Source organism: Hydrogenophaga sp. GW456-12-10-14-TSB4 (assembly GCF_059424305.1).
This window is the reverse complement of sequence record NZ_JBWKZH010000031.1, coordinates 1-56683: the sequence shown is the minus strand read 5'-3', so window position 1 is coordinate 56683 and position 56683 is coordinate 1. Positions and strand designations below refer to the sequence as shown.

50 protein-coding genes (1 of these 50 cut by a window edge) are annotated in these 56683 nt (G+C 68.1%); 29 read left to right on the top strand and 21 right to left on the bottom strand.

The features are described from left to right. From murD to AC07ZS_RS16255, 10 genes are all read left to right on the top strand, one after another. Positions 1 to 1625, top strand: the 3' portion of a protein-coding gene (murD, locus tag AC07ZS_RS16300; protein ID WP_494799573.1) for a UDP-N-acetylmuramoyl-L-alanine--D-glutamate ligase. 190 nt of this gene lie to the left of the window's left edge; the window shows 1625 of its 1815 coding nt (coding positions 191-1815); its start codon lies beyond the left edge, outside the window; the stop codon is at positions 1623 to 1625. 74 nt (positions 1626 to 1699) lie between these two features. Then, positions 1700 to 2956, top strand: a complete 1257-nt coding sequence (gene ftsW / locus AC07ZS_RS16295; protein ID WP_494799585.1) for a putative lipid II flippase FtsW — start codon at positions 1700 to 1702, stop codon at positions 2954 to 2956. Beyond that, positions 2953 to 4029 (top strand): undecaprenyldiphospho-muramoylpentapeptide beta-N-acetylglucosaminyltransferase, encoded by a 1077-nt coding sequence (murG, locus tag AC07ZS_RS16290; RefSeq protein WP_494799572.1) that lies wholly within the window; start codon positions 2953 to 2955, stop codon positions 4027 to 4029. The genes ftsW and murG overlap by 4 nt, the downstream gene beginning before the upstream one ends. Then, the gene (gene murC / locus AC07ZS_RS16285; RefSeq protein ID WP_494799571.1) at positions 4026 to 5435 is read left to right on the top strand and encodes a UDP-N-acetylmuramate--L-alanine ligase; all 1410 of its coding nucleotides are present in this window, start codon (positions 4026 to 4028) and stop codon (positions 5433 to 5435) included. Before murG ends, murC begins: the two co-directional genes overlap by 4 nt. Then, positions 5432 to 6397: a D-alanine--D-alanine ligase gene (locus AC07ZS_RS16280; protein WP_494799570.1), complete on the top strand. Its 966-nt coding sequence runs from the start codon at positions 5432 to 5434 to the stop codon at positions 6395 to 6397. Before murC ends, AC07ZS_RS16280 begins: the two co-directional genes overlap by 4 nt. A 16-nt stretch (positions 6398 to 6413) precedes the next feature. After that, positions 6414 to 7208, top strand: a complete 795-nt coding sequence (locus tag AC07ZS_RS16275) for a cell division protein FtsQ/DivIB (RefSeq protein WP_494799569.1) — start codon at positions 6414 to 6416, stop codon at positions 7206 to 7208. Positions 7209 to 7221: 13 nt separating this feature from the next. Continuing rightward, positions 7222 to 8451, top strand: coding sequence for a cell division protein FtsA (gene ftsA / locus AC07ZS_RS16270; RefSeq protein WP_494799568.1), 1230 nt, complete (start codon positions 7222 to 7224; stop codon positions 8449 to 8451). Positions 8452 to 8619: 168 nt separating this feature from the next. Then, the gene (ftsZ, locus tag AC07ZS_RS16265; RefSeq protein ID WP_382154587.1) at positions 8620 to 9828 is read left to right on the top strand and encodes a cell division protein FtsZ; all 1209 of its coding nucleotides are present in this window, start codon (positions 8620 to 8622) and stop codon (positions 9826 to 9828) included. Between the two features lie 376 nt (positions 9829 to 10204). After that, positions 10205 to 11128: a UDP-3-O-acyl-N-acetylglucosamine deacetylase gene (gene lpxC / locus AC07ZS_RS16260; RefSeq protein WP_494799567.1), complete on the top strand. Its 924-nt coding sequence runs from the start codon at positions 10205 to 10207 to the stop codon at positions 11126 to 11128. A gap of 12 nt (positions 11129 to 11140) precedes the next feature. Next, the gene (locus tag AC07ZS_RS16255; protein WP_494799566.1) at positions 11141 to 11317 is read left to right on the top strand and encodes a hypothetical protein; all 177 of its coding nucleotides are present in this window, start codon (positions 11141 to 11143) and stop codon (positions 11315 to 11317) included. A gap of 12 nt (positions 11318 to 11329) precedes the next feature. Here AC07ZS_RS16255 and AC07ZS_RS16250 read toward each other — a convergent pair whose 3' ends face one another. The 8 genes from AC07ZS_RS16250 to AC07ZS_RS16215 are packed head-to-tail and all read right to left on the bottom strand — an operon-like array spanning position 11330 to position 19445. Further along, positions 11330 to 12898 (bottom strand): PAS domain S-box protein, encoded by a 1569-nt coding sequence (locus tag AC07ZS_RS16250; protein WP_494799565.1) that lies wholly within the window; start codon positions 12896 to 12898, stop codon positions 11330 to 11332. A 2-nt stretch (positions 12899 to 12900) separates the two neighbouring features. Continuing rightward, a complete protein-coding gene (ruvC, locus tag AC07ZS_RS16245) occupies positions 12901 to 13449 on the bottom strand; it encodes a crossover junction endodeoxyribonuclease RuvC (protein WP_494799564.1) in 549 nt (182 codons plus the stop codon). A 10-nt stretch (positions 13450 to 13459) separates the two neighbouring features. Further along, positions 13460 to 14452: a phosphatidate cytidylyltransferase gene (locus AC07ZS_RS16240; protein WP_494799563.1), complete on the bottom strand. Its 993-nt coding sequence runs from the start codon at positions 14450 to 14452 to the stop codon at positions 13460 to 13462. A 4-nt stretch (positions 14453 to 14456) separates the two neighbouring features. After that, on the bottom strand, positions 14457 to 15074 hold the full coding sequence (locus AC07ZS_RS16235; protein WP_494799562.1) for a lysophospholipid acyltransferase family protein: 618 nt from the start codon (positions 15072 to 15074) through the stop codon (positions 14457 to 14459). Continuing rightward, complete coding sequence (gene mtgA, locus AC07ZS_RS16230; protein ID WP_494799561.1) at positions 15071 to 15817, bottom strand: monofunctional biosynthetic peptidoglycan transglycosylase; 747 nt, start codon at positions 15815 to 15817, stop codon at positions 15071 to 15073. Before mtgA ends, AC07ZS_RS16235 begins: the two co-directional genes overlap by 4 nt. A gap of 12 nt (positions 15818 to 15829) precedes the next feature. Beyond that, a complete protein-coding gene (locus AC07ZS_RS16225) occupies positions 15830 to 16699 on the bottom strand; it encodes an energy transducer TonB (RefSeq protein ID WP_494799560.1) in 870 nt (289 codons plus the stop codon). A gap of 34 nt (positions 16700 to 16733) precedes the next feature. Next, the gene (locus AC07ZS_RS16220; protein WP_494799559.1) at positions 16734 to 18809 is read right to left on the bottom strand and encodes a ribonuclease catalytic domain-containing protein; all 2076 of its coding nucleotides are present in this window, start codon (positions 18807 to 18809) and stop codon (positions 16734 to 16736) included. Between the two features lie 24 nt (positions 18810 to 18833). Continuing rightward, entirely contained in the window at positions 18834 to 19445 is a 612-nt protein-coding gene (locus tag AC07ZS_RS16215; RefSeq protein ID WP_494799558.1) for a YqiA/YcfP family alpha/beta fold hydrolase, read from the bottom strand. 25 nt (positions 19446 to 19470) lie between these two features. On the opposite strand from AC07ZS_RS16215, the gene rodA reads away from it, so the two are divergent. From rodA to AC07ZS_RS16195, 4 genes are all read left to right on the top strand, one after another. Next, on the top strand, positions 19471 to 20628 hold the full coding sequence (rodA, locus tag AC07ZS_RS16210; protein ID WP_494799557.1) for a rod shape-determining protein RodA: 1158 nt from the start codon (positions 19471 to 19473) through the stop codon (positions 20626 to 20628). Positions 20629 to 20674: 46 nt separating this feature from the next. After that, complete coding sequence (gene tldD / locus AC07ZS_RS16205) at positions 20675 to 22135, top strand: metalloprotease TldD (RefSeq protein WP_494799556.1); 1461 nt, start codon at positions 20675 to 20677, stop codon at positions 22133 to 22135. Positions 22136 to 22351: 216 nt separating this feature from the next. Next, the gene (locus AC07ZS_RS16200) at positions 22352 to 23479 is read left to right on the top strand and encodes a 3-deoxy-7-phosphoheptulonate synthase (RefSeq protein WP_494799555.1); all 1128 of its coding nucleotides are present in this window, start codon (positions 22352 to 22354) and stop codon (positions 23477 to 23479) included. A gap of 82 nt (positions 23480 to 23561) precedes the next feature. Continuing rightward, on the top strand, positions 23562 to 23882 hold the full coding sequence (locus tag AC07ZS_RS16195; protein ID WP_494799554.1) for a hypothetical protein: 321 nt from the start codon (positions 23562 to 23564) through the stop codon (positions 23880 to 23882). 3 nt (positions 23883 to 23885) lie between these two features. On the opposite strand, the gene mpl is transcribed toward AC07ZS_RS16195, so the two are convergent. Then, positions 23886 to 25271, bottom strand: a complete 1386-nt coding sequence (gene mpl, locus AC07ZS_RS16190) for a UDP-N-acetylmuramate:L-alanyl-gamma-D-glutamyl-meso-diaminopimelate ligase (RefSeq protein WP_494799553.1) — start codon at positions 25269 to 25271, stop codon at positions 23886 to 23888. 89 nt (positions 25272 to 25360) lie between these two features. Here mpl and AC07ZS_RS16185 point away from each other — a divergent pair, with 89 nt between their 5' ends. The 7 genes from AC07ZS_RS16185 to AC07ZS_RS16155 all read left to right on the top strand — a co-directional run bounded on the left by AC07ZS_RS16185 (position 25361) and on the right by AC07ZS_RS16155 (position 31563). After that, complete coding sequence (locus tag AC07ZS_RS16185) at positions 25361 to 25969, top strand: hypothetical protein (protein ID WP_494799552.1); 609 nt, start codon at positions 25361 to 25363, stop codon at positions 25967 to 25969. Next, entirely contained in the window at positions 25966 to 26493 is a 528-nt protein-coding gene (locus AC07ZS_RS16180) for a TlpA disulfide reductase family protein (protein WP_494799551.1), read from the top strand. The genes AC07ZS_RS16185 and AC07ZS_RS16180 overlap by 4 nt, the downstream gene beginning before the upstream one ends. A 230-nt stretch (positions 26494 to 26723) precedes the next feature. Further along, positions 26724 to 27188: an acetyl-CoA carboxylase biotin carboxyl carrier protein gene (gene accB / locus AC07ZS_RS16175; protein WP_494799550.1), complete on the top strand. Its 465-nt coding sequence runs from the start codon at positions 26724 to 26726 to the stop codon at positions 27186 to 27188. A gap of 17 nt (positions 27189 to 27205) precedes the next feature. Continuing rightward, positions 27206 to 28555 (top strand): acetyl-CoA carboxylase biotin carboxylase subunit, encoded by a 1350-nt coding sequence (accC, locus tag AC07ZS_RS16170; RefSeq protein ID WP_494799549.1) that lies wholly within the window; start codon positions 27206 to 27208, stop codon positions 28553 to 28555. Beyond that, positions 28545 to 29474, top strand: a complete 930-nt coding sequence (gene prmA / locus AC07ZS_RS16165; protein WP_494799548.1) for a 50S ribosomal protein L11 methyltransferase — start codon at positions 28545 to 28547, stop codon at positions 29472 to 29474. The genes accC and prmA overlap by 11 nt, the downstream gene beginning before the upstream one ends. Before the next feature lie 31 nt (positions 29475 to 29505). Next, positions 29506 to 30663: a DUF3426 domain-containing protein gene (locus AC07ZS_RS16160; protein ID WP_494799547.1), complete on the top strand. Its 1158-nt coding sequence runs from the start codon at positions 29506 to 29508 to the stop codon at positions 30661 to 30663. A gap of 15 nt (positions 30664 to 30678) precedes the next feature. Beyond that, positions 30679 to 31563 (top strand): carbohydrate kinase family protein, encoded by an 885-nt coding sequence (locus AC07ZS_RS16155; RefSeq protein WP_494799546.1) that lies wholly within the window; start codon positions 30679 to 30681, stop codon positions 31561 to 31563. A gap of 69 nt (positions 31564 to 31632) precedes the next feature. Here AC07ZS_RS16155 and AC07ZS_RS16150 read toward each other — a convergent pair whose 3' ends face one another. From AC07ZS_RS16150 to AC07ZS_RS16115, 8 genes are all read right to left on the bottom strand, one after another. Beyond that, positions 31633 to 32145 (bottom strand): histone H1-like DNA-binding protein, encoded by a 513-nt coding sequence (locus tag AC07ZS_RS16150; RefSeq protein ID WP_297402070.1) that lies wholly within the window; start codon positions 32143 to 32145, stop codon positions 31633 to 31635. Between the two features lie 227 nt (positions 32146 to 32372). Further along, positions 32373 to 33557 (bottom strand): ribonucleotide-diphosphate reductase subunit beta, encoded by a 1185-nt coding sequence (locus AC07ZS_RS16145; protein WP_494799545.1) that lies wholly within the window; start codon positions 33555 to 33557, stop codon positions 32373 to 32375. 141 nt (positions 33558 to 33698) lie between these two features. Then, positions 33699 to 36614, bottom strand: coding sequence for a ribonucleoside-diphosphate reductase subunit alpha (locus AC07ZS_RS16140; RefSeq protein WP_494799544.1), 2916 nt, complete (start codon positions 36612 to 36614; stop codon positions 33699 to 33701). A 414-nt stretch (positions 36615 to 37028) separates the two neighbouring features. Continuing rightward, positions 37029 to 37652: a 1,6-anhydro-N-acetylmuramyl-L-alanine amidase AmpD gene (gene ampD, locus AC07ZS_RS16135; RefSeq protein ID WP_494799543.1), complete on the bottom strand. Its 624-nt coding sequence runs from the start codon at positions 37650 to 37652 to the stop codon at positions 37029 to 37031. Continuing rightward, positions 37633 to 39138, bottom strand: a complete 1506-nt coding sequence (locus tag AC07ZS_RS16130) for a sigma-54-dependent transcriptional regulator (RefSeq protein ID WP_494799542.1) — start codon at positions 39136 to 39138, stop codon at positions 37633 to 37635. Before AC07ZS_RS16130 ends, ampD begins: the two co-directional genes overlap by 20 nt. Positions 39139 to 39149: 11 nt before the next feature. Further along, positions 39150 to 40952, bottom strand: coding sequence for a sensor histidine kinase (locus tag AC07ZS_RS16125; protein ID WP_494799541.1), 1803 nt, complete (start codon positions 40950 to 40952; stop codon positions 39150 to 39152). 24 nt (positions 40953 to 40976) lie between these two features. Next, entirely contained in the window at positions 40977 to 41225 is a 249-nt protein-coding gene (locus AC07ZS_RS16120; protein ID WP_494799540.1) for a PP0621 family protein, read from the bottom strand. Between the two features lie 10 nt (positions 41226 to 41235). Then, positions 41236 to 42036 carry a cytochrome C assembly family protein gene (locus AC07ZS_RS16115; protein WP_494799539.1) on the bottom strand — a complete coding sequence of 267 codons (801 nt, stop codon included), beginning with the start codon at positions 42034 to 42036 and terminating at the stop codon, positions 41236 to 41238. Between the two features lie 165 nt (positions 42037 to 42201). Between AC07ZS_RS16115 and ffh the strand changes: the two genes are divergently transcribed. Next, positions 42202 to 43572, top strand: a complete 1371-nt coding sequence (gene ffh, locus AC07ZS_RS16110) for a signal recognition particle protein (RefSeq protein WP_494799538.1) — start codon at positions 42202 to 42204, stop codon at positions 43570 to 43572. Positions 43573 to 43579: 7 nt separating this feature from the next. Next, complete coding sequence (locus AC07ZS_RS16105; protein ID WP_494799537.1) at positions 43580 to 44197, top strand: pyridoxamine 5'-phosphate oxidase family protein; 618 nt, start codon at positions 43580 to 43582, stop codon at positions 44195 to 44197. A gap of 4 nt (positions 44198 to 44201) precedes the next feature. Here the strand turns inward: AC07ZS_RS16105 and AC07ZS_RS16100 are convergent, their stop codons facing one another. Then, the gene (locus AC07ZS_RS16100) at positions 44202 to 44963 is read right to left on the bottom strand and encodes an IclR family transcriptional regulator (protein ID WP_494799536.1); all 762 of its coding nucleotides are present in this window, start codon (positions 44961 to 44963) and stop codon (positions 44202 to 44204) included. A gap of 91 nt (positions 44964 to 45054) precedes the next feature. Between AC07ZS_RS16100 and AC07ZS_RS16095 the strand changes: the two genes are divergently transcribed. The 6 genes from AC07ZS_RS16095 to AC07ZS_RS16070 all read left to right on the top strand — a co-directional run bounded on the left by AC07ZS_RS16095 (position 45055) and on the right by AC07ZS_RS16070 (position 51464). Further along, the gene (locus tag AC07ZS_RS16095) at positions 45055 to 45870 is read left to right on the top strand and encodes an SDR family oxidoreductase (protein WP_494799535.1); all 816 of its coding nucleotides are present in this window, start codon (positions 45055 to 45057) and stop codon (positions 45868 to 45870) included. After that, positions 45867 to 47180, top strand: coding sequence for a flavin-containing monooxygenase (locus AC07ZS_RS16090; RefSeq protein WP_494799534.1), 1314 nt, complete (start codon positions 45867 to 45869; stop codon positions 47178 to 47180). Before AC07ZS_RS16095 ends, AC07ZS_RS16090 begins: the two co-directional genes overlap by 4 nt. Positions 47181 to 47222: 42 nt before the next feature. Beyond that, positions 47223 to 48149, top strand: a complete 927-nt coding sequence (locus AC07ZS_RS16085) for a bile acid:sodium symporter family protein (protein ID WP_494799533.1) — start codon at positions 47223 to 47225, stop codon at positions 48147 to 48149. Next, positions 48146 to 49156 (top strand): SDR family oxidoreductase, encoded by a 1011-nt coding sequence (locus tag AC07ZS_RS16080; protein WP_494799532.1) that lies wholly within the window; start codon positions 48146 to 48148, stop codon positions 49154 to 49156. The genes AC07ZS_RS16085 and AC07ZS_RS16080 overlap by 4 nt, the downstream gene beginning before the upstream one ends. Then, a complete protein-coding gene (locus AC07ZS_RS16075) occupies positions 49153 to 50064 on the top strand; it encodes an EamA family transporter (protein WP_494799531.1) in 912 nt (303 codons plus the stop codon). The genes AC07ZS_RS16080 and AC07ZS_RS16075 overlap by 4 nt, the downstream gene beginning before the upstream one ends. A 446-nt stretch (positions 50065 to 50510) precedes the next feature. Then, a complete protein-coding gene (locus AC07ZS_RS16070; protein WP_494799530.1) occupies positions 50511 to 51464 on the top strand; it encodes an MBL fold metallo-hydrolase in 954 nt (317 codons plus the stop codon). 51 nt (positions 51465 to 51515) lie between these two features. On the opposite strand, the gene mdoH is transcribed toward AC07ZS_RS16070, so the two are convergent. From mdoH to AC07ZS_RS16055, 3 genes are all read right to left on the bottom strand, one after another. Further along, on the bottom strand, positions 51516 to 53480 hold the full coding sequence (gene mdoH / locus AC07ZS_RS16065; protein WP_494799529.1) for a glucans biosynthesis glucosyltransferase MdoH: 1965 nt from the start codon (positions 53478 to 53480) through the stop codon (positions 51516 to 51518). Further along, positions 53477 to 55048 carry a glucan biosynthesis protein G gene (locus tag AC07ZS_RS16060; RefSeq protein WP_494799528.1) on the bottom strand — a complete coding sequence of 524 codons (1572 nt, stop codon included), beginning with the start codon at positions 55046 to 55048 and terminating at the stop codon, positions 53477 to 53479. The genes mdoH and AC07ZS_RS16060 overlap by 4 nt, the downstream gene beginning before the upstream one ends. A gap of 190 nt (positions 55049 to 55238) precedes the next feature. Beyond that, positions 55239 to 56651 (bottom strand): sigma 54-interacting transcriptional regulator, encoded by a 1413-nt coding sequence (locus AC07ZS_RS16055; RefSeq protein WP_494799527.1) that lies wholly within the window; start codon positions 56649 to 56651, stop codon positions 55239 to 55241. Between the last annotated feature and the right edge of the window lie 32 nt (positions 56652 to 56683).

Genomic DNA, 56683 nt, shown 5'->3' with positions numbered 1-56683 from the left:
CGCGCGCCGAGTGGAACCTGATCGCGCGCAGCCCGGGCCTGGCGCCCGAGGTGCTGCAGGGTGTGTTCGGCTGGGCGAAAGAGCGCAACGTGGCCGTGGTCGGCGAGCTCGACCTGTTCGCCCGCGCCCTGCGCGAGCTGTCGCAGCGCGAGCGCCTCCCCTACAAGCCCAAGGTGCTGGCCATCACCGGCACCAACGGCAAGACCACCGTGACCTCGCTCACCGGTTTGTTGCTGCAGCGCGCCGGCCTGAATGTCGCCGTGGCCGGCAACATCGGCCCGGCGCTGCTGGACGTGCTGTCCGCCGCGCTCGACACCGAGGCTGTGGCGCAGGCGGCCGACGACGAACGTGCGGCGGCCGAAGCCGCACAGGCGCAGGCCGAAGCCGAGGCCCAGGCGGCCAACGCCGTCCAGGCACCCCCCGTGGTCGTCGATGAGGCCCCCGCGGTCGAGGGCGACGCCGAGGCCGACCCCGTGGCCGAGGAGGTTGAAGCGATCGAAACGCCCGCGAGCGACGAGGCCGAGGACGATGGGCCGACGCAGCTCGTGCCGCCCCCCGTGGAGCCGCCGCAACCCGCGCACCTGCCCCAGGCCTGGGTGCTGGAGCTCTCCAGCTTCCAGCTCGACGGCACCGCCGGTGGCGATTGGGACAGCGTGCCCACCGCGGCCACCGTGCTCAACCTCACTGAAGACCACCTGGACTGGCACGGCAGCATGGCCGCCTACGCCCTGGCCAAGAAGGCGGTGTTCGGTGCGCAGGCGCTCATGCTGCTCAACCGCGACGATCCGCTGGTGATGGGCATGCAGCCCGGCCTGGTGACCGTGAAGGTGGGCAACCGCAACCGCCAGCAGAGTGCACGCCCCTGGGCCAGCTTCGGCCTGGACGCCCCCACCCGCGCGGGCGACTGGGGCATCGAAACCGTCAACGGCATGACCTGGCTGGTGCGGGCCCTGGCGCTGGACGAAACGCGCAAGCGCGGACGCGGCGCCGAAGAAGACGAAGAGACCTACTTCCAGCGCCTCATGCCCGTGGACGCCCTGCGCATCCGCGGCCGCCACAACGCGGCCAACGCCCTGGCCGCGCTCGCGCTGGCCAGTTCCACCGGTGCCGCGCTGGGCCCCATGCTGCACGGCCTGCGCGAGTACCGCGGCGAGCCGCACCGCGTGGAGCCGGTGGCCATCATCGACGAGGTCGAGTACTTCGACGACAGCAAGGGCACCAACGTGGGCGCCACGCTGGCGGCCGTGAGCGGCCTCGGCGTCGAGCGCCGGCTGGTCGTCATCCTGGGTGGCGACGGCAAGGGGCAGGACTTCACGCCGCTGGCCGAACCGCTGGCGCGTTTTGCGCGCGCCGTGGTCTACATCGGCCGCGACGCCGCTCGCATCCGCGAGGCCGTGGGCGCAGCGCTGGCGCAGGCGAATGTGCCGCAGCTCGACAGCGCCACGCTGCCCGAAGCCGTCGCGCTCTGCGCGCAGCAGGCCCGCCCGGGCGATGCGGTGCTGATGTCGCCTGCCTGCGCCAGCCTGGACATGTTCGACAACTACATGCACCGCGCCCGCGTGTTCGTGGACGCGGTGCATGCCCTGGCCGCCGAGCAGGGCCTGAGCCTGGAGGGGGGCCTGTGAAGAAGAAGACCGTCGCCGCCGCGAAAGCCAACAGCGCACCCTGGGGCCAGCGCGTGCGCGCTGCCCTGACCGGTCTGCTGCCGCGCTTTCCGGGGCGCGACCTGGCAGGCGCGCTCGCCGGGGGCTCCTCGCGCGACGACCTGCCGGTGCGCCTGTCCAACCGCACCTATGCCGGCACGCGCAACGTGGCGGTGCGCGAACTCGGTTTCGACCAGCCCCTGCTGTGGGTGGTGGTGGCTCTGCTCGCCTGGGGCCTGGTGATGGTGTACTCGGCCTCCATCGCGCTGCCGGACAACCCGCGCTTCCAGAACTACGCGCACACCCACTTCGTGCTGCGGCATGGCATCTCCATGGTGATCGGCGTGATCGCGGCCATGGTGGCCTTCCAGCTCCCGCTGCGCTCATGGGAAAAGATGGCGCCCTGGCTGTTCGCGGTTGCGCTGGTGCTGCTCGCGCTGGTGCTGCTGCCCTTCATCGGCCGGGGCGTGAACGGCGCGCGGCGCTGGATCTCGCTGGGCATCATGAACTTCCAGCCCTCCGAACTGGCCAAGCTGGCCGTGCTGCTCTACGCCGCCAGCTACATGGTGCGCAAGATGGAGGTCAAGGAGCGCTTCTTCCACGCCGTGGCGCCAATGGCGGTGGCCGTGGGCGTGGTCGGCATGCTGCTGCTGGCCGAGCCCGACATGGGCGCCTTCATGGTGATCGTGGTGATCGCCATGGGCATCCTGTTCCTGGGCGGCGTGAACGCGCGCATGTTCTTCCTGATGGCGCTGGTGGTGGTGGGCGCGTTCGCGCTCATGGTCATGACCAGCGAGTTCCGCCGCCAGCGTGTTTTCGCCTACCTCGACCCCTGGAGCGTGGAGCACGCGCTGGGCAAGGGCTACCAGCTTTCGCACTCGCTGATCGCCTTCGGCCGGGGCGAGATCTTCGGCGTCGGCCTGGGCGGCAGCGTGGAGAAGCTGCACTGGCTGCCCGAGGCACACACCGACTTCCTGCTCGCCGTGATCGGCGAAGAGTTCGGTCTGCTCGGCGTGGTGGTGCTGATCGCGCTGTTTCTCTGGCTCACCCGCCGCATCATGCACATCGGCCGCCAGGCCATCGCGCTCGACCAGGTCTTCGCCGGCCTGGTGGCGCAGGGCGTGGGCCTGTGGATGGGCTTCCAGGCTTTCATCAACATCGGCGTGAACCTGGGGGCGCTGCCCACCAAGGGCCTGACGCTGCCGCTCATGAGCTACGGCGGCTCGGCCATCCTGCTCAACCTCGTGGCCATCGCGCTTGTGCTGCGCGTGGACTACGAGAACCGCCAGATGATGAAGGGAGGGCGCGCGTGACGGCCCCCTGCGCCCTGATCATGGCCGGCGGCACCGGCGGCCACATCTTCCCCGGCCTGGCCGTGGCCGAGGCCTTGCGCGAGCGCGGCTGGCGCGTGCATTGGCTGGGCGCGCCCGGCAGCATGGAAAGCCGGCTCGTGCCGCCGCGCGGCTTCACGCTGGAGACCATCGATTTCGGTGGCGTGCGCGGCAAGGGCCTGGTCACGATCGCGCTGCTGCCGCTGCGCCTGCTGCGGGCCTTCTGGCAGTCGCTGCAGGTGGTGCGCCGCGTCAAGCCCGACGTGGTCGTGGGCCTGGGGGGCTACATCAGCTTCCCCGGCGGCATGATGGGCGTGCTCGCCGGCAAGCCGCTGGTGCTGCACGAGCAGAACTCGGTCGCTGGCATGGCCAACCGGGTGCTGGCCGGTGTCGCCGACCGCGTGTTCACCGCCTTCCCGAACGTGTTCAAGAAGGCGCAGTGGGTGGGCAACCCCCTGCGCACCCCGTTCCTGCGCCAGGCCGCACCGGCCGAGCGCTTTGCGGGTCGCAGCGGCCCGCTGCGCCTGCTGGTGGTGGGCGGCAGCCTGGGCGCGAAGGCGCTCAACGACGTGGTGCCGCAGGCGCTCGCGCTGCTGCCCAAGGCGCAGCAGCCGCAGGTCACGCACCAGAGCGGCGAGAAGCAGATCGACGCGCTGCGCGCCAACTACATCGCCGCCGGCATCCAGGCCGAACTCACGCCCTTCATCGACGACACCGCCCAGGCTTTTGCCGAGGCCGACCTGATCGTCTGCCGCAGCGGAGCGAGCACCGTGACCGAGATCGCCGCCGTCGGCGCGGCCGCGCTGTTCGTGCCGTTCCCGGCCGCGGTGGACGACCACCAGACCACCAACGCCCGGTTCCTGGTGGATGCGGGCGCCGCCTGGCTGGTGCCCCAGACCGAACTCACGCCCCAGCGGCTGGCCCAGACCCTGCAGACCGTGCAGCGCGAGCAGCTGCTGGCCATGGCCACCCAGGCCAAACAACTGCAGAAAACCGAAGCCGTGGCGGCCGTGGTGTCCGCCTGCGAGCAACTCGCGAAAGTTCCGAAGCCATGAAGCACGCCATCCGTCACATCCATTTCGTCGGCATCGGTGGCGCTGGCATGAGCGGCATCGCCGAGGTGCTGCTCAACCAGGGCTACCGCATCTCCGGCAGCGACCTGGGCGAAAGCACGGTCACGCGCCGGCTGGTGGCGCTGGGCGCCCAGGTCTTCGTGGGCCACGACGCCGCGAACATCGAAGGCGCCGACGCCATCGTCACCTCCACGGCGGTGAAGCCGGACAACCCCGAGGTGGTGGCCGCGCACGCGAAGCTGGTGCCGGTGGTGCCGCGCGCGGTGATGCTGGCCGAGCTGATGCGCATGAAGAAGGGCGTGGCGATTGCCGGCACGCACGGCAAGACCACCACGACCAGCCTGGTGGCCAGCGTGCTGGCCGCCGCCCAGCTGGACCCGACCTTCGTGATCGGGGGGCGCCTCAACAGCGCCGGCGCCAATGCCCAGCTGGGTTCGGGCGAGTACATCGTGGTCGAGGCCGACGAATCCGACGCCTCCTTCCTCAACCTCCTGCCGGTGCTCTCGGTCGTCACCAACATCGACGCCGACCACATGGACACCTACGGCCACGACTTCGGCAACCTCAAGGCCGCCTTCGTGGACTTCCTGCACAAGATGCCGTTCTACGGCGCGGCCGTGGTGTGCGTGGACGACGCGGCGATCCGCGAGATCCTGCCGCAGATCGCGCGCCCCATCACCAGCTACGGCTTCTCGGAAGACGCGCAGGTGCGCGCGATCAACGTGCGCGCGGTGGACACGCAGATGCACTTCACCGTGCAGCGCCGCAACGGCGTGGAGCTGCCGGACCTCGACGTGGTGCTCAACCTGCCCGGCAACCACAACGTGCTCAACGCCCTGGCCGCCATCGGCATCGCGGTGGAGCTGAACGTGCCGGACGAGGCCGTGCAGCGGGCACTCGCCGAATTCAAGGGCGTGGGCCGCCGCTTCCAGCGCTATGGCGAAGCCGCGCTGCCCTCGGGCGGCACCTGCACCGTGGTGGACGATTACGGCCACCACCCGGTGGAGATGGCCGCCACGCTGTCGGCCGCGCGCGGCGCCTACCCGGGCCGCCGGCTGGTGCTGGCCTTCCAGCCGCACCGCTACACCCGCACACGCGATTGCTTCGAGGACTTCGTGAAAGTCATCGGCCAGGCCGATGCCGTGTTGCTGGCCGAGGTGTACGCGGCCGGCGAGGCCCCCATCGTGGCGGCCGACGGCCGCTCGCTGGCGCGCGCCCTGCGCGTGGCCGGCAAGCTGGAGCCGGTGTTCGTGGACGACATCGCCGCCATGCCGCAGGCCGTGCTCGACAACGCGCGCGACGGCGACGTGGTGCTCTGCATGGGCGCGGGCACGGTGGGCGCGGTGGCCGGGCGCGTGATCGAGTTGGCTCAAGGAGCCCATGCATGAAACAGGAGAACGGAATGACGGTGGATGCCAGGTCGCTTGGCAAGGTGGCGGTGCTCATGGGCGGGCGTTCGGCCGAACGCGAGGTGTCGCTGATGTCGGGCAAGGGCGTGCTGGCCGCGCTGCAATCGAAAGGCGTGGACGCGCATGCCTTCGACCCGGCCGAGCGCGAGATGGGCGAACTCAAGCGCGAAGGTTTCCAGCGCTGCTTCATCGCGCTGCACGGCCGCTTCGGCGAGGACGGCACGGTGCAGGGCGCCCTGGAGCTGATGGGCATCCCCTACACCGGCCCCGGCGTGATGGCCTCCAGCGTGGCCATGGACAAGCTTATGACCAAGCGCATCTGGATCGCCGAAGGCCTGGCCACGCCGGCCTGGCGCCAGGTGCACAGCGCCGAAGAGACGGTGGCCGCGTTCAAGGCGCTGGGCTCGCCCATGATCGTCAAGCCGGTGCGCGAGGGTTCCACCATCGGCCTGACCAAGGTGACCAGCGAAGCGCAATGCGCCGCGGCTTACGAACTCGCCGCGAAGCAGGACCCGCTGGTCATGTGCGAGCAGTTCATTGCGGGCGACGAGGTCACCTGCCCGGTGCTGGGCACCGGCGCCAACGCGAAGGCCCTGCCGGTGATCCGCATCGTTGCGCCCGAGGGCAACTACGACTACCAGAACAAATACTTCACCGACGACACGAAGTACCTCGTGCCCTGCGGCCTACCCGAAGGCGAGGAGGCCGCCATCCAGGCGCTGGTGCTCAAGGCGTATCTCACGCTGGACTGCCGCGGCTGGTCGCGCGCCGACGTGATGATCGACGCGAAGACCCGCAAGCCCTGGCTGCTGGAAATCAACACCTCGCCCGGCATGACCGGCCATTCGCTGGTGCCGATGTCGGCCAAGGCGTCGGGCCTGTCGTACGAAGACCTGTGCGTCGCGCTGCTGGCCAGCGCCGCGCTGGACAACGCGGCCTGAGACACGGAACACCACCATGCCCAGCACCGAACTGCCCCTGGACGTCAAGCTCATGACCGCGGTCACGCACGTCCTGGTCGTGGTGTTTGCCGTGCTCAGCCTGGGTCTGTTCACCACCTGGCTGGTGCGCCACCCGATCTGGTCGGTCAAGGCGATCGCCGTGCACGGCGACGTCGCGCACCAGAGCGCCGTGACCTTCCGCGCCCAGCTGTCCTCGCAGATGAAGACGCGCCTGAACGGCAGCTTCCTCACCGTGGACCTGCAGCAGGTCCGCCAGCTGTTCGAGTCTGTGCCCTGGGTGCGCAAGGCCGTGGTGCAGCGCGAGTTTCCGAACCGCCTGCGCGTGACCCTGGAAGAACACCAGGCCGTGGCCTGGTGGGGCGAGTCCGGCTCGGGCCAGCTGGTCAACCGGCTGGGCGAGGTGTTCGACGCCAGCCCGGACGACGGCGACGGCCTGCCCGAACTGGCCGGCCCGGCCGAGAAGTCGGCCCAGGTGTGGTCGCTGTACCAGTTGCTGGAGGCTGAGCTCGGTCGCCTCGACCTGGGCCTGGAGCGGCTCGAACTCACCGAGCGCGGCACCTGGCGCGCCAAGCTCGACAGCGGTGCCCAGGTGGAGCTGGGCCGCGGCACGCCCGACGAACTGCTGGCGCGCACGCGCCGCTTCACCGGCACGCTGGCGCAACTCACCGAACGTTACGCGGGCGCGCTGCAGTCCGTGGACCTGCGTTATCCCAATGGTTACGCGCTGCGGCTGCGCGGCGTGACCACCGTCATCGACGCGCCGCCCGGCGCAACCCAACCCCGTAGGTAATCAAGAAGCAATCATGGCCAAGGAATACAAGGATTTGGTGGTCGGACTCGACATCGGTACCGCCAAGATCATGGTGGTGGTCGCCGAGGTCCAGTCCAACGGCGAACTCAAGCTCGCGGGCCTGGGCGTGTCGGCCAGCCATGGCTTGAAGCGGGGCGTGGTGGTCAACATCGACGCGACGGTGCAGAGCATCCAGCAGGCCTTGAAAGAGGCCGAGCTGATGGCGGACTGCCGCATCGCGCGGGTCTACACCGGCATCACCGGCAGCCACATCCGGGGCATCAATTCCAGCGGCATGGTGGCCATCAAGGACCGCGAGGTCAGCGCCACCGACGTGGCTCGCGTGATCGAGACCGCCAAGGCCATCAACATCTCGACCGACCAGCGCCTGCTGCTGGTGGAGCCGCAGGAGTTCGTGATCGACGGCCAGGAGGTGAAGGAGCCGATCGGCATGAGCGGCATCCGCCTGGAGGCCAAGGTGCACATCGTCACCGGTGCGCAGAGCGCGGCGGAAAACATCATCAAGTGCGTGCGGCGCTGCGGGCTGGAAGTGGACCAGCTCATGCTCAACCCGCTGGCCTCCAGCCAGGCCATCCTGACCGACGACGAGAAGGAACTCGGCGTGGCGCTGGTGGACATCGGCGCGGGCACGACCGACGTGGCGATCTTCTCGGGCGGTGCGATCCGCCACACGGCGGTGATTCCCATCGCGGGCGACCTGATCACCAGCGACATCGCCATGGCCTTGCGCACGCCGACCAAGGATGCCGAGGACATCAAGGTCGAGAGCGGCTGTGCCAAGCAGCTGTTGGCCGACCCGGACACGCAGGTGGAAGTGCCGGGGCTGGGCGATCGCGGCCCGCGCATGCTCAGCCGCCAGGCGCTGGCCGGCGTGATCGAGCCGCGCGTGGAAGAGATCTTCTCGCTGGTGCAGCAGGTGCTGCGCGATTCCGGCCATGAGGAAATGCTGTCCTCGGGCATCGTGCTCACGGGCGGCAGCGCGGTGATGCCGGGCATGGTCGAGCTCGGGGAGGACATCTTCCTCAAGCCGGTGCGCCGTGGCATTCCGAACTACACCAGTGCCCTGTCCGACATGGTGGCGCAGACGCGCGCGGCCACGGTGATGGGGCTGCTCGAGGAAGCGCGCCTGGCGCGCGTGCGCGGGCACAAGGTGGCACAGAAAGCGGGCTCGATGCAGGGTGCGGTCGAGCGGGTCAAGAGCTGGTTCCTGGGGACGTTCTGATGAGGCACGCCCGTCACGCCCAGTGCGTTTCCCTTGGCCGATGTCGACGACGACGAGGCCGGTGTGCCGAACACACCGGACCCCCCGGATGACCCGAACCTTCACCCCCAAGAACTTCTCGCATACCGCCGACATCCAGGCAACAGACACAGTACAAGGAGCATCGCAATGAGCATCGAAATGATCGAAGTCGAAGAATTCAACCAGGGCACGCAGATCAAGGTCATCGGGGTCGGTGGTGGCGGCGGCAATGCGGTCGAGCACATGATCTCGCGCAGCGTGCAGGGCGTGGAATTCATCTGCGCCAACACCGACGCGCAGTCGCTCTCGCGCAGCGCCGCGCACAAGACCATCCAGCTGGGCACCAGCGGCCTGGGCGCGGGCAGCAAGCCCGAGAAGGGCCGTGACGCGGCCGAGGTGGCGGTGGATGACATCCGCGAAGCGATCGCCGGCGCGCACATGCTGTTCATCACCGCCGGCATGGGCGGCGGCACCGGCACCGGCGCGGCACCCGTGATCGCCCGCGTGGCGAAGGAAATGGGCATCCTCACCGTCGGCGTGGTCACCAAGCCCTTCGACTGGGAAGGCGGCCGCCGCATGACCAACGCCGACAGCGGCCTGGCCGAGCTGGAAGCCAATGTGGACTCGCTGATCGTGGTGCTCAACGAGAAGCTGCTGGAAGTGCTGGGTGACGATGTCACGCAGGACGAGGCTTTCGCGCACGCCAACGACGTGTTGAAGAACGCGGTGGGCGGCATCGCCGAGATCATCAACGAGTACGGCAACGTGAACGTCGACTTCGAGGACGTGCGCACCGTGATGGGCGAGCCCGGCAAGGCCATGATGGGCACGGCGGTGGCTGCTGGCCCGGACCGCGCGCGCATCGCCGCCGAGCAGGCCGTGGCCTGCCCACTGCTGGAAGGCATCGACCTGTCGGGCGCCAAGGGCGTGCTGGTGCTGGTGACGGCGGCCAAGGGTTCGCTCAAGCTGTCGGAGTCCAAGCTGGCGATGAACACGATCCGTGCCTACGCTTCGCCGGAAGCGCACGTGATCTACGGTGCCGCTTACGACGACGCCCTGGGCGACGAGATGCGCGTGACGGTGGTGGCGACCGGCCTGTCGCGCCAGGGTGTGCGCCGCACGGCGCCTCCGCTGCAGGTGCTGCGCACGGGTACCGACAACGTGCCGTTCAATGTGCCGACGGTGAACGCCGCCGTGGGTGGCCCGGGTGCTGCTCAGCCGGACTACAACTCGATGGCCGTGCCGAGCGTCTGGCGCACCAACCGCACCCAGGCCGCGGCCAAGGTGGATGCGCTGGCTTCCGGTGGCATGGACGATTTCGAGATTCCTGCCTTCCTGCGCAAGCAGGCGGACTGAGTTTCTCTTCCCTGGGTTCGCGTGCCTGCACCTCGCGGGCTCGCGGACCCCGGGCGCTCTGCTCCGCGGGTGTCCCCCGGCGGCTGGTGCCGCCTCCTCCTTTACCCCGCTGCGCAGAACGCCCGGGGTCCACGAGCCAGAAGGGACGATGGCATGCACACGGTTCTGCCGCCAAATAGGTCAGCGGTGATCGGGGTGGCCGGCGCAGCGAAGTAAAGGAGGAGAACCGGCGCAGCCGGTTCGGGGGACATGAGCGGAGCCGGCCACCCCGGTCGCCGCTGACCGTCCCTGCCGGAGAAAACCAAAAAAGCCTTCCCTATCAAGGCCATCAGCTTTCTAAACCATGTTCTGGCGCCCGGAAAACTACAATTCAAGGATGCTTGCCCAACGCACCCTCAAATCCCTGACCAAGGCCGTCGGTGTCGGCCTGCACAGCGGTCAGCGGGTGGAGTTGACGCTGCGGCCGGCCGCGCCTGACACGGGCATCGTGTTCCGTCGGGTGGACCTCTCCGCGCCGGTGGAGATCCCGGTCAATGCCATGGCGGTGACCGACACCCGCCTGGCCTCCACCATCTCCAACGGCGGTGTGAAGGTGCACACCATCGAGCACCTCATGAGCGCCTGCGCCGGCCTGGGCCTGGACAACCTCTACGTGGACATCACGGCCGAGGAAGTGCCCATTCTGGACGGCTCTTCGGCCTCTTTCGTCTACCTGCTGCAGAGCGCCGGCATCGTGATGCAGAACGCGCCCAAGCGCTTCATCCGCGTCATCAAACCGGTGGAAGTGCACGAAGGCGAGGGTCGCACGCTCAAATGGGCGCGGCTTGACCCCTTCCACGGCTACAAGCTGGCATTCGAGATCGAGTTCAACCACCCGGCGGTGAACTCCACCGGCCAGCGCGTGGAGTTCGACTTCGGCAGCGGCCAGTACGCGCGCGAGATCGCGCGCGCCCGCACCTTCGGCTTCACCCGCGACGTGGAAATGATGCGCTCCAACGGCTTGGCCATGGGCGGCGGACTGGACAACGCCATCGTGATGGACGACGTCAAGGTGCTCAACGCCGACGGCCTGCGCTACCAGGACGAGTTCGTCAAGCACAAGATCCTCGACGCCATGGGCGACCTCTACATCGTCGGCAAGCCGCTGCTCGCGGCGTACAGCGCCTTCCGCAGCGGCCATGCGATGAACAACCAGTTGCTGCGCGCCCTGCTGGAGCGGCCCGATGCCTACGAGATCGTGAGCTTCGAGCACGAGCGCGAAGCGCCGCAAGGCTTCGCCCAGCTCGCACCGGCCTGGTGATCGACCGCGCCCATGCTGCTGTTCCGATGGACCGTCATGCTGCTGCTGCTCGCAGCCGGCGTGTGCTTTGCCTTCTACATCGGCACCGGCGAGGCGCGCTTTCGCCTCTGGGGCATCGTGATCCTCAAATGGACCGTCATCGCGGCCCTGGGCTTCTTCGGCGTGCTCATCCTGGAACGCCTGCTGTAAGTCGACCGTTGCTCAGTGCGGCGGCGGCTCGGACACCGGCCGCACGAAGGCGCTGAAGAGCTGCAGCTCGCTGGTGTGGATCAGGCCGATCTTCATCTCCACCTCCAGCTCGCGACCTTGCCGGTCCACCACTTTGCGACGCAGCAGCCGGCCCGTGAAGGGCGCCTGGCCCGTGGTGTGGAAATGCGCCAGTGCCTTGACGAAGGCGATGTGGTAACGCTCGGGCAGGATGGTGTCGGCCAGCGATTCGCCCAGCACCTCGAAACGCTTCCAGCCGAACAGCTCTTCCGCCGCGGCGTTCCAGTCGGTGATGCAACCGTCGAAATCGATGCCGATGAAGGCTTCCTGTGCGCTGTCGATCACCGACTGCACCCGCTCCTCGTTGGCGCGCAGGTCGTCCACGGTCTCGCGCAGTTCGGCGGTGCGCTCGCTCACGCGCCGTTCCATGGCGGCATGGCTCTGCCGAAGCTCGGCCTCGTTGGCCTGCAGGCCCTTCACCAGGGAGTTGAAGGCGTTGCCCAGCAGGGTCACCTCGCGGTAGCCCGAGGTGGTGGGCGCCTTCACCGCATAGCCCGCCTCGATGCCGCGCGCCACGTCGGTCAGGTCCAGCAAGGGGCGCGTGATCTGGCGCGCCACCAGCCAGCCCAGCAGCGAAAACAGCACCGCCGCCGCGGCACCGCCGAGCAGCATGCGCCGGTGCAACTGGTTCACCGGTGCGTAGGCCTCGTCCAGGGTCTGCCGCACCAGCACCCGCCAGCCCAGGCCGGGGTAAGTGTCGAAGCCGTGGTCGCGGGTGTAGCCCACGAGGTAGGTCTGGCCGTCGGGCCAGGTTTCGGTCGCGTGGCCCGACTCGCCCCGGCCGGCCGCCTCCAGGCTGGGCAGTTGCAGGGTCGTGCCCTGCACGTCCTTCGGGCCGAGCAACACCGTGCCCGTGGTCGAGACGATCAGCATGTCGACGCTGCGATGGCGGCTCACGGGGGTGAAGATCGCGTCCTGGATGTCGTTGGCCCAGTTCCACGACAGGTGCACGCCCAGCACACCGGTGGTCAGGCCCGCGGCGTCTTTCAGAGGAAAAGCGATGTCGACCAACCGCAGCGGCTCGGCCCCCGGCGTGCCCAGCAGCTTCGCGAGCAGCAAGGCGTCGTGCACATCGCCCATGGGGTGGTCGTCCAGCGCGTTGCGGAACCACGGGCGCGCCGACACGTCTTCGCCTTCGAGCATGCCCTGTGTGGCGGTGCGCACCACGCCGCTGGTGTCGGTCACACCGATCCAGGCGTAGTGCCGGTAGCTCTTCTGCAGCGCTTCGATCTCTCCCCGGATGGTGTCGGGATCGGTCTGGCCGCTGAGCCGTCGGGCAATGAGGCCGACCTCGCGGTAGCGCTCGAACATGGAGCGGTCGAGCCGGCTCGCGGTCTGCTGCGCCAGTTCGGTCAGGTTGGCCGCGATGGCCTCGCGCACCTGGCGGCTGGCGGCGCGGTCGCTGAACAGCGTCAGGCTCAGCGTGAGCATCAGGGACAGCGCGGTGAAGGCGAGGGCCAGCCAGGCCTTCAGGCTCCAGCGGCGCAATGCGGATTCCCCCATGCTCAGTACACCCGCCCGGCCTTGTAGGCGGCGTGGGTGCGCGCCTGTTGGGTGGAGACCTTGCTGATCGCTGCCAGGGTGCGGCTCACCTGGGCGTGGGTGATGGCCAGGCCGAGCGCGTCGGCCGCGTCCTTGCCGGGCAGGCCGGGCAGGCGCAGCAGGCGCTTGACCATTTCCTGCATCTGCGGCTTGCCGGCCCGGCCGCTGCCGGCCACGGCCTTCTTCAACTGCAGCGCGGTGTACTCGGCCACTTCCAGCTGGTTGGCCACGAGGGCGGTGAGGCAGGCGCCGCGCGCCTGGCCCAGCAGCAGCGTGGCCTGGGGGTTGACGTTGACGAACACGATTTCACACACCGACACCTGGGGCTGGTAACGCGCCACCACTTCGGTGATGCCGTCGAACAGGATCTTGAGCCGCTCGGGCAGCAAGGCGCCGTCCTTCGGGCTGGTCTGGATGGTGCCGCTGGCGACGTAGTGCAGGGCGGCGCCTTCGGTGTCGATCACGCCGAAGCCGGTGCACTGCAGGCCGGGGTCGATGCCAAGGATGCGCATGGGGAAGATCTCAGAGGTCGAAGGTCCAGCGCACCGAGTGGAAGAACACGGGCGCGGCGAAACACAGGGCGTCCACGCGGTCGAGCAGGCCGCTGGCGCCGGTGACCGAGCGGCCCGCCAGACCCCAGTGGGTCACGCCGCGGTCGCGCTTGATGGCCTTCATGACGAGGTGGCCGAAGCTGCCGGCCGCGCAGGCGACCAGGGCCATGGCCAGGGCAGGCAGCGGTTTGAAGGGGGTGAAGCCCGACAGCACGGCGCCGAGCAGGCCACCGGCGGCCAGGCCCAGGGCCCAGCTGCGCCAGTGGAAGCTGTTGCTGATGGCGGGGGCCACGGGTCGGCGCAGGCCGCGCGCGGCCAGGTGCTGCACCAGCATGCAGGTCTGCACCACCAGCACCAGGAAGAACACGAGGAAGGCGGTCTTGCCGGCGAAGCCCTTGAAGTTGAGCAGCAGCAGCGCGGGCACGTGGCTCATGCCGTACACGCAGACCATGATGCCCCACTGCAGCTTGGCGTTGCGCTCCAGGAAGCGCTGCGGGTCGTTGCCCAGCGCGCTCACGGCCGGAATGGCGAGGAACACGTAGACCGGGATGAACACGGTGAACAGGTTGAAGCGCTCGGTCCAGACCAGCGCGTACTGCAGCGGCAGCACGATGAAGAAGGCCAGCACCAGGCTGCGGTGGTCGCTGCGGCGGGTGGGCGAGAGGCTGATGAACTCGCGCAGGATGAAGAACGAGACCAGGCCGAACAGCACGATGGCGAAGCCCTCGCCCATGACCCAGCCGACCCAGAACACCAGCATCATCATCCAGGAGCTGCGCAGCAGCGCCTGGTTGTCCTGCAGGCGCAGGGCGCGCTCGCCGCTGGCGTCGTCGTCGCCCGAGCGGCGCTCCCGCAGCGACAGCAGCACGCCCACGCCGCTGGCGATCAGCAGCAGGCCGAACAGCACGACGAAGGCCAGGCTGACCTGCTGGTCGGGGGTGAGGCTGCGCAGGAAGGAGGACATGGGGTCAGACGTCTCTCAAGGCCATGACGGCCTCGCGAGCCCGTTTCAGAAAATCGGCCCGGGGCTCTTCGGCGCCCAGCACCAGCGGCTCGCCGAAGGTGACCGAGCACAGCACCGGCACCGGCACCACTTCGCCCTTGGGGATGACGCGCTGCACGTTGTGGATCCAGGCCGGCACCAGCACCACGCCGGGAAAGCGCTGCGCCAGGTTGTACAGGCCCGACTTGAAGGGCTGCGGGTCTTCCTCGTGGCCCCGCGTGCCTTCGGGGAAGAGGATCAGCGAGTCGCCGTTGTCCAGGGCCTGCGCCAGGGGTGCCAGCGGGTCCTCGTCGCCCTTGCGCTCGCGCTCCACGTACACGGCGTTGAACACCTCGGTGGTGATCCAGCGCTTGAAGCGCGAGGCGGTCCAGTAGTCCCTGGCGGCGATCGGGCGGGTGATGCTGCGCAGTTCCTGCGGCAGCGCGGCCCAGATCAGCACGAGGTCGGCATGGCTCTGGTGGTTGGCGAAGTAGATGCGCTGCTCGGCCTTGGGCGGGCAGCCGTACCAGCGCGCCTGCGCACCGGTGAGCAGGCGCACCAGGCCGAGCAGGAACACGCTCATGAGGCTGGCGCGAAGGTTCATGGCAATGCGACTCCGCCCATGCGGGCCACGATGGTGCCGGTGCGCCGGGCCAGGTAGGCCGAACCCTGGCGGGTCTCGAAGAATTTGGGCGAGGGCAGCATCACCGCGAGCCGCGCCGCCTCGTGCGCGCTGAGCTTGCTGGCCGGCTTGTTGAAGTAGCGTTGCGAAGCGGCCTCGGCACCGAAGATGCCTTCGCCCCATTCCACGCTGTTGAGGTAGATCTCCAGGATGCGGCGCTTGTCGAGCAGGGCTTCGAGCATCAGCGTGAGCACCAGTTCCTGGCCCTTGCGCAGCATCTGCCGTTCGCCGGAGAGCAGCAGGTTCTTGGCGAGTTGCTGCGTGATGGTGGAGCCGCCGACCACCTTGGGTTCGCGCGCGGGCTGGGCAGGCTGGCGCGCGGCGCGCTTGTCGGCCTGCTGCTGGCGGCGTTCGTTCTTCTGCCAGGCACCTTCGATGGCGCCCCAGTCCACGCCCCGGTGGTCGGTGAAACCGGCGTCCTCCGAGGCGATCACGGCGCGCTTGAGGTGGGGGCTGATCTGCGCATCGGACACCCAGCGGTGCGACCAGCGCCAGTCTTTCTCGCTCTGCAGGCTCTCGCCGGCGATGCGCCAGGCCTCGGAGCGCATGAAGGCGGTGCTGGTGGGATCGACCACGACCATGAGCGCGATGCGCGCGAGGAAGAACAGCTGCAAGGCCAGCCCTGCAAGGACCAGCCACAACAACCAGCGTCCGAGCGACCTCATGCGGGGTGGACCTTATTGCCCTGAGAGCTGGGTCTGCAGCGTCTCGTCGCGTGTGAAACGGAAGCGCGAGACGACCACGATCTGGTCGGCCTGGCGGCGCATGGCTTCGTTGAAGCGACCGAACGACAGGCTGCGCACGATGGCCTGGGCGCGGCGGTCGAGCTGGCTGATGCCCGAGGGCTGGACCACTTCGGTGTCGAGCACGGTGCCGTTGTGGTTGACCGTGATGACCATGGTGAGCTCGCCGTAGAGCTTGCGGCCGCCGGCCTCGGGGAAGTTGGAGGTGCCCCGGTCCTCGATCTTGCGGCGCAGCTCGTCGTAGTAGATGGCATAGACCGCCTCGCGCGTGGCCGGGCTGATGTAGCGCTTCTTCGGGCGGGCGTTTTCCTCGTTGATGCGCTTTTCGATCTCGGCCAGGATCTTCACCAGCGCGCGGCGCTTCTGCTCGCGCTCGGACGAGGCCTGGCTGGGGTTGACCGACTCGGGGTCGGGCGGCGGCATCCTGGCGAGTTCGCGGCGCACCTGGGCCAGAAGGCGGTTCTGCTGTTCGCGCAGCACCTCGATCGTGCGCTCGTCTTCCTCGTGCGCATCGCCGATGCGGGCCACCGTGGCGGGGGGCAGCGGCGAGGTGGCGCGCCCGCGTTCGGCCTCGCCGCCGCCGGCCAGCGAGGTCTGGGCGATCGCGGTGGCCTTGTCGGGCCGTTCGTTGCCGCGCGCGTTGACGAGGATGACTTCCAGTGGCGTGTCCTGGAACACGCGGTCGAACCGTTCGGGGTCCACGAAGCGCACTGTGAGCAAGGCGGCATGGACGGCGACCGACAGCCCCAGCGCCAGTTGCAGCGTGCTCAGCTTCTTGAAATAGGACAGGGCGGACGGCTTCACTCGGGCATTATCCGTGCTGGGTGTCGCCTGGGCCTCAATCCCCCGCCGGGCCGGGCGTTTGGGGCGGCTGGGCGGCGGTTTCGCCGTCGGTTTCGTTGACGTCGATGGCCAGGGCCAGCGGCGCGGCCAGCGCTTCCTCGTCTTCGGCGTCGTCGTTCGCGGCGTCATCCGCATTGTCCACCGGCAGATCCAGCCGCTCGATGACGGTGCCGTGGATGTCGAGCGTGATGTCGTCGATCTCACCCAGCTTCACCCGCACATGGGCGCCGCGCGGCAGGCCGTCGGCCCCCAGCACCGGCAGCACCAGGGGCAGGGTGTCGGCGCGCACCAGGTTGTCCTTGATCAGGGTGGCCGTGACTTCGGTGATGCCTTCCTGCCGCAGGTACTGCAGCGTCCAGTAGCGCTCCATGCCGTTCTGGAACCCGTTGTAGGCGGTGTACGCGGCGTCGAAGGCGCTGATGACGGAGAACAGGTTGGCGTCCTTGGGCTTGAACGGCGCGGCGAGCGCGGCCGTCTTGCCGTGGCGCGCACAGGCAATGATCTGCCACTGGTTGACCAGGTCCACGTAGCGGCGCAGGGGCGAGGTGCTCCAGGCGTAACTCTTGACGCCGATGCCGGCGTGCGGCTGGGCCTTGGTGCCCATGCGCACCTTGATGCCGGGTTGCAGGCTGGCCTGGCTGCGGTAGATGCCGGGCACGCCGCAGTCGGCGAGCCAGTTGCCCCAGGTGCTGTTGGCCAGGATCATGGCCTCGGCCACCATCAGGTCCAGCGGTGCGCCGCGCTTGCGGGTGCCGATGAGCACCCGTTCGTCGCCCTGCGGTTCGTCGCCGCTCACGCCTTCAAGGCGGAAGGTGTAGTCCGGGCGGGTGAAATTCTCGGGCTTGCCGCGCACCACCTCGCGCTGGGCCTTGAGGTGCAAGGCCAGCCGGAACAGGAAAGCGAGCGAGGGCTGCAGCGCCGCGATCTCGGCCGGGGCCTCGCCGGTCGGCGCCTCGCCCGCGAGCCAGGCCTCGGTGATCACCGTGTCGAGCTGGTCGTGCCGCAGGTTGAGCGCGATCGGCACGCGCTCCAGCGCGGTGCGGCTGCCAGTGACGGTCAGGGTGGCTTCGTCGAAGCTGACGTACAGGGACACGGCGGGGCAGTCGCGCCCGGCCATGAGCGTGTAGGCCTGCACCACGTCGTCGGGCAGCATGGTGATCTTGTGGCCGGGCATGTAGACGGTGGACAGGCGCGTGCGCGCCACCTGGTCGATCGGCCCTTCGGGTGCGACGGCCAGACCCGGTGCCGCGATGTGGATGCCCAGCGTGACGCTGCCGCTGCCCAGGCCTTGCAGCGAGAGCGCGTCGTCGATCTCGGTGGTCTGCGAGTCGTCGATGGAAAAGGCCTGCACCGGCGCCAGGGGCAGCTCCTCGGCGATCGCCGGGGCCTGCAATGCGGGGAAGCCCGTGCCCTTGGGGAACTGGTCGAACAGGAAACGCTGCCAGTGGAACTGGTAGGCGCTGCTGATGGCGCCCGCGTTCTGCAACAGGGTCAGCGGCGCGGTCTGGCTGGTGCGCGCGGCCTCCACCACGGCCTTGTATTCGGGCGCGTTCTTGTCCGGCCGGAACAGGATCTTGTAGAGCTGCTGGCGCACCGGTGCCGGGCAGCTGCCGCTGGCGAGCTCCGCCGCCCAGGCCTCGATCTGGGCCTGCACCTGTTTCTTCTTCTCGATCGCGGCCAGGGCCTGCGCAAGGATGTCGGCCGGTGCCTTCTTGTAGCGGCCTTTGCCGGCGCGGCGGAAGTAATGGGGGGCGCCTTGCAGGCACAGGAGCGCAGCCACCTGTTCCGTGGTGCCCGCCTTGTCGTTGAAATACTCGTGGGCCAGGTCCACGAACCCGAACTCGTCCTCTGGCGCGAATTCATAGGCCAGTTCGAGTTCCATGGTCTCGGCCAGGGCCGTGGCCGCGGTCATCAGCTGGCCGGGTGCGGGTTTCTCGAAGCGCAGCAGGGCGTTGGCGGCCTTGACCTTGACGCGTTTGCCGGATTCGAGCTCGACTTGCAGGGAACTTTCGGCCTCGGACAGGAGGCGGCCGGTCAACAGCTTGCCGGCGTCATCAAACAGAATGTGCATGGGCCCGATTCTCCCATGGGGCCATCACAGGCCCAGGAAATGGAACAGGTCGTCGATGTGGGCATCGAAGTCGCTGATGGCGTGGTCGCTGCCCTCCAGCAGGCGGGTCGTGCCGCCGGCGCAGAAGGCCATCATCTCGCGCCAGTCCAGCACCTCGTCGCCCTTGGCCACGATGGCGAACTGGCGCTCGAGGGTGGCCGGGTGCCGGGGGGCCAGGCGGGCGATGTCGTCCTGCTGTTGCTGCAGCTCCCCCATGAACGACGGATCGACGATGAAGCTTGCCTGCGGGTCGTGCCAGGCGGTCTGTTCGCCGATGTAATGCACCAAGTCGCGCGCCGGGAACACGGCCGGGTTGAGCAGCACCGACCGGCGGCAGCCCGTCTGCAGCGCCAGCCAGCGCGCGTAGAACCCGCCCAGCGAGGAGCCGACCACCGCCATGGTGTCGCGCGGCCAGGCCTGCACACCGCGCAGCACCATCTCCATGGCCTCGCGCGGCGAGGGCGGCAGCTGCGGACACCACCAGACCACCTCCGGGTGCCGCGCCGCCCTGCGCGCAGCGACTTTCTGCGCTTTCATCGATTGCGGCGACGAACGAAAACCATGCAGGTACAACAGGTGGGTGGTGGCGGGTGTCATGGCCGAAGGATAATCGGGGCCTGACATGGCCGCCGTCTTCGACAAACCCACCCTGCTGCAGCGCATTGCCCCGATCTTCCAGGGCTTTGACGGCTGGCTGCTGTTCGCCATCCTGCTGATGGCCGGCGCCGGCCTGATCACCATGTATTCGGTGGGCTTCGACCACGGCACCCGGTTTGCTGCCCACAGCCGCAACATGCTGCTGGCCGTGGGCCTGATGTTCCTGGTGTCGCAGGTGCCGCCGCATCGGCTGATGACGCTGGCCGTGCCGCTCTACACCCTGGGGGTGATGCTGCTGCTGGGCGTGGAGCTGTTCGGCATCATGCGCAAGGGCTCGCAGCGCTGGCTGGACATCGGCGTCACCGTCATCCAGCCCAGCGAACTCATGAAGATCGCCATGCCGCTGATGCTGGCGTGGTGGTTCCACCGCCGCGAGGGCCAGCTCAAGCCGCTGGATTTCGTGGCGGCCGGCATCCTGCTCATCATGCCGGTGGCGCTCATCCTCAAGCAGCCCGACCTGGGCACCTCGCTGCTGGTGATGTCCTCTGGGCTGGCGGTCATCTTCTTCGCTGGCCTGAGCTGGAAGCTGATCCTGCCGCCGGTCATTCTCGGCGTGATCGGCGTGGTGACCCTGATCGCGATGGAGCCCCAGATGTGCGCGCCGGGCGTGGACTGGCAGATCCTGCACGAGTACCAGCGCCAGCGCGTGTGCACGCTGCTCGACCCCTCCAAGGACCCGCTGGGCAAGGGCTTTCACATCATCCAGGGCATGATCGCCATCGGTTCGGGCGGCATCTGGGGCAAGGGCTTCATGCAGGGCACGCAGACCCACCTGGAGTTCATTCCCGAGCGCACCACCGACTTCATCTTTGCAGCCTTTTCCGAAGAATTCGGTCTCATGGGCGTGCTGGGCCTCATGTGTGGTTTCGTCTTCCTGATCGTGCGCGGCCTGCTGATCGCGGTGGAGGCGCCGACCCAGTTTTCCCGGCTGGTGGCGGCGGCGGTCACGCTCAACGTGTTCGTCTATGCCTTCGTGAACATGGGCATGGTCAGCGGCATCCTGCCGGTGGTGGGCGTGCCGCTGCCCTTCGTGAGCTACGGCGGCACCGCCATGGTGACGCTGGGTGTCGGCCTGGGCATCCTGATGTCGATCGCCAAGTCCAAGCGCCTGATGCAGTCCTAGAGACCCTGACGGCCGTGCGCGGCACGGGGGTTCTTACAATGGGCCGATGATTTCACGCGAACCCACCCTGGCCCGACTGGCCACCGCCCAAAGCCTGTTGCTCGAACCGTTCGGGTTGAGCCCCACGCACCTGCAGCGCGCGCTCGGCGAGATCATGTCGCACGGCGTGGACGACGCCGACCTGTACTTCCAGACCACGCGCAGCGAGGGCTGGAGCCTGGAAGAGGGCATCGTCAAGACCGGCAGCTTCAGCATCGACCAGGGTGTCGGCGTGCGTGCGGTCAGTGGTGAAAAGACGGCGTTCGCCTATTCCGACGACCTGTCCTGGGACTCGCTGATCGACGCGGCCCACACGGTGCGCTCGATCTCCGCCCAGGGCCAGGGCCGCAAGGTGCGCGTGCCGGCCGCGAAAGTGTCCAAATCCCGTTCGCTGTACCCGGGCCTGGACCCGATCGCCACGCTCGACAGCACCGCCAAGGTCGCGCTGCTGGAAAAAGTGGAGCGCATGGCCAAGGCCAAGGACCCGCGGGTGAAGCAGGTCATGGCCGGCCTGGCGAGCGAGTACGACGTGGTGCTGGTGGCGCGCGCCGACGGCACCCTGGCGGCCGACGTGCGCCCGCTGATCCGTCTGTCGGTGACGGTGATCGCCGAGCAGTCGGGCCGGCGCGAAGCGGGCTCGTCGGGCGGCGGTGGCCGCTTCGGCCTGGCCTATTTCGACGACGCGATGGTGCAGTCTTACGTGGACGAGGCCGTGTCCTACGCACTCACCAACCTCGACGCGCGCCCCGCACCGGCCGGTGAGATGGTGGTGGTGCTGGGTTCGGGCTGGCCCGGCATCCTGCTGCACGAAGCGGTGGGCCACGGGCTGGAAGGCGACTTCAACCGCAAGGGCTCCAGCGCCTTCGCCGGCCGCATCGGCCAGCGCGTGGCCGCCAAGGGCGTGACCGTGCTCGACGACGGCACCATCGCCGACCGCCGGGGCTCGCTCAATGTGGACGACGAGGGTCACACCTCGCAGCGCAACGTGCTGATCGAGGACGGCATCCTGCGCGGCTACATCCAGGACGCGATGAACGCCCGCCTCATGGGCGTAAAGCCCACCGGCAACGGCCGGCGCGAGAGCTACGCCCACGTGCCCATGCCGCGCATGACCAACACTTACATGCTGGGCGGCGACAAGGCCCCCGAGGAAATCGTGGCCAGCATCAAGAAGGGCCTGTACGCCACCAACTTCGGTGGCGGCCAGGTCGACATCACCAGCGGCAAGTTCGTGTTCTCGGCCAGCCAGGCTTATTGGGTGGAGAACGGTCAGATCCAGTACCCGGTCAAGGGCGCCACGCTGGTGGGCAACGGCCCGGACGCACTCACCCGCGTGAGCATGATCGGCAACGACATGAAGCTCGACAGCGGCGTGGGCACCTGCGGCAAGGAAGGCCAGAGCGTGCCCGTGGGCGTGGGCCAGCCGACGCTTCGCATCGACGGCCTGACGGTCGGTGGCACCGCCTGAAGCCGCATTTCCATTGCCTGTGCTACATTTCGACCCCATGTCTTCGCGCTTCGTCTTTTTTGCCTTTTACTTTTGGTTCTCAGTCCCCGGCGGACGAGAGGCGAAGCTGTAAGCGCATCACCGAATCTCGAAACAACCGCCGGAGCCCCAAGCCCGGCGGTTTTTTTTCGCCCCTTCGAAACCTTTTTTGACTCAACCCCACTCAGGAGCCTCGTGATGACCGCCAAGAACGCCCCCGCCAGCAGCGACGCCTGGCAAGCCCGTCCTGTCGACAAAACCAGTCAGACCGACGACGAACGCATCAAGGACATCACCGTGTTGCCCCCTCCTGAGCACCTGATCCGCTTCTTCCCCATCGGCGGCACGCCGGTGGAGACCCTGATCACCCAGACCCGCCAGCGCATTCACCGGATCCTGCATGGGCAGGACGACCGTCTGCTGGTCGTGATCGGCCCGTGCTCCATCCACGACCCGGCCGCCGCGGTCGACTACGCGCGCCGTCTCAAGCCGCTGCGCGAGAAGTACGCCGATACGCTGGAGATCGTGATGCGGGTCTATTTCGAGAAGCCGCGCACCACGGTGGGCTGGAAGGGCCTGATCAACGACCCCTACCTGGACGAGAGCTACCGCATCGACGAGGGCCTGCGCATCGCGCGCCAGCTGTTGATCGAGATCAACCGCCTGGGCCTGCCTGCCGGCAGCGAGTTCCTCGACGTGATCTCGCCCCAGTACATCGGCGACCTGATCGCCTGGGGCGCGATCGGCGCGCGCACCACCGAGAGCCAGGTTCACCGCGAGCTGGCCTCGGGCCTCTCGGCGCCGATCGGCTTCAAGAATGGCACCGACGGCAACATCAAGATCGCCACAGACGCCATCCAGGCGGCCTCGCGCGGCCACCATTTCCTGTCCGTGCACAAGAACGGCCAGGTGGCGATCGTGCAGACCAATGGCAACAAGGACTGCCATGTGATCCTGCGCGGTGGCAAGGCACCCAACTACGACGCGGCCAGCGTGGCGGCATCGGTGAAGGAACTGGAGGCGGCCAAGCTGCCGCCGCGCCTGATGGTGGATTGCAGCCACGCCAACAGCAGCAAGCAGCACGAGAGGCAGCTCGAGGTGGCGCGCGACATCGCCGGCCAGATCGTCGGCGGTTCGCGCAGCATTTTCGGCGTGATGATCGAAAGCCACATCGAGGCGGGCGCTCAGAAATTCACCCCGGGCAAGGACGAGGTGGGGGCGCTCAAATATGGCCAGAGCATCACCGACGCCTGCCTGGGCTGGGACGATTCCCTGCAGGCACTCGAGATCCTGTCGCAGGCGGTGCAGACCGCGCGGGGCCGCTGAGCGCTGCCCGGGGTTTCACGGGGTGGATCGCGCGCGGCGCGCGGTCCACAATGGGGCGAACGACCGATCAGGAGAACCCGACATGCGCAGCCAAGTCACCGTGAGCTGGAGCGACACCGCTTCCTACCCGTTCGACCTCGAAGAGGTGCAGCCGATGCCGCACGACCATGCGCGCGCCTGGCTCGACGAGCAGTTCACCACACTGGGCTGCGACCCGATCCGGCCCACCGGGAAGGTGCTGACGGCCGACAAGATCCTGTGCGTGGCCGAAGCGGCCGGCGAAGGGCATTTCAGGGACGTGGCCCACCGTCCCTGGGCCGTGGCCTTCGCGCGGGCTGCGAGCGCGGCGCTGGCCAAGCCCGTCGTCTCGATCGACGTGCCCAAGCACGTGCTGACGTACTGAAATTCAGGCGACCAGGGCCTTGAGCAGGCGGTCGTGCACACCGCCGAAGCCACCGTTGCTCATGCAGACGATGTGGTCGCCGGCTTGGGCGGCCGCTGTGACCTGAGCGACAAGCTCGTCGATGTTGCGGCCGACCTGGGCCCGCGCGCCCATGGGGGCGAGCGCTTCGGCCGCGTCCCAGTCCAGCCCGCCCGAATGGCAGAACGCGAGGTCCGCCGCCTCCAGGCTCCAGGGCAGCTGGGACTTCATCGTGCCCAGTTTCATGGTGTTGCTGCGCGGCTCGAACACCGCCAGGATGCGACCCCGCGGCTGGCCGAGCTTGCGCTGCAGGCCGTCGAGCGTGGTGCGGATGGCGGTCGGGTGGTGGGCGAAGTCGTCGTAGACCGTGATCGCACCGCCCGCGCGAGGCACCGTGCCCCGCACTTCCATGCGCCGGCGCACGTTCTCGAAGTTGCTCAGGGCGCGCGCGGCGTCTGCCGGAGCCACACCCACGTGTTCGGCCGCCGCGATGGCGGCCAGGCCGTTGAGCTGGTTGTGCACGCCTGTGAGTGCCCACTCCACGCGGCCGGCCGGCTGGCCTTGATGCAGCACGTCGAAAGCATGGGGCTCGCCTTGAGCGGTGAAATCGCTCACCGCCGCGCCGAAGCTGCGCAGTTCGCTCCAGAGGCCCTTGTGCAGCACGCGCTCCAGGCTTTCCTCCAACCCGTTGACGACCACACGGCCGTTGCCCGGCACGGTGCGGATCAGGTGGTGGAACTGGCGTTCGATCGCGGCGAGGTCGTCGAAGATGTCGGCGTGGTCGAACTCGAGGTTGTTCAGGATCGCCGTGCGGGGCCGGTAGTGCACGAACTTGCTGCGCTTGTCGAAGAACGCGGTGTCGTACTCGTCGGCTTCGATGGTGAAGGTCTGGCCCTGGCCCAGGCGGGCCGACACACCGAAATTCATCGGCACGCCGCCAATCAGGAAACCGGGCTGCAGGCCGTTGGCCTCCAGGATCCAGGTGAGCATGCCGGTGGTGGTGGTCTTGCCGTGGGTGCCTGCGACGGCCATCACGTGGCGGCCTTGCAGCACGTGTTCGGCCAGCCACTGCGGGCCGCTGGTGTAGGCGGCGCCGCTGTCCATGATGGCTTCCATCAGCGGGAACTTGGGCGTGCCGTCCGCCAGGCGGGCCCGGCTGACCACGTTGCCCACCACGAACATGTCGGGTCGCAGGGCCAGCTGGTCGGCACCGAAGCCTTCGATGAGGTCAATGCCCAGCGCCCGCAACTGGTCGCTCATGGGGGGGTAAACGCCGGCGTCGCAGCCGGTCACGCGGTGGCCGGCTTCGCGGGCCAGGGCAGCGACGCCGCCCATGAAGGTGCCGCAGATGCCCAGAATATGAATGTGCATCCCGGGATTCTAGGCGGCGCACCCACCGGGTTTGCGGGTATGGGCCGTGCAGGCCATGGAGGCCGCTGACAGCGGGCACAATCCCTCCCATGGACGCCAGCCGAGACGACACCGCCCAAGAAATCGCCGCCGTGGCCGCCCGACTGGTGGTCGAGGAGGGCCTGGAGTACGCCGCCGCCAAGCGCCGCGCGGTCAAGCAGCTGGGCCTGCCGGCGCGCACGCCCCTGCCCGACAACGCGACGCTGGATGCCGCGGTGCGCGAAGACATCGCCGTCTTCTGCCCCGACACCCAGGCCGTCGAGCTGCGCGCGCTGCGCGAGATCGCCCTGTTGTGGATGGACCGCCTGGAGGCCTTTCGCCCCCATCTGGGCGGCGCGGTCTGGCACGGCATGGCCACCCGGCACAGCGACATCTATCTTCAGTTGTTCTGCGAGGACCCCAAAGCCCCCGAGTGGACGCTGCTCGACCACCGCGTCGAGTACCACCCCGGCACGGTCAATGGCTGGCGGGGCGAACCTGTGGAGGCCTTGACGCTGCGCGTGCGCAGCGAGGCGCTGGGCCAGTGGGTGCTGGTGCATCTGATGGTGCACGACCTCGATGACCTGCGCGGCGCCCTCAAGCCCGATGCCCAGGGGCGCAAGCCGCGCGGTGACGCGGCGGCCCTGCGCCGGATGCTGGCCGGGGAGGTGGCGGCATGAGCCTGCAGCGCAGAACCCTCTGGATGGCCGGCGTGGCGGTGGTTGCTGGCGGTGCCGGCGCCTTGCTGGCCACGCGTCGCTTTCAGCTTCAGCCGGTGGTGAGCGAAGCCGAGGCCGCATTCTGGGCCGGGTCGTTCGACGGGCCGAACGGCGAAGCCGTGCGCATGAGCGATTTCCGCGGCAAGCCTTTGCTGGTGAATTTCTGGGCCACCTGGTGCCCGCCTTGCGTGGAGGAGCTGCCCATGCTGAACCAGTTCCACACGGCGCAGGCCCCCAAGGGCTGGCAGGTGCTGGGCCTGGCGGTCGACCAGCCCAGCGCGGTGCGCAGCTTCCTGCAGAAGCTGCCGCTGAACTTTCCGGTGGGCATGGCGGGCTTCGCCGGCACCGAACTCAGCCGCAGTTTGGGCAACGCCACGGGCGCCTTGCCCTTCAGCGTCGTGTTCGGGGCCGACGGCGCCTTGCTGCACCGCAAGCTGGGCAAGGTGTCGGACACCGATCTGGCGCAGTGGGCCGAGTTGGGTTGACCTTTCGTCAACCCTCTCGAATTCGGCGAGAAAAAGAGGTAAATTCGTCGTTTTCACAGAAATGACTCATCGGGCCATGCCGCGCCCGTGGGTTCAAGACCCTCCATCGGGCAGGGTTGGGACGCCGGTCCGTTCGTGTACACTGCGGCACCCCGGCGGGTTGATGGCCTCCAATTTCGTAGAAATTGAGTGCTTTTAGATCAACTTGACCGAAATTCGTTGGAGAAATCATGGATTTGAGAAAACTGAAGACACTGATCGACCTCGTGTCCGAGTCGAACGTGTCCGAGCTGGAAATCACCGAGGCCGAAGGCAAGGTGCGCATCGTCAAGAGCGCACCCGTGGTGGCCGCCGCGCCCGTGACCTACAGCATGGCCCCCGCGCCCGTGTCTCCACCCGTCATGCCTGCTGTCGAAGTGACGCCTGCCGCTTCGGCCGCCGCCGCTCCCGCCGCACCGGCTGGCCACGCGGTGAAGTCGCCCATGGTGGGCACGTTCTACCGTGCTTCCAGCCCCGGCGCGAAAGCCTTCGTCGAGATCGGCGACACCATCAAGGAAGGCGAGACGATCTGCATCGTTGAAGCCATGAAGATCCTCAACGAGATCGAGGCCGACAAGTCCGGTACCGTGACCCAGATCCTGGTGGAGAACGGCCAGGCAGTGGAGTACGGACAGCCCATGTTCGTGATCGAATAAAAGAAGGCCCCGAGCCCATGTTCAAGAAAATCCTGATTGCCAACCGGGGGGAGATCGCGCTGCGCATCCAGCGCGCCTGCCGGGAGATGGGCATCAAGGCAGTGATGGTGTATTCCGAGGCCGACCGCGATGCCAAGTACGTGCGTCTGGCCGACGAGGCGGTCTGCATCGGTCCGGCATCGAGCACGCACAGCTACCTCAACATGCCGGCCATCATTTCGGCCGCCGAAGTGACCGATGCCGAAGCCATCCATCCCGGCTACGGCTTCCTGTCGGAAAACGCCGATTTCGCCGAGCGCGTCGAGCGCAGCGGTTTCACCTTCATCGGTCCCACGCCCGAGTCCATCCGCACGATGGGCGACAAGGTGTCGGCCAAGCAGGCCATGATCCGCGCGGGCGTGCCCTGCGTGCCCGGGTCCGAAGGCGCGTTGCCCGACGATCCGGTGGTGATCAAGCGCACCGCCAAGGCGGTGGGCTACCCGGTGATCATCAAGGCCGCCGGCGGCGGCGGCGGGCGCGGCATGCGCGTGGTGCACACCGAGGCGGCCTTGCTGCACGCGGTGCAGACCACCAAGGCGGAAGCCGGCGCGGCCTTCGGCAACCCCGAGGTCTATATGGAGAAGTTTCTCCAGAACCCGCGCCACATCGAGATCCAGATCCTGGCCGACCAGCACCGCAACGCGGTGTACCTCGGCGAGCGCGACTGCTCCATGCAGCGCCGCCACCAGAAGGTGATCGAGGAAGCGCCCGCGCCGGGCATCCCGCGCCGCCTGATCGAGAAGATCGGCGAGCGCTGCGCGGCGGCCTGCAAGAAGATTGGCTACCGCGGCGCCGGCACCTTCGAGTTCCTGTTCGAGAACGGCGAGTTCTACTTCATTGAAATGAACACCCGCGTGCAGGTCGAGCACCCGGTGACCGAGTGGATTTCGGGCGTGGACATCGTGCGCACCCAGATCGCGGTGGCCGCCGGTGAGAAGCTGCCGTTCACGCAGCGCCAGATCGAGTTGCGCGGCCACGCCATTGAGTGCCGCATCAACGCCGAGGACGCCTACAAGTTCACGCCGTCGCCCGGTCGCATCACGACCTGGCACGCGCCGGGCGGCCCGGGCGTGCGCGTGGACTCCCACGTCTACACGAACTACTTCGTGCCGCCGAACTACGACTCGATGATCGGCAAGATCATCGTGCATGGCGACACGCGGGAGCAGGCGCTGGCGCGCATGCGCACGGCGCTGGCCGAGACCGTGATCGAAGGCATCAACACCAACATCCCGCTGCACCGTGAGCTGATGGTGGACGCGAACTTCGTGACCGGCGGCACCAACATCCACTACCTGGAAGAGTGGCTGTCCCAACGTGAGCGCTGAAGCCTTCCAACTGACCCAGCCGCCGGCTGGGTCTCTTTTTGAGCTGGTGCTGCTGGTGCCCGAGGCGGCCGTGGACGACGTGGGCGATGCCCTGGTCGCGCTGGACGCCCTCAGCGTGTCGGTGGAAGACGCGGACGCGATGACCGACGCCGAGTCGGCGCTGTTCGGCGAGCCCGGCATGCCGCCGCCCAAGGAGGGCTGGCAGCGCTCGCGCGTGGTGGCGCTGTTCCCCACGGACGCCGCCGCCCGAGAGGCCGCGCGCCTGCTGGCGGCCCAGGACTTCTTTGCCGGCTGCGTGGTGCAGGGCGTGCGCGCCGTGCCCGATCAGGACTGGGTGCGGCTGACGCAATCGCAGTTCGAGCCGGTCGAGATCACCCCCAGCTTCTGGATCGTGCCGACCTGGCACGAACCACCCACCGCGGCGCAGCAGGTCATCCGGCTCGACCCCGGTCTGGCTTTCGGCACCGGCACCCACCCGACGACCCGCATGTGCCTGCGCTGGACCGCGCAACACGGTCCGGTGGGACCGCGCGTGCTGGACTACGGCTGTGGTTCGGGCATCCTGGCGATCGGCGCGGCCAAGTTCGGCGCGCGCGAGATCGTGGCGGTGGACATCGATCCGGCGGCAGTCGAGTCGACGCGGCTCAACGCCGAGGCCAACCACGCGGTGCTGTCCGCCGGCTTGCCCGACCTCGCGAGCGGCGAGCACGACCTGGTGCTGGCCAACATCCTGGCCACCCCCTTGAAGGTGCTGGCTCCCCTGCTGTGCTCGCACGTGCGCGCCGGCGGCCACCTGGTGCTCGCGGGCATTCTGGCGCGCCAGGCCGACGAATTGATCGAAGCCTATGCGCCGTGGGTGACGTTGCGGGTCAGCGACGAAGAGGACGGCTGGATCCTCATGACCGCCGTCAAGGCCTGAGGCGCTCCGTCGCGCCCGCGATAATCGGCGCATGAGTTTCACCACCCGTTGCCCCTCGTGCGGAACGATGTTCAAGGTCGTCGCCGACCAGTTGAAGATCTCCGAGGGGTGGGTGCGTTGCGGCCATTGCGCCGACGTGTTCGACGCCACGCTGTACCTGCAGCCGTGGATTCCACCGGGTGAAGAGGCGAGCGGGCCAGACGAGGTCGTGGCGGTGGCACCCGAGCCCGAGCGCGAGCGCGAACCGGAGCCGGTGTCCGCACAGCCGTTTGACGCCGAACTCGAAGCCGAGCTGGCGGCCGAACTGCAGGCCAGGCCACAGGTTGAGCCCACCTGGCCGGTAGAGACGGCCGAGTCATCGGCCGAGCTGGCTTGGGCAGCCGCCGAGGCCGCCGTGGACGAGCGTGGGGTCGACACCTTGCCACCCCCCTTCGTCGAGGCGCCGAAAGCGGGGGCCCGGTCCGACGAACCGGAGTCCGATTTCCATGCCGAGCTGGAGCGCTTTGCCGCCGGCCTGGGCCGTTTGAACGCCGAAGCGACCACGGCCGTCGATGCGGGTGACGTGGCGGAGCCGGTCGTGGCGGAGGCGGGTGCCGTGCCCGAAGCCCCGCATCCGCTGGACACAGGCGAGCTGGACGTCGCGCTCAGCGAGCTGGAGGCCCCGGAGCAGGTGCCGGGGTTCGTGCGCCAGGCGCAGCGGCAGGCCTTCTGGGCTTCCCGGGGTGTGCGCGCCGCGCTGTCGTTGCTGGTGTTCGTGCTGGCGGTGCTGCTGCTTGGACAATGGGCTTTGCGCGAGCGGGATCGCCTGGCCGCCTGGCAGCCCGATCTGCAGCCTTTCCTGCAGCGGGTGTGCGAGCCCCTGGGCTGCACGGTAGCGCCCGTGCGCCGCATCGATGCCATCGTCATCGACAGCACCTCGCTCGTGCGCCGCATTGGCAATTTCTATTCCTTTGACCTCGTTCTCAAGAACACGGCCTCCATGGCGCTGGCCGTGCCCGCACTCGAACTGAGTCTCACGGACATTGGCGACGAGGTGATCGCGCGCCGCGTGTTCCTGCCTGAGGAATGGCCCGATGCGCCGGCGCTGCTACCGGCGCATGGCTCGGTCAACGTGAGTTTTCGACTGTCACTCGTGCTGGGTGACGCCACGCCCATGGCCGGCTACCGCGCCCTGGTTTTTTACCCCTGATCTGGAAAATTCTTCATGTCCATCCTGGTTTGCGGCTCGCTCGCGTTCGACACCATCATGACCTTCGAGGGCCGCTTCGCCGAGCAGATCCTTCCGAGCCAGCTGCACATTCTCAACGTGTCGTTCCTGGTGCCGGGCCTGCGCCGCGAGTACGGCGGGTGCGCGGGCAACATCGCCTACGGCCTGCGCCAGCTGGGCGCCGACGCCGTGCCGCTGGCGATGCTGGGCAACGACGGCAGCGAGTACCTGGATCGGCTGCGCGCGCTGGGTGTGGACACGCGCCACGTGTCGTCCTCGGCCGACAGCTATACCGCGCAGGCCATGATCATGACCGACCGCGACAACAACCAGATCACCGCCTTCCACCCGGGCGCGATGTCATCGGCTCACGACAACCCGGTGCCCCGGCGCGACGACCTCACGGTGGCCATCATTTCTCCCGATGGCCGCGATGCCATGCTCACGCACGCGCGCCAGCTGCACGACGCCGGCGTGCCGTTCGTGTTCGATCCGGGCCAGGGCCTGCCCATGTTCAACGGCGAGGAGCTGCGCCAGTTCATCGAGCTGGCCAGCTGGGTCACGCTCAACGACTACGAAGCCCAGATGCTGTGCGACCGCACCGGCCTCACGCTCGATGCCATCGCGGCGCAGGTGCGCGGGCTCATCGTGACCCTGGGCGCCGAAGGTTGTGATGTCTGGGAAGGCGGTGCGGCCAAGGTGCGGGTGGCCGGTCTTCCGGCGGCCACGGTGGTGGACCCGACGGGTTGTGGCGACGCGTTCCGCGCGGCCCTGCTGCACGGTCTGGAGCAGGGCTGGTCGCTCCAGCGTTGCGCCGAACTGGGCAACCGCATGGGCGCGGTGAAGATCGCCAGCCGAGGCGGCCAGAACTACACGCTCTGAGGCCTGGGCCGGACATGAAAAAAGCCCGGCGCTTTCGCGCCGGGCTTGCAGGTCATCTCAACGAGAATCTCAGGGCTTGCTGGACGTGGGGAACGGCCAGGCAGCCTGAGGGTTGAGCTTCGTCTGCGCCGCAGGAGCAGCAGGGGCCGCCGGCTTCTTGGCCGGCTCAGCTTTTTTTGCTGGGGCTGCCTTTTTCGCAGGGGCCTTCTTCGCAGGGGCCTTTTTCACAGCGGCTTTTTTGGCCGGCGCTTTTTTGGCTGCAACCTTTTTGGGTGCGGCTTTCTTGGCGACAACCTTCTTCGCCGGCGCTTTCTTGGCAGCGGCTTTCTTCGCCGGTGCTGCCTTCTTGGCGACGACCTTCTTGGCCGCAACCTTCTTCGCCGGTGCTGCCTTCTTCGCAGCGACCTTCTTCGCCGGTGCTGCCTTCTTGGCCGCAACCTTCTTCACGGCGGGCTTCTTGGCCGCGACCTTCTTGGCCGGAGCCTTCTTCGCCGGAGCTGCCTTCTTCGCAGCGGGTTTCTTGGCCGGAGCCTTCTTAGCCGGTGCGGCCTTCTTGGCCGGGGCTTTTTTTGCAGTTGCCATTGTTTTCTCCTTGATCAAGTTGCAAAGAGCACTTCAACCAGCCTTGTTGCCGGTGAAGTGATTCAACGCCCTGGAGCCGTGTGGATGCATCCACGGCTGGCTCCAAGGTTTTGAATCCTGTGACAAAACCCTGTCTCCGACGTCTGCGCGACGGTGACAGGGTCTTGGTTGAACGGAAATCATGTTGTTGTTCGGTATGGGCAATGCGGCTCCGGCTGCAATGGGCATCAATCCCAGGACAGTGCCCCGCCGGTTTGGTATTCGATCACTCGCGTTTCGAAGAAATTGCGTTCCTTCTTGAGGTCGATCATCTCGCTCATCCAGGGGAACGGGTTCTCTTCGTTCGGGAACAGGGGCTCCAGGCCGATCTGCGTGGCACGGCGGTTGGCAATGTAACGCAGATAGCCCTTGAACATCGAGGCGTTCATGCCGAGCACGCCGCGCGGCATGGTGTCTTCGGCGTAGCGGTACTCGAGTTCGACGGCCTTGAGGAACAGCTCCTTGATCTCGGCCTTGAACTCACCGGTCCACAGCATCGGGTTCTCCATCTTGATCGCATTGATCAGATCGATGCCGAAGTTGCAGTGCATGGATTCGTCGCGCAGGATGTACTGGTACTGCTCGGCGGCACCGGTCATCTTGTTCTGGCGGCCCAGCGCCAGGATCTGCGTGAAGCCGACGTAGAAGAACAGGCCCTCCATCAGGCAGGCGAACACGATCAGGCTCTTGAGCAGGCGCTGGTCGGTCTCGGGCGTGCCGGTGTGGAAGTTCGGGTCCATGATCGCCTCGATGAAGGGGATCAGGAACTCGTCCTTGTCGCGGATCGACTGGACTTCGTTGTACGCGTTGAAGATCTCGGACTCGTCCAGGCCGAGCGACTCCACGATGTACTGGTAGGCGTGCGTGTGGATCGCTTCCTCGAACGCCTGGCGCAGCAGGAACTGCCGGCACTCGGGCGCGGTGATGTGGCGGTAGGTGCCCAGCACGATGTTGTTCGCGGCCAGCGAGTCGGCGGTGACGAAGAAACCGAGGTTGCGCTTGACGATGCGGCGCTCGTCTTCGGTCAGGCCGTTGGGGTCTTTCCAGAGCGCGATGTCGCGGCTCATGTTCACTTCCTGCGGCATCCAGTGGTTGGCGCAGGTGGCGAGGTACTTTTCCCAGGCCCACTTGTATTTGAACGGCACCAGCTGGTTGACGTCGGTCTGGCCGTTGATGATTCGCTTGTCGGCCGCGTTGACGCGGCGCGCGGCGGTGGCCGCCGGCGCGGCTGCGGTGTTGATCGAAGCGGAGGGGAGAGGCGCGCGCTCACCGGACGGTGAGGACAGTGAGGCTTGCAGGCCCGACGTGCCGGTGGGCAGTGGGCTGTTCGCTGGCTTCGATGAGGGCGTGATGTGATCGTCCCAGGTCAACATAGAGGTTTCCAATGTTCGGATTATGAAAGTGTGTGCATGAAATGCAAAGTGATCAGGCGAGATGCGCACATTTTTTGTTGCGGTGTTGCATCGAATTGCATTCGATGAGCACCGCAACACCTGCGCGCATGTCGGCCGGAATCACTGGCACGCTTCGCAACCCGGGTCGTCGATGGCGCAGAACTTGATGTCGGTTGCGGGTTCCACACCGGCCGTGATGTCGGCAACCGGCGCGGCCACGGGGGCCGCGCTGGTGGCACCGACGGAGACGGCGTTGAGCTGGCCGGTGCGACCGGTGGACTTCTCGATCTGCGTCGCCGAGGTGGTGCGCAGGTAGTAGGTGGTCTTGAGACCGCGCAGCCAGGCGAGCTTGTAGGTGTCGTCGAGCTTCTTGCCCGATGCGCCGGCCATGTAGATGTTCAGGCTCTGCGCCTGGTCGATCCACTTCTGGCGGCGTGCGGCGGCTTCCACCAGCCACAGCGGCTCGACCTCGAAGGCCGTGGCGTACAGCGCCTTCACGTCTTGCGGCACGCGGTCGATCGGGCGCAGCGAGCCGTCGAAGTGCTTGAGGTCCATGACCATCACGTCGTCCCACAGGCCCAGGCGCTTGAGATCCTTCACCAGGTAGCTGTTGATGACGGTGAACTCACCCGACAGGTTGGACTTGACCGAGAGGTTGCCGAAGCAGGGCTCGATGGACGCGTCCACGCCGATGATGTTGGAGATGGTCGCGGTCGGGGCGATGGCCACGCAGTTGGAGTTGCGCATGCCGTCGGCGGCGATCTTCTTGCGCAGCGCTTCCCAGTCCAGGCTGCTGGAGCGGTCCACGTCCACATAACCGCCGCGCTCGCGCGCCAGCAGGTCCAGGGTGTCGGGCGGCAGGATGCCCTTGTCCCACAGCGAGCCGCGGTAGCTGGCGTATCGGCCGCGCTCGCGGGCGAGCTCGGTCGAGGCCCAGTAGGCGTAGTAGCAGACGGCTTCCATCGAGCGGTCGGCGAAATCCACCGCTTCGTTGGAGGCGTAGGGGATGCGCAGTTCGTACAGCGCGTCCTGGAAGCCCATCACGCCCAGACCCACCGGGCGGTGGCGCATGTTGGAGTCGCGCGCCTTCTTCACCGCGTAGTAGTTGATGTCGATCACGTTGTCGAGCATGCGCATGGCCGTCTTGATGGTGGCCTGCAGCTTCTCGTGGTCGAGCGTCTTGGCACCGTCGTCACCGCGCTTGACGTGGTTGAGCAGGTTGACCGAGCCCAGGTTGCACACGGCGGTTTCGGTGTCGCTGGTGTTGAGCGTGATCTCGGTGCACAGGTTGGAGCTGTGGACCACACCGGCGTGCTGCTGCGGGCTGCGCACGTTGCAGGCGTCCTTGAAGGTGATCCAGGGGTGGCCGGTCTCGAACAGCATCGAGAGCATCTTGCGCCACAGGTCGCTGGCGGGCACTTTGCGGTAGGGCTTGATCTCGCCGCGCGCGGCCTTTTCTTCGTAGGCCACGTAGGCCTTCTCGAAGTCGGCGCCGAACAGGTCGTGCAGGTCGGGCACGCTGTTGGGCGAGAACAGGCTCCATTCGCCCTTTTCCATCACGCGCTTCATGAACAGGTCGGGAATCCAGTTCGCCGTGTTCATGTCGTGCGTGCGGCGGCGGTCGTCACCGGTGTTCTTGCGCAGTTCCAGGAACTCTTCGATATCCAGGTGCCAGGTTTCCAGGTAGGTGCAGACCGCGCCCTTGCGCTTGCCGCCCTGGTTGACGGCCACGGCGGTGTCGTTCACGACCTTCAGGAAAGGCACCACGCCTTGCGATTCACCGTTGGTGCCCTTGATGTGGGAGCCCAGGGCGCGCACGCGCGTCCAGTCGTTGCCCAGGCCGCCGGCGAATTTGGAGAGCAGCGCGTTTTCCTTGATCGACTCGTAAATGCCGTCGAGGTCGTCGGGCACGGTGGTCAGGTAGCAGCTGGAGAGCTGCGAGCGCAGGGTGCCAGCGTTGAACAGCGTGGGCGTGGACGACATGAAGTCGAACGAGGACAGCACTTCGTAGAACTCGATGGCGCGGGCTTCGCGGTCGATCTCGCCCAGCGACAGGCCCATGGCCACGCGCATGAAGAAGGACTGGGGCAGCTCGATGCGCGTCTTGCGCACGTGCAGGAAGTAGCGGTCGTACAGGGTCTGCAGGCCGAGGTAGTCGAATTGCAGGTCGCGCTCGGGCTTGAGCGCGGCGCCCAGGCGGGCCAGGTCGAACTGCAGCAGCTTTTCGTCGAGCAGGTCGTTGTCCACGCCCTTCTTGATGAACAGCGGGAAGTTGTCGGCGTAGCGGGCGCCCATCTCGGCGGCCGGCACTTCCTCGCCCATCACTTCCTTGACGATGGTGTGCAGCAGCAGACGCGCGGTGGCGTAGGTGTAGTCGGGGTCTTTTTCGATCAGCGTGCGCGCGGCCAGGATGGAGGCCTTGTAGACCTCTTCCATGGGCACGCCGTCGTACAGGTTGCGCTTGGTCTCGGCCACGATGGGGTCGGCCTTGACGTCCTTGCCCAGGCCGCTGCAGGCGGCGGCGATGAGGCCTTGCAGGCGCTGCAGGTCCAGCGGCACGCGCTCGCCGCCGTCGATCACGTGCAGCACGGGTTCGGTCGGGTGAGCGACTTCGACCTGGTGCGCGCGTTCCTGCGTGCGGCGTTCGCGGTAGAGCACGTAGGCACGGGCGACTTCGTGGTGGCCGCTGCGCATCAGGCCGAGCTCGACCTGGTCTTGCACGTCTTCGATGTGGAAGGTGCCGCCGCCCGGGCGCGAACGCATCAGGGCGCGGGCGACGTTCTGCGTCAGCCCGTCCACCGTTTCACGCACGCTGGCCGATGCGGCGCCCTGGGTGCCGTGCACCGCGAGGAAGGCCTTCATCATGGCGACGGCGATCTTGCTGGGCTCGAACGGCACGACGGCGCCGTTGCGGCGGATGATCTGGTAGTTGGCGAAAACCGAGCTGCTCGCGGCCAGCGGAGCCGCGGCCGGCGTACCGGCGGTGGGCTTCAGCGAGGCGGGGGACGGGGTGGTGATGGGAGAAGCGGTCAGCATGGGTTCCTCTTTCATTTGTTGTTGGGTGAACTGCATCGGGGGCGCGTGGTCCGATGGCAGCTTGGTGGCTTGGGTGCCGGTATCAACGCAGGCCGCAGGTGATGGACGCGGCCGCCTGAAGGGCATTGTTCAGGCGACGGCCATACTGGGCGGGGTAGGGTACGGGACTCACAAGGCAACACTATATCTGGTGTGCATGTCCCATTCAAGCCACTACGGGTAGTGTTTTCCAGAAAACACCCCGCAATGTGCGCAGGGCATTTTTCGTTAGGCAAAAAATGGCTTTCGATGGGGCCTCATGCCTGGGGACGGTAGCGCAAAGCCAGCGCCGGCGCGCGCTTCGGCGCGATTTGTCCCTGCTGGCCGCGCCGTTGCAAGCCCTTGGAAACGAAGCGGTTTTTTCGTGTCTCGGACTCAGTCGTCGGTGACACCGCGTCCCAGTGTGTCTTGCGGGAAACACCCTTCGGGCCATTGCAGGTCGGCTTGCAGGCGCGACCAGTCGAAACCGGGTCCGGGGTCCTGCTTGCGGCCGGGTGCAATGTGTTCGTGGCCCGCGATGTGGCGCACCGGATAACGCCGCACCAGTTGAGTGCACAGTCGGGCCAGGGCGGTGTATTGCGCGGCCTCGAAGCGCTCGCCTTCCAGGCCTTCGAGTTCGATGCCGATGGAATCGTCGTTGCAGTTGTGGCGGCCGCGCCAGCACGACGCACCGGCGTGCCACGCCCGCGCATCGGCGTCGACGAACTGCACCACCTCGCCGTCGCGGCGCACGAAGAAGTGCGACGACACTTCCATGCCCCGGATCTGCTCGAAGTAGGGGTGCGCGTCCCAGTCCAGGCGGTTGGTGAAGAGCTGTTCCACCTCCGGGCCGCCGTACACGCCCGGGGGCAGGCTGATGGAGTGGATGACGATCAGGTCGATTTCGGCATCGCCAGGACGCGGGCCGAAGTTAGGCGAAGGGCTGTGCCGCGCGGTGCGCAGCCAGCCGCCTTGCCAGGGATCATCGCGCTCGGCGGAATCAGGTGGGGGTGTCGTCATCGTCCGACGGCATGGCGATGCCCAGTCGCTGGATGCGGTAGCGCATCTGCCGCAGGTTCAGGCCCAGGCGGGCCGCGGCCGCGGTGCGGTTGAAATCGCATTCGCGCAAGGCCTTGAGCAACACCTGCCGCTCCTGTTCGTCGAGGTAGCTCTGCAGGTCGGCGGGGATCTCTTCGGGCGGACGGGTCATGGGCGCGCCGGGGCCGTCGGCGGGCGAGAGTGCGTCAGGCTGGGTGGGGATCTCCTCGTCGTCGCTCTCGCCGAAGTCCTCCGGTTCCAGCGCCTCGCCGCTGCTCAGGGCCAGGGCGCGTTGCAGCAGGTTTTCGAGCTCGCGCACGTTGCCCGGCAGCTCGCGCGCCTGCAGCCAGGCCAGGGCGCGCTCGGAAACCCTTGGAACATCCTGCCCGGATTCGGCGCACAGCCGCGCCAGCAGCGCTTCCACCAGCAAGGGCAGGTCCTCGCGCCGTTCCCGCAAGGCGGGCGAGCGCAGGCCGATGACGTTGAGCCGGTAGAACAGGTCCTGGCGGAACTGGCCCGACTGCACCAGCGCGTTCAGGTCGCGGTGGGTGGCGCTCACCAGCCGCACGTCGACGGCTTCTTCCTGCACGCCGCCGAGCGCGCGCACGCGGCGTTCCTGGATCACCCGCAGCAGCTTGGCCTGCATGGCCAGGGGCAGGTCGCCGATTTCGTCGAGGAACAGGGTGCCGCCCCGTGCCGCCTGGAAGTAGCCTTCGCGGTCGGTGGTGGCGCCGGTGTAGGCGCCCTTGCGCGCACCGAAGAACTCGGCCTCGATCAGGTTTTCGGGAATCGCGCCGCAGTTGACCGCCACGAAGGGCCCCACGCTGCGGTGGCTGCAGTCGTGCACCGCGCGCGCCACCAGTTCCTTGCCGGTGCCGGATTCGCCCAGGATGAGCACAGGGGCCATGCTGGAGGCCACCTTCTCGATGCGCGACTTGATCTGCCCGATGCTCGGCGAGTTGCCCACAATGCGGCGCAGTGCCTGCACGCCGCTGGAGGCGGCGGGGGGCTTGCGCGTTGCGTCGCCTTGGGCATTGCCGTTGGCGGTGGCCACTATCGCGCCATTGGCCGCGGCCGCCGGGGACCCGCGCTGGCTCTGCAAGGCCGCTGTCACCGCGCTGCGCAGCTGTTTCAGGTCCACCGGTTTGGTGAGGTAGTCAAAAGCGCCGGCCTTGAGCGACTCCACCGCATTCTCGGCCGATCCGTACGCGGTGATGACGATGCATTTCTCGGGCCGCTGAGCGTCCGCGAGTTCGCGCAGCAGGTCCAGGCCCAGCCCGTCGGGCAGCCGCATGTCGGAGATGAGCACGTCAAAGCGTTGCTGGGCGAGCCATTCGCGTGCCTGGGTGAGGTCCGGTGCGGCCACCACCGCGTGGCCTTCGCGCAGCAGCGTGAGCTCGTACAGGGTGCGCAGATCGGGCTCGTCGTCGACGACCAGCACGGAGGCGGAAAGGGGCGGGGGAGCCATCGTCGTCGTGTTCAGCGGGTGGCCAGGGGAGTATCGCCCGACAGCGGATGGCCGTGGGGTTCGGCCCGGGTGGCGATCGAATCGACCGCCGGGTAGGCGAGGCTTTGTTGCGTCGGCTCATGCGCCGGTGCCGGGCCGGCGGCGGGAATCAGGGCATAGAACTCGTTGCCTTCGCGCTGGTCCAGGCGGGTGCGCCGGTAGGCGATCTGGGCGCCGTAGCGTTCGCACAGCTCGCGGCAGATGTAGAGACCCAGGCCGCTGGAGCGGCTTTCGGACGAGAAGAAGGGCTCGAACAGGTGGCGCATCACGCTGGCTTCGAGCGCCTGGCCATCGCTCCACACCGAGAGACGGATGTGGTCGCTGCCGCTGGGCTGGGTGATGAGCCGGATCGACGAGGGCTTGCCGCTGGCATGGCGCAGGGCGTTGTCCAGCAGGTTGATGAGCAGGCGGCGCAGGTGCTCCGGGTCGAAGCCCACGAAGGCCGCGGGCGCATGGGCATGCACGCCCAGGATGCGCTCGGCCTTGCTCTGGCGCACCCATTCGTGGGCGATCTGCCGCACGGTCTGGTCCAGCGGCAGGGAAGGAGCGGAGGTGGTGTCCTGGTTGGGCTGCGCACGTGCCACGTTGAGGATGTCGTCGACGATGCGCGAGAGCCGCTGCGCGTTCTGCTCGATCATGCGCGTCAGTCGCTTCTGGGCCGGCGCCTGCACTTCCTCATCCAGCAGCGCATTGGCCTGCGTGATGGCCGAGAGCGGGTTGCGGATCTCGTGCGCCACGGCCGCCGACATGCGGCCCATCGAGGCCAGTTTCTCGGTGCGCACACGCGCCTCGACTTCGCGCAGGTCTTCGAGGAACAGCACGCACAGGCCGGCGCCGCGCCCGCTCTGTGCCGTGAGGCGGGTGCGCGCGTGCAGGCGCTGGCTCGGGCGGTCCTCGTTGTCGATGGTGGTTTCGGTCTCCAGGGCTTCGCCGCGGGCGAAGGTCTCATTGACCAGGTGCGCCAGGTGCTGCCAGCTGGAGCGGGCCGACAGCAGCAGCTTGGCCGCCTGGGGCGAGACCTGGCCGAGCAGCATGGCCTGGGCGGCCGGGTTGGCGCTGCGCACCACGCCGTGCGGGTCCACCACCAGCACACCCACGGTCAGGCTTTCGATCACCAGTTCGTTGACCTGGGCCTGGGCGCGCGCGGCCGCCTGGCTGCTGGCGGTGAGGGCTTCTTCGCGGGCCAGCCGGATCGCCAGCTGGTTGGCCAGCACCGCCACCAGGAAGAAGCCGGTGCCAGTCAGGGCCGCCTGCAGGAAGCGAGCGGTGGACAGCTCGCTGAACAGGGGTGCGTGCAGCGCCGCTTCGCCCAGCAGGTAGAGCGTGACGCTGGCGGAGGCGGCCAGGGCCAGCGTGAGCGAGCCCAGGATGGAGGCCAGCAGCACCGGCAGGGCGAACAGCGCGGTGTAGTTGATGCTGCCGACCTGGAACGATTGCAGCAGCGCGAACACCAGCACATCGACGCCGATCGTCAGCAGCCACTGGATGTGCATCGGGGCGGCCTGTTCCGCCGGGCGCCACAGGTACAGCGTCAGCAGCGCGATGCAGAGGTGCGCCGAGCAGACCACCACCAGCCAGTTGGGACCGCCGGTCTGCGAGACCAGCATGAACACCTGCAGGGCGAGCAGCACCGTGGCAATGAACACCCGGGCGCGCATGAAGGCGCGCCACAGCCGGACGAAGGCGCGCATGCGCTGCTCGCGGCTCTGCGCATGGCTGCCCTCGTAAGCGGAATACCAGGACGGGGCGAACTGTGAGCTGACGTCCCGGGCCATGTCAGGCGTTCCTGCGAATGGGCGTCACGCCGAACCGCCTTCGCGCAGCCGCCGGTGCTCGATGCTGCAATAGGCACCCTGCTGGCCCCGCACCGCCTCGTTCTCGGGCAGGTGCGTGCCGCACTGCTGGCAGGCCACCATGATGGTGGGGACGTTGGCGCGGGGCTTGGGCGGGGGCGCCTGGCGGGCGGCCTCGGCGCGGTCGCTCAGGCGGTTGTTGCGCCAGATATAGAACGCGACCATCACCACGGCCAGGACGAGCAGGTATTTCATGGTCAGTGCCTCAGCCGCGTTGCAGCATCACTTCGAGCACGAAGCGCGAGCCCGCGTAGCCCAGCAGCAGGAAGCCGGCGGCCACGTAGAGCATGCGCACGGCGACACGGCCGCGCCAGCCCAGGCGCCAGCGGCCCCAGAGCAGCACGCCCATGGTGATCCAGGACAGCAGCGAGAAGGTGGTCTTGTGGTCCCAGACCCAGCGGTGGTTCAGGGTTTCAGAAAAATACCAGCCGGCCAGCAGCGTGGCGCTCAGCAAGGCGAAACCGGCCGCGACGAAACGGAAGGTGAGGCGCTCCAGCGTGAGCAGGGGCATGGAGGCCTCGCTGGCGTTGCCCAGCCGCATGGCCTTTTCGGCGCGCTGCATCAGCCAGGCATGCACCACCGCTGCCGCGATCAGGCCGTAGGACGCGATGCCCAGGGCCCAGTGCAGCGGCATGAGCGCGGAATGCAGCGCCGGGTAGGGCGTGCCGGGGAACACCAGCGCCAGCAGCACCACCACCATGCCCAGGACGGCCAGCGTCCAGCGCGCGCGCATCTGGGGAAACAGGCGGCTTTCGATCAGGTAGACCGTGAGCACCAGCCAGCCCGTGACGGAAAGGGCGGGCGCGAAACCGAAGCGCGCCGGTTGCTCGAACAGGCCGAGTACCAGCACCGCCAGGTGCAGCAGCCAGGCCAGGCCCAGCAGGCCCCGGCTTTGCGGCGCCGACATGCGCGAATGGGCGACGGCGAGCAGGGCATAGGCCAGCGCCGCGCCGCCGGAGAACACGGCGGCGGGCAGGTTGGACGCGAGTGCGGGCAGCAGGCTCATCACCGGGGCAGCGCGCCAAGCGGGGAAAAGAAGGGCGCAGCTAAAATCATCCTCACAGTTTAACGGCCTTGTCCGGCCCGACGGCGCCGGTCCGCCGGCCCCAGTGTCCGCCCGACGGCCCGTCCGACGCGGGTTTCCGTCCTTTTCCCCCTACCCGAGCGCAGCATGGCTTCAGCCCTTTCAGACCGACTTTCACGCATCGTCAAGGAAATGCGCGGGCAGGCCCGCATCACCGAGGGCAACGTCACCGACATGTTGCGCGAGGTGCGCATGGCCCTGCTGGAGGCCGACGTGGCCCTGCCGGTGGTGCGCGACTTCATCGCGCGCGTGAAGGACAAGGCGCTGGGCCAGGAGGTGGTGGGTTCGCTCACGCCCGGGCAGGCGCTGGTGGGCATCGTCCACCGCGAGCTCGCCGCGACCATGGGCGACGGCGTGGCCGACATCAACCTCGCGGCGCAGCCGCCGGCGGTGATCCTCATGGCCGGCCTGCAGGGTGCGGGCAAGACCACCACCACCGCCAAGCTGGCCAAGCACCTGATCGAGAAGCGCAAGAAGAAGGTGCTCACCGTCTCGGGCGACGTCTACCGCCCGGCCGCCATCGAACAGCTCAAGACCGTGACCGCGCAGGCCGGCGCCGAGTGGTTCCCCAGCACGCCCGACCAGAAACCGGTGGACATCGCGCGTGCCGCGATCGACCACGCGCGCAAGCACTACTTCGACGTGCTGCTGGTCGACACCGCTGGCCGCCTGGCGATCGACGAGGCGTTGATGCGCGAGATCCAGGAACTGCACGCCGTGCTCAAGCCGGTGGAGACGCTGTTCGTGGTGGACGCCATGCAGGGCCAGGACGCGATCAACACCGCCAGGGCTTTCAAGGACGCACTGCCGCTCACCGGCATCGTGCTCACCAAGCTCGACGGCGATTCGCGCGGCGGCGCGGCGCTCTCGGTGCGCCAGGTCACCGGCGCGCCGATCAAGTTCGCGGGTGTGTCCGAGAAGATCGACGGCCTGGAGGTGTTCGACGCCGACCGCCACGCGCAGCGCGTGCTCGGCATGGGCGACATCCTGGCGTTGGTCGAGCAGGTCACGGCCGGCGTGGACATCGCGGCGGCGCAGAAGCTCGCGGCCAAGGTCAAGAGCGGCGAGGGCTTCGACCTCAACGACTTCCTCGACCAGTTGCGCCAGATGAAGCAGATGGGTGGCCTCTCCAGCCTGATGGACAAGCTGCCCGCCGCGATGGCCGCCAAGGCCGGCGAAGTCGACATGGGCCGCGCCGAGAAGGACATCAAGCGCAAGGAAGGCATCATCTGCAGCATGACGCTCAAGGAGCGCCGCAAGCCCGAGATCATCAAGGCCACGCGCAAGCGCCGCATCGCCGCCGGCGCCGGCGTGCACGTGCAGGAAGTCAACCGCCTGCTCAAGGAGTTCGAGCAGATGCAGGACATGATGAAGAAGATGAAGGGTGGCGGCATGATGAAGATGATGAAGCGCCTGGGCGGCATGAAAGGCATGCCCAAACTGCCTGGCATGGGTTGAACGCACCATGTCGGCCGACCCCCACACCATCCAGGACCTGGCCTCGCTGCAGGCGCTGTTCGGCCCGGTGGGCGAAGCGTCGGTGCGCAAGGAGGTGCCCACGCTGCACCCGGTCTACCAGCGCTGGATCGAGGCCTCGCCGTTTGCGGTGCTGGCCACCGTCGGGCCCGACGGGCTGGACGCTTCGCCGCGCGGCGATCCACCCGGGCTCGTGACCGTGCAGGACGAGCGCACGCTGCTGTTGCCTGAGCGCGCCGGCAACAACCGCATCGACAGCCTGAAGAACATCCTGGCCGACCCGCGCGTGGCCCTGTTGTTTCTGGTGCCCGGTGTGGGCGAGACGCTGCGCGTGAACGGCCGCGCGCGCATCTCGGTGGCGCCGGACCTGCTGCAGCGCCTGGCCATGGACGGCAAGCCGCCCCGGTGCGTGCTCGTCATCACGGTGGAGACGGTGTTCTTCCAGTGCGCCCGCGCCATGAAGCGTGCCAGCCTGTGGGAGGCGCGCGAAGCCGCTGCGGTGGTGCCCACGGCCGGCGAGATGCTCGCGGCCCTGACGCACAACGGCATCGACGGCGCCGCCTACGACCGCGCCTTGCCCGCGCGCCAGCGCGACACGCTGTACTGAGTCCTCAGCCCAGGGTGCGGGCCAGCGCCTGTGCCGCCGCCTCCAGGCGCGGCAGCTGAAGCCGGGCCTGCGCCAGCGCCATGCGCGCGGCCGGCGCCTGCAGGGCCAGCGCGCAGCGCACCGTGCGCTGGCCGGGCGCGAACACCGGCACCGCCACGCACACCAGGCCTTCGACGAACTCCTCGGCGTCCACCGCATGGCCATCGCGCCGGATCGCCTCCAGCTCGGCCTCCAGCGCCTCGCGCTGCGTCAGCGTGTGGGCGGTGTAGCGCGTGAGCACCAGCCCGTCGAGCACGGCACGGCGCTGGCGCGCGCCCATCCAGGCGAGGAACAGCTTGCCGCTGGCCGAACAATGCGCCGGCACGCGTGTGCCCGGGCGCAGTTCCAGCCGCAGCGGGAAGGCCGATTCCACGCGGTCCAGGTACACCACCTCCGCGCCCGACAGGGCGGTGAGGTTGCAGCTCTCGCCCACCTCGGCGACCAGCTGGCGCAGCACGGCATGGCGCACGCCCTGCTGCGTGCTGTTGCTCAGCGCGGCCTCGGCCAGGCGCAGCAGGCGCGTGGCCATGGCGTAGCGCCGGCCATCGGGCTCGCGCACCAGCCAACCACCTTGCTCCAATTGTGAGAGCATGCGATGCACGGTGGGTTTGGGCCAGCCCGTCAGCGTGACCACCTCGGGCAAGGCCAGGGGCTGGGCGTGGCGGGTCAGCAGGTCCAGCAGCTCCAGGAGCCGCAGACCGGGGCTGCTGTCGGTTTCGGTGTTCATATCTCGAAAAATGAGACGAATTAATAAATTATTTCGAGACGAATTCTAGAGACCCCTACATTGCGGACACAACTTCGAGGAGATGGGTGGTTTGACGACGACGCCGAGCTTTCACAACGCCGTGGTGACCGGCGCCTGCGGTGGCCTGGGCCAGGCGCTGGCGCGTGAGCTCATCGCCGGTGGCGCGCGCGTGGCGCTGGTCGGCCTGCAGCGTCCCGCGCTGGAGGCGCTGGCCGCGCTCGCGCCGGACCGCTGCGCGATCTACCCGCCCGACGTGTCGGACGCGGCCGCGATGCAGGCCATGGCCGCCGACTGGCTGGGCCGCTTCGGCGCACCCGACCTCGTGATCGCCAACGCGGGCGTGGCCGGCGGCTTTGACACCGCGCAGGCGGGCGACCTCGCCGTGATGCGCCGCATGCTGGAGATCAACCTGCTCGGCGTGGCCACCACCTTCCAGCCTTTCCTCGCGCCGATGCGCGAGAGCGGCCGGCGCGGCGCGCTGGTGGGCGTGGCCAGCCTCGCGGGCTGGCGCGGCATGCCGGGCAACGGTGCGTACTGCGCGAGCAAGGCCGGCCTGATCGCCTACCTGCAAAGCCTGCGCGCCGAGTTGCGCCCCACGGCGCTCTCCGTGCACACCATCAGCCCGGGTTATCTGCGCACGCCGCTGACGGCCGGCAACCGTTTCGCCATGCCCGGCCTGCTCGAAGCCGACGAGGCCGCGCGGCGCCTGCTCGCGGGCGTGGCCGCGGGCACCGAGCACATCGTGCTGCCCCGGCGCATCGGCTGGCTCTCGCACGCGCTGGGCCTGCTGCCCGCGCGCCTGCACGACCGCATCCTGCTCGGCCAGCCGCGCAAGCCGCGCGCGGGCGAACCCGGCGCGACCGACATTCCAGGCCTGAAAAAATGACGACACCCACCGAACAACAGATCGCGCTCATCGGTGCTGGCCCTTCGGGCCTGGCCGGCGCACGCTGCCTGCAGAAACACGGCATCCCCTTCCAGGGCTTCGAGGCCCACACCGACGTCGGTGGCCTGTGGAACATCCACAACCCGCGCTCGACGGTGTACCAGTCGGCGCACCTGATCTCCAGCAAGCGCATGACGGAGTTCAGCGAATTCCCCATGCCCGAGCACGTGGCCGACTACCCGAGCCACCGCGAGCTGCTGGACTACTTCAGCGCCTTCGCCGACCACTTCGGCTTGCGCGAACACTACCGCTTCGGCGTGCGCGTGCTCAGCGCGGTGCCACTGAGCGACGCACCCGGCACGCTCTGGCGCGTGACGACCGAAGACGCGCAGGGCCGGCAGACCGTCGCCGACTACAAGGGCGTGGTGGTGGCCAACGGCACCCTGGCCGAACCCAACATGCCGCGCTTCGAGGGCCACTTCGCCGGTGAGCTGCTGCACACCTCGGCCTACAAGAGCGCCGACCAGTTCCGGGGCAAGCGCGTGCTCATCGTGGGTGCGGGCAACTCGGGGTGCGACATCGCCGTCGATGCCGTGCACCAGGCGCGCAGCGTGGACATCTCGGTGCGGCGCGGTTATTACTTCGTGCCCAAGTACGTGTTCGGCAAGCCGGCCGACACCATCGGCGGCAAGATCCGCCTGCCGCCCTGGCTCAAGCAGAAGATCGACAGCACCATCCTCAAGTGGTTCACCGGCGACCCGGTGCGCTTCGGGTTCCCGCAGCCGACCTACAAGATGTACGAGTCGCACCCGGTGGTGAACTCGCTGATCCTGTACCACATCGGCCACGGCGACGTGGGCGTGCGCGCCGACATCGCTCGCTTCGACGGCCACACCGTGCACTTCAAGGACGGCCGCCAGGGCGATTACGACCTGGTGCTCGCGGCCACCGGCTACAAGCTGCACTACCCCTTTCTCGATCACGCGCTGCTCAACTGGCAGGGCATGGCGCCCAGGCTCTACCTCAACATCTTCGCGCCGCGCTTCGACCGCCTGGCCGTGCTCGGCATGGTCGAGGCCAGCGGCCTGGGCTGGCAGGGGCGCTACGAGCAGGCCGAGCTGGTGGCGCGCTATTTCAAGGGGCTGGACGAAGGCAAGGCCGGCGCCACCGCGTTCCGGACCGCCAAGGCGGGCCCGCCGCCCGACCTCTCGGGCGGCTACAAATACCTGCAGCTCGAGCGCATGGCCTACTACGTGAACAAGGACGTCTACCGCGACACCGTGCGCAAGGCGGCGGAGGCCCTGGCCTGAATCCGGCGACACGACAACGACAACAAACACAAGGAGACCCGCATGCTGCCCGTGGACGAAATCCGCCTCAACTTCAACCCGGCCTCGCTGGCCGTGCTCAACGCGGTGCTGGCCTTCCTGATGTTCGGCATCGCGCTGGACACGCGCCTGGAAGACTTCCGCCGCGTCATGCGCATGCCGCTGGCCTTCACGGTGGGCATCGTCGCGCAGTTCATCGCGCTGCCGGCCATCACCTTCGCGCTCACGCTGCTGCTGCAGCCGGGCCCGAGCATCGCGCTGGGCATGATCCTGGTGGCCTGCTGCCCGCCGGGCAACGTGAGCAACATCCTCACGCACCGCGCCAACGGCAACGTGGCGCTCAGCGTCTCGATGACGGCGGTGTCCAACGCCATCGCCATCGTGGCCATGCCGCTGAACTTCGCCTTCTGGGGCGGCATCCACCCCACCGCCGCACCCTTGCTCAAGACCATCGCGCTGGACCCGCTGGAGATGTTCGGCCACATCCTGCTGATCATCGGCGTGCCCTTCGTGCTGGGCATCTGGTGCGCGCACCGTTTTCCGAACTGGACCGCGCGCTTCAAGAAGCCGGTGCGCATCCTGAGCTTTCTCGCGCTCATCGCCTTCATCGTCGGCGCCATCGCGGGCAACTGGCGCTACTTCCTCGACTACGTGGGCCTGGTGCTGCTGGCCGTGGTGATCCACGACGCGCTGGCCTTCGGCACCGGCTACGCCATCGCGCGCGCCGCCGGCCTGCCCGACTACGACCGCCGCGCGGTGTCGATCGAGGTCGGCATCCGCAACGCGGGCCTGGGCCTGGTCATCATCTTCAGCTTCTTCGGTGGCCTGGGCGGCATGGCCGTGGTCGCCGGCGTCTGGGGCTTCTGGGACATCATCGCCGGCCTGATCCTGGCGGGCTGGTGGGCGCGCAGACCGCTGCAGGGCGGCGTGCCGGGGATCGAAAAGCCATGAGCGCCCTCATGGACAAGGCGCCGGCCGCCCGGCGCGTGCTGGTCACGGGAGCCGACGGTTTCCTCGGGCGCGGGCTGGTCGAAGCGTTGGCGCGCGAGGTTCAGATCGAGCATCTGGTGGCGGTGGACGTGCGCGAGGTGCCGATCGCGCGGCGCTCGCCCCGCGTGGCCTATGTGGTGGAAGACGTGCGCGACCGCGCCCTGGCCGACACGGTGGAGGCGCATGGCATCGACACCGTGGTGCACCTGGCCTCCATCGTCACACCGGGCAAGGGATCGAGCCGGGCCTTCGAGCATTCGGTGGACGTGGGCGGCACGCGCAACGTGATCCAGGCCTGTCTCGCCCACGGCGTGGCCCATCTCGTGGTCTCGTCCAGCGGTGCGGCCTACGGCTACCACGCGGACAACCCGCCCTGGCTGACCGAAGACCACGCTTTGCGCGGCAACGAGGTGTTCGCGTACGCGCACCACAAGCGCCTGGTGGAAGAGATGCTGGCCGAGGCCCGTGCGGCCCACCCGGGGTTGCGCCAGACGGTGCTGCGCATCGGCACCATCCTGGGCGAGCGGGTGGACAACCAGATCACGGCCCTGTTCGAGAAGCCGCGCCTGATCGCGATCGCCGGCAGCGACAGCCCCTTCGTGTTCGTCTGGGACGAGGACGTGACCGGTGCGATCGTGCACGCGCTGAGCGGTGAGGCCGTGCCCGGTTGCTACAACCTGGCCGGCGACGGCGCGCTGACCCTGCGCGAGATCGCCGCGCGCCTGGGCAAGAAGCCGCGCGTGCTGCCGGCGGGCCTGTTGCGCACCTTGCTGCGCGTGGGCCGCTCGATGGGTGTGAGCCGTTACGGGCCGGAACAGCTCGACTTCCTGCGCTACCGGCCGGTGTTGCTCAACACCGCGCTGAAGCAGCGTTTCGGCTACACGCCGCGCAAGACCAGCGCGCAGGCGTTCGATGCCTTTGTGGCGGCGCGCAGTGCGCAGGGCCGGCCGGTGAAAGCGGCGGCGTGAACCCTGTGCCTCTTTCGCGTGGCGATCTGCTGCGCGCGCTCGCGGTGGTGGTGATCTGGGGTTTGAACTTCGTGGTGATGAAGATCGGCCTGCAGGGCATCGGGCCGATGTTGCTGGGGGCCCTGCGGTTTGCCGCGGCGGCTTTGCCGTTCCTGCTGTTCGTGAAGTTCCCGAAGCTGCCGTGGCGGTATGTGGTGGCGTATGGGCTGGCGCAGGGTCTGGGGCAGTTCGGTTTTCTGTTCCTGGGCTTGCAGCTGGGCATGACGGCGGGCATGGCGTCGGTGGTGATGCAGACGCAGGCGTTCTTCACCTTGTTGCTGGCGGTGCCGGTGCTGGGTGAGCGGGCGCGCTGGTCGCAGGGGCTGGGTTTGTTGGTGGCCTTGGGTGGGCTGGTGTTGATCGCGACGGCGCATGGGGAGGGGCCGGGGCAGATGACGCTGGCGGGCTTTGTGCTGACGCTGTCGGCGGCGTTCATGTGGGCGGTGTCGAATCTGGTGGCGCGGCTGGCAAGCCGGGTGGCGGATTACGACCCGTTTCCTTTTATCGTCTGGAGCAGTGTGTTTCCCATCGTTCCGTTTTTGGGGCTGGCGCTGTGGATGGACGGGTCTTCGGGGGTGTGGGCGCAGGTGGCGGGCTTGAGTCTGTCGGCGGTGTTGGCGGTGCTGTTTCTGGCGTGGTTGGCGACTTTGTTGGCCTACACCCTTTGGACGCAGTTGCTCAAGCGCCATCCGGCGGGGCGGGTGACGCCGTTTTCCCTTCTGGTGCCCGTTGTCGGGTTGTGGGCTGCCTGGGTTTTCTTCGATGAGCTTCCCTTGTTTCAACAGTGGCTGGGGACGGGGGCGGTGCTGTTGGGGCTGGTGGTGAATCAGTTGGGGGGCTGGCTGGTTTCTCGTCGGTCCTCTTCTTGAGGTTTCTTTCTGGCGTCTGCCTCGCGTCAGGCCGGTGGCGGGATCCGAATGCTCCGGCCCTGCTCGCGGGCGACTGCCCGGGCGAGCAAACGTCACTTCATCAACACCGGGTGGGCACTCACCCTCTGTCGCAACCGCGAATGGGGGCCTGCGCATTCGGACGCCACCACCGTCCTGCGACACAACGCAGGCACGCCCAGCTTGGCACGCCACCCTCTCGTCGGGGGCGGGTGGTTTGGGCATGAGGGCGCCGGCCCCATTCGCGGTCGCCACAAAAGTGAGAGTGCCCTCCCGGTGTTGATGAAGCGATGTGGGCGCGCACGGGCAGTCACCCGCGAGCGGCCGGCGCCAGCATGACCGGACCACCCGACCTTGCCCACCCGCAGGCGCGAAACAGAAACAAGCCGTATCCTCACAAACCCCTCAATCCAAGTGGAGCCATGCCCATGAACACCCGTCTCTGGCTGAAAACCTCCTTCGCCATCCTCTTCTTCCTGGGGGCTGCGGCCCACGCAGGAGCGCCCATGGTCAAGACCTCGGCGCCAGGTTACTACCGCATGATGCTGGGCGACTTCGAGATCACCGCGCTGTCCGACGGCACGGTGGATCTGCCGGTCGACAAGCTGCTCACCAACACCCAGCCGGGCAAGGTCACGACCGCGCTCAACCAGTCCTTCCTCAAGGCCCCGGTCGAAACCTCGGTCAACGCCTACCTCATCAACACCGGCAGCCAGCTCGTGCTGGTGGACGCGGGCGCGGCCGGCCTGTTCGGCCCCACCCTCGGCAAACTCATCGTCAACCTCAAGGCCGCCGGCTACCAGCCCGAACAGGTGGACGCGGTCATCATCACCCACATGCACCCCGACCACGTCGGCGGCCTCGTGGCCGGTGACCAGCGTGCCTTCCCCAACGCCACTGTGCACGCCGACCAGCACGACGCCGACTTCTGGCTCAGCCAGGCCCAGATGGAAAAAGCACCGGCCGACGCCAAAGGCTTCTTCCAGGGCGCCATGGGTGCGCTCAACCCCTACATCAGCGCCGGCAAGTTCAAACCCTTCAACGGCAACACCGAACTCGTGCCCGGCATCAAGGCCCAGGCCTCGCGCGGCCACACACCGGGCCACAGCACCTACCTGGTGGAAAGCAAGGGCGAGAAGCTGGTGCTGTGGGGCGACCTGATGCACGTCGCGGCGGTGCAGTTCGCCAACCCCGCAGTGACCATCGCTTTCGACACCGACAGCAAGGCCGCTGCCGTGCAGCGCCAGAAGGCCTACGCCGACGCCGCGAAGAACGGCTACTGGGTGGCGGCCTCCCACCTCTCGTTCCCCGGCATCGGGCACCTGCGCCGCGAAGGCAAGGGCTACCGCTTCGTGCCGGCGAACTACAGCGTCGTGCGCTGAAACGACAACGCGCCGCAAGAGCGGCGCGTTGGATGGAGACGGGGGAGCCGGTCAGGCCGCGTGCGGCAGGCCGAAGCGGCTCGCGTGCCGCCAGGCACGGCGCAGCACGGCGGGCGACCACGATTCCTCGGGAATCAGCAGCACGCCGCGCGAGCGCATCCAGGCACCCAGGTCCACGTGGCTCGTGGCCACGGTCAGCGGCACCGCCAGCAGCAGCGGCATGGCCACCGGCGCCAGCCAGACCAGCGCACTGGCGTTGATCGCGGCCACACCCACGGCCAGCAGGCCGATCACCAGGGTCATGGGCGCCAGGCGCGCCACAGCGTCGCGCCAGCTCACGCCGGCCGCTTCGCGCGGAGGCGACTTCCATTCGAGCTTCAGGCCGGTGATGGCCACCAGCACGAACAGCGAGTGCGCCAGCATGCGGATCGGCGCCTGCATCAGGGCCAGCACGGTCTCCACCGCCGAGCTGCCGAGCAGGCCCACGGTGCCACCGAAGGACTTCTGTTCGCCCTTCATGAACACGGCCAGCAGGCCCAGCACGCGCGGCATGAAGAGCATGGTCAGCGTCCACATCCACAGGGCGCGCAGTTCCTCGGGCACGGCCTGCCAGTTGGGGATGAGGCTGGAATCGGCCGCCCACAGCGCGGTGCCGATGGACAGGAAGGCGAGCCACAGCGGGGCCGAGAGGTAGGACATGGCGCCGATGGCGAACATCGTGCGGTGCACGCGGTGGATGCCGGGTTCGGCCATCAGGCGCGAGTTCTGCAGGTTGCCCTGGCACCAGCGGCGGTCGCGCTGCAGCTCGCTCAGCAGGTCGGGCGGCTGCTGCTCGTAGCTGCCGGTCAGGTCGGAGACCAGCCACACGTGGTAGCCGGCGCGGCGCATCAGCGCGGCTTCGACGAAGTCGTGCGACATGATGCCGCCGGACATGCCGCCCGTGCCCTTGATGGGGGCCAGCGCGCAGTGTTCCATGAAGGGTTCGACGCGGATGATCGCGTTGTGGCCCCAGTAGTGCGACTCGCCCAGCTGCCAGAACTGCATGCCCAGCGTGAACAGTCGACCCGTCACGCGCGAGCCGAACTGCTGCGCGCGCGCATGCAGGGTGGCGTGGCCGATGGCTTGGGTGGCGGTCTGGATGATGCCGGCCTTGGGGTTGGCTTCCATCAGCTTGACCATGGACACCAGGCAGCTGCCGCTCATGACGCTGTCGGCATCGAGCACCACCATGTAGCGGTAGTCCTTGCCCCAGCGGCGGCAGAAGTCGGCCACGTTGCCGGCCTTGCGGTGCGTGCGGCGGGTGCGCAGGCGGTAGTAGACCTCGATCGATGGCAGCTCGGGCTGGGCGGCCAGCGCGGCGCGCAGGTCTTCCCAGGCCTTGCGTTCGGCTTTGGCGATCTCGGGGTTGTAGCTGTCGGAGAGCACGAACACGTCGAACTGGCCGGCATGGCCGGTGGCGGCGAGCGACTCGCAGGTGGCGCGCAGGCCGGCGAACACGGTGGCCACGTCCTCGTTGCAGATCGGCATGATGATCGCCGTGCGTGCCTCGGGGTTCATGGCGTGGTCTTTCACGTCGGCGGCGCGCAGCGTGTGGCGGTCGCCGAACAGCGAGACCCAGAAGCCCATCAGTGCCGTCACGAAGCCGGTGACGACCCAGGCCGAGAGCAGGGCGAAGAGCGCCAGCTGGCCGTACTGCAGCCAGGCGTTGTGGTGCTCGGGCTGGGCGTCGGCGAACAGGCTGGTGGCGAAGGCGGTGCTCAGCACGGTGAGCAGGGCGAACACCGCGCGTCGGCGGTTGGCCGCGCTCTGCCAGGCCATGGGCGTTTCAACCACCTCGGTGGACACCACGGCCGGCGTGCGCGGAGGCAGCACGCGGCTGGCCGTGCTCAGCACGGCGGTGCCGATGCTGTTCCAGAAGCCGCGCCAGGGGCGGGGCACCATGGAGCCGCGGTTGATCGGGGGCGCCGTGACGGAATTGGGGTGCCGTTCTTCGCGCAGTTGGGTCTGGGCGCTCATTCGGGTAACAGCAGATGTGTCCATGTTTCACTCACGGTGTCGTTGTGGTGTTGCAGAAAGGCGCGCAGCTCGACCGGCTGCGTCGCGTCCACGCGTTCGACGCGCACGGTCACGCGCCAGGTGCGCGTGGCGGGGTTGGGGTAGGCCAGGGTTTCGAGCACGCGGCCGTTGGCGTTGGCCGTGACCACTGCCTTCACCGGTGCGCCGGCGGGCAGGCTGTCCAGCGCGGGGCCGGCGAAATCGATCACGTACTGCGGCTGGCGCGCCTGCTCGGCCGGCGAGAGGCGGGTGAAGCCGTAGCCCTTGCGGGTCTGGGTGACCCAGCTCGACGGCGGGCGCTGCTGGGTGTCGCCCTGCCAGGCGAGCTCGTAGCTCAGTTCCAGTGGCTGGCCGGCGGCAGGCAGCTGGGCCGGCACCCAGTAGGCGACGATGTTGTCGTGCGTCTCGTCCGGGGTGGGCAGCTGCACCAGCTCCACGCGACCGGCGCCCCAATCGCCCACGGGCTTCACCCAGGCGCTGGGGCGGCGCTCGTAGCGCGCTTCCACGTCCTCGTAGTTGGCGAAGGCGCGGTCGCGCTGCATCAGGCCGAAGCCGCGCGGGTTCTGCAGGGTGAAGGAGCTGACCGTGACCGCCTTGGGGCGCTGCAGCGGGCGCCACAGCCACTCGCCTTCGCCGCTGAGCATCATCAGGCCGTCGGAGTCGTGCACCTCAGGGCGGAAGTCGCCGGGCATGGGCTGGTTCTCGCCCGAGAGGAACATGCTGGTGAGCGGCGCAATGCCCAGGGTGTTCACCGGGCCGGCACCGGCGCGCAGGAACACGCGCGCGGTCACCGTGGTGGTGGTCTGCTGGCCGGGGCGGATCACGAAACGGTAGGCGCCGGTGGCGCGCGGCGAATCGAGCAGCGCGAACACCGTGACCTCGGCCGCGCCTTCGGCGGGGCGCTGCAGCCAGAACTCCGCGAAGCGCGGGAATTCCTCGCCGCTGCCGCCCACGGTGTCGATCGCCAGGCCGCGCGCCGACAGGCCGTATTGCTGGCCGGCACCCAGCGCGCGGAAGTAGCTCGCGCCCTGGAACACCACCAGCTCGTCCTTGTAGGCCTGGCCGTTGAGGGGGTAGTGCAGGCGAAAGCCCGCGTGGCCGAGGTCGCCCCAGCCGCTGGTGTCGAAGGTGTTCTTGCCGTAGTCGAAATCGGCGCCCCGGTACGGCAGGTGGTTCACCGTGCCGTCGGCCAGGAGTTCGTGGATGCGCACCGGCTCGGTCTGGTACAGGCCGAGGTGGAAGAACTGCGCCTCGAAAGGCAGGTTCAGCGCGCGCCAGACGGACCGGTCGGTCTTGAAGCGGATGTCGCGCAGCTGGTCGTAGGTGATGGTGGCGAGTTCGCCGGGGAGCTTGTCGCTGTTTGCGCGATAAGGCTGTTGGGCGCCTGTCTGGGCGAGCCGGGTGATGTGGTCCCAGTCCACGCGCTGTGCATGGGCCGACGCCCCGCAGAACGCGGCCAGCAGGGCGCCCAGCACGCCCCAGCCGCGCAGGCGGCGAAGGGTGAAAAACGGGCGGATCGTGATGGGCATGCCGGTATTAGGGCAAACCCTGTGCCAACCTGAAAAAACCCAATCAGATCAACACGTTTTCAGGTATCCAGATGTTTTTTCGCCGCCGCGAGGGGCTGGAGGGCGTTTCAGGCCCGGTTTTTGTCGCCGAATGGCGACAGCTTGGGCCGGTGTTCAGGAAAATCCCAGCAAAAACAAGGGCTTGGGCTTGTCACTCTTCAGCGACAGCCTCGCTCCCGGCGCCGCTGCCGTCGCTTTTGAACAGCCCGGGGGTGAGGGCGTGTTTCTGCAGCAGGCGGTAGAACTCGGTGCGGTTGCGCTGCGCCAGGCGGGCCGCGTCGGCCACGTTGCCGTCGGTCATCTTGAGCAGGTCCACCAGGTACTCGCGCTCGAAGCGCTGCTTGGCGTCGGCGAAGCTGAGCACCTCCACCGAGGGCGTGCGCAGCGCGCGCTGCACCAGGGCCAGCGAGACCAGGGGGGTGGTCGAGAGGGCGCAGACCTGCTCGACCACGTTGTAGAGCTGGCGCACATTGCCCGGCCAGGCCGCCATGGTGAGCGCCTTGAGCGCCTCGGGTGCGAAGCCCGAGCTGCGCTTGCCGTACTTCGCCGCCAGCCGGGCCAGGAAGTGGTTGGCCAGCAGGGCGATGTCCTCGCGCCGCTCGGCCAGGGTGGGCAGCGTGAGGGTGACCACGTTGAGCCGGTAATACAGGTCCTCGCGGAACTGGCCGGCGGCCATCGCGTCCTCCAGGTCGCGGTGGGTGGCCGAAATGATGCGCACGTTCACCGGCAGCGACTGGCTCGATCCCAGCGGGCGCACCGCGCGTTCCTGCAGCACGCGCAGCAGCTTGACCTGCAGGGCCGGTGGCATGTCCCCGATCTCGTCGAGCAGCAGGGTGCCGCCGTCGGCGGCCTGGAACAGGCCTTTGTGGTTGGCCACGGCGTCGGTGAAGGCGCCCTTCATGTGGCCGAACAGCTCGGATTCGAGCAGGGCCTCGGGGATGGCGCCGCAGTTCACCGCGATGAAGGGGCGGTTGGCGCGCGCGCTGGCCTTGTGGATGGCGCGCGCCAGCATCTCCTTGCCGGTGCCCGAGTCGCCGCGCAGCAGCACGCTGGCGTCGGATTGCGCGACCATGCGCGCCTCGGCCAGCAGGTCGGCCATGCGGTTGGAGCGGCTCACGATCTCGCTGCGCCAGGCCTCGTCCACATGGGTGTTCTGGTGGGCCGGCGCGCCCAGGGCCAGGGCCTGGGCGATCTTCTCCAGCAGCTCCTTGGCGTCGTAGGGCTTGGTGAGGTAGGTGAAGACGCCGCGCGCCGTGGCCTCCACCGCGTCGGGAATGGTGCCGTGCGCGGTCAGCAGGATCACTGGCAGGGAAGGGTGGCGCGCGCGGATCTCGTCGAACAGGGCCAGGCCGTCGCGCCCGGGCAGGCGCACGTCGGAAAGCACCAGCTGGGGCCGCTCGATGTCGAGCTGGCTGAGCGCGGCCTCGGCCGAACCGACAGACGTGACCTGGTACCCCGCCGCGCCCAGCCGCATGGCCAGCAGGCGCAGCATGTCGGCGTCGTCGTCGACGACCAGCAGCCGCGCGCGCGGTGCCGAAGGCCGGGTGGCGGGATCGGCGTTCATGGCGGGGAGGGGCGCGTGCCGTTGGGGGCGGC

Bases quoted from the DNA above. Each gene is read 5' to 3' on its own strand.
- murC (WP_494799571.1), top strand. From the start codon at position 4,026: ATGAAGCACGCCATCCGTCACATCCATTTCGTCGGCATCGGTGGCGCT.
- AC07ZS_RS16280 (WP_494799570.1), top strand. From the start codon at position 5,432: ATGAAACAGGAGAACGGAATGACGGTGGATGCCAGGTCGCTTGGCAAG.
- AC07ZS_RS16275 (WP_494799569.1), top strand. From the start codon at position 6,414: ATGCCCAGCACCGAACTGCCCCTGGACGTCAAGCTCATGACCGCGGTC.
- ftsA (WP_494799568.1), top strand. From the start codon at position 7,222: ATGGCCAAGGAATACAAGGATTTGGTGGTCGGACTCGACATCGGTACC.
- ftsZ (WP_382154587.1), top strand. From the start codon at position 8,620: ATGAGCATCGAAATGATCGAAGTCGAAGAATTCAACCAGGGCACGCAG.
- lpxC (WP_494799567.1), top strand. From the start codon at position 10,205: ATGCTTGCCCAACGCACCCTCAAATCCCTGACCAAGGCCGTCGGTGTC.
- AC07ZS_RS16255 (WP_494799566.1), top strand. From the start codon at position 11,141: ATGCTGCTGTTCCGATGGACCGTCATGCTGCTGCTGCTCGCAGCCGGC.
- AC07ZS_RS16250 (WP_494799565.1), bottom strand. From the start codon at position 12,898: ATGGGGGAATCCGCATTGCGCCGCTGGAGCCTGAAGGCCTGGCTGGCC.
- ruvC (WP_494799564.1), bottom strand. From the start codon at position 13,449: ATGCGCATCCTTGGCATCGACCCCGGCCTGCAGTGCACCGGCTTCGGC.
- AC07ZS_RS16240 (WP_494799563.1), bottom strand. From the start codon at position 14,452: ATGTCCTCCTTCCTGCGCAGCCTCACCCCCGACCAGCAGGTCAGCCTG.
- AC07ZS_RS16235 (WP_494799562.1), bottom strand. From the start codon at position 15,074: ATGAACCTTCGCGCCAGCCTCATGAGCGTGTTCCTGCTCGGCCTGGTG.
- mtgA (WP_494799561.1), bottom strand. From the start codon at position 15,817: ATGAGGTCGCTCGGACGCTGGTTGTTGTGGCTGGTCCTTGCAGGGCTG.
- AC07ZS_RS16220 (WP_494799559.1), bottom strand. From the start codon at position 18,809: ATGCACATTCTGTTTGATGACGCCGGCAAGCTGTTGACCGGCCGCCTC.
- AC07ZS_RS16215 (WP_494799558.1), bottom strand. From the start codon at position 19,445: ATGACACCCGCCACCACCCACCTGTTGTACCTGCATGGTTTTCGTTCG.
- rodA (WP_494799557.1), top strand. From the start codon at position 19,471: ATGGCCGCCGTCTTCGACAAACCCACCCTGCTGCAGCGCATTGCCCCG.
- tldD (WP_494799556.1), top strand. From the start codon at position 20,675: ATGATTTCACGCGAACCCACCCTGGCCCGACTGGCCACCGCCCAAAGC.
- AC07ZS_RS16200 (WP_494799555.1), top strand. From the start codon at position 22,352: ATGACCGCCAAGAACGCCCCCGCCAGCAGCGACGCCTGGCAAGCCCGT.
- AC07ZS_RS16195 (WP_494799554.1), top strand. From the start codon at position 23,562: ATGCGCAGCCAAGTCACCGTGAGCTGGAGCGACACCGCTTCCTACCCG.
- mpl (WP_494799553.1), bottom strand. From the start codon at position 25,271: ATGCACATTCATATTCTGGGCATCTGCGGCACCTTCATGGGCGGCGTC.
- AC07ZS_RS16185 (WP_494799552.1), top strand. From the start codon at position 25,361: ATGGACGCCAGCCGAGACGACACCGCCCAAGAAATCGCCGCCGTGGCC.
- AC07ZS_RS16180 (WP_494799551.1), top strand. From the start codon at position 25,966: ATGAGCCTGCAGCGCAGAACCCTCTGGATGGCCGGCGTGGCGGTGGTT.
- accB (WP_494799550.1), top strand. From the start codon at position 26,724: ATGGATTTGAGAAAACTGAAGACACTGATCGACCTCGTGTCCGAGTCG.
- accC (WP_494799549.1), top strand. From the start codon at position 27,206: ATGTTCAAGAAAATCCTGATTGCCAACCGGGGGGAGATCGCGCTGCGC.
- AC07ZS_RS16160 (WP_494799547.1), top strand. From the start codon at position 29,506: ATGAGTTTCACCACCCGTTGCCCCTCGTGCGGAACGATGTTCAAGGTC.
- AC07ZS_RS16155 (WP_494799546.1), top strand. From the start codon at position 30,679: ATGTCCATCCTGGTTTGCGGCTCGCTCGCGTTCGACACCATCATGACC.
- AC07ZS_RS16150 (WP_297402070.1), bottom strand. From the start codon at position 32,145: ATGGCAACTGCAAAAAAAGCCCCGGCCAAGAAGGCCGCACCGGCTAAG.
- AC07ZS_RS16145 (WP_494799545.1), bottom strand. From the start codon at position 33,557: ATGTTGACCTGGGACGATCACATCACGCCCTCATCGAAGCCAGCGAAC.
- AC07ZS_RS16140 (WP_494799544.1), bottom strand. From the start codon at position 36,614: ATGCTGACCGCTTCTCCCATCACCACCCCGTCCCCCGCCTCGCTGAAG.
- ampD (WP_494799543.1), bottom strand. From the start codon at position 37,652: ATGACGACACCCCCACCTGATTCCGCCGAGCGCGATGATCCCTGGCAA.
- AC07ZS_RS16130 (WP_494799542.1), bottom strand. From the start codon at position 39,138: ATGGCTCCCCCGCCCCTTTCCGCCTCCGTGCTGGTCGTCGACGACGAG.
- AC07ZS_RS16125 (WP_494799541.1), bottom strand. From the start codon at position 40,952: ATGGCCCGGGACGTCAGCTCACAGTTCGCCCCGTCCTGGTATTCCGCT.
- AC07ZS_RS16120 (WP_494799540.1), bottom strand. From the start codon at position 41,225: ATGAAATACCTGCTCGTCCTGGCCGTGGTGATGGTCGCGTTCTATATC.
- AC07ZS_RS16115 (WP_494799539.1), bottom strand. From the start codon at position 42,036: ATGAGCCTGCTGCCCGCACTCGCGTCCAACCTGCCCGCCGCCGTGTTC.
- ffh (WP_494799538.1), top strand. From the start codon at position 42,202: ATGGCTTCAGCCCTTTCAGACCGACTTTCACGCATCGTCAAGGAAATG.
- AC07ZS_RS16105 (WP_494799537.1), top strand. From the start codon at position 43,580: ATGTCGGCCGACCCCCACACCATCCAGGACCTGGCCTCGCTGCAGGCG.
- AC07ZS_RS16100 (WP_494799536.1), bottom strand. From the start codon at position 44,963: ATGAACACCGAAACCGACAGCAGCCCCGGTCTGCGGCTCCTGGAGCTG.
- AC07ZS_RS16090 (WP_494799534.1), top strand. From the start codon at position 45,867: ATGACGACACCCACCGAACAACAGATCGCGCTCATCGGTGCTGGCCCT.
- AC07ZS_RS16085 (WP_494799533.1), top strand. From the start codon at position 47,223: ATGCTGCCCGTGGACGAAATCCGCCTCAACTTCAACCCGGCCTCGCTG.
- AC07ZS_RS16080 (WP_494799532.1), top strand. From the start codon at position 48,146: ATGAGCGCCCTCATGGACAAGGCGCCGGCCGCCCGGCGCGTGCTGGTC.
- AC07ZS_RS16070 (WP_494799530.1), top strand. From the start codon at position 50,511: ATGAACACCCGTCTCTGGCTGAAAACCTCCTTCGCCATCCTCTTCTTC.
- mdoH (WP_494799529.1), bottom strand. From the start codon at position 53,480: ATGAGCGCCCAGACCCAACTGCGCGAAGAACGGCACCCCAATTCCGTC.
- AC07ZS_RS16060 (WP_494799528.1), bottom strand. From the start codon at position 55,048: ATGCCCATCACGATCCGCCCGTTTTTCACCCTTCGCCGCCTGCGCGGC.
- AC07ZS_RS16055 (WP_494799527.1), bottom strand. From the start codon at position 56,651: ATGAACGCCGATCCCGCCACCCGGCCTTCGGCACCGCGCGCGCGGCTG.